Origin of the sequence: Nakamurella alba (genome assembly GCF_009707545.1) — a bacterium.
In the GTDB taxonomy this organism is placed as follows: Bacteria; Actinomycetota; Actinomycetes; order Mycobacteriales; family Nakamurellaceae; genus Nakamurella; species Nakamurella alba.
In genome coordinates this window covers 344,810-402,480 of record NZ_WLYK01000001.1, presented here as the reverse complement: position 1 = coordinate 402,480, position 57,671 = coordinate 344,810, and the positions used below count along the sequence as shown (strand labels likewise).

Annotated in this window: 39 protein-coding genes (2 of these 39 running past the window's edge); 11 read left to right on the top strand and 28 right to left on the bottom strand. The window is 71.2% G+C overall.

Annotated elements, in window-relative coordinates; genetic code table 11:
* The 3 genes from GIS00_RS01765 to GIS00_RS01755 all read left to right on the top strand — a co-directional run.
* Positions 1-1,716, top strand: the 3' portion of a protein-coding gene (locus tag GIS00_RS01765) for an AMP-dependent synthetase/ligase (protein WP_154766696.1). Its footprint begins 99 nt before the window's first position; the window shows 1,716 of its 1,815 coding nt (coding positions 100-1,815); the start codon falls outside the window, past its left edge; the stop codon is at positions 1,714-1,716.
* Between the two features lie 191 nt (positions 1,717-1,907).
* On the top strand, positions 1,908-6,629 hold the full coding sequence (locus GIS00_RS01760; RefSeq protein WP_154766695.1) for an RNase A-like domain-containing protein: 4,722 nt from the start codon (positions 1,908-1,910) through the stop codon (positions 6,627-6,629).
* Positions 6,630-6,647: 18 nt separating this feature from the next.
* Positions 6,648-6,965, top strand: coding sequence for a contact-dependent growth inhibition system immunity protein (locus tag GIS00_RS01755; protein WP_154766694.1), 318 nt, complete (start codon positions 6,648-6,650; stop codon positions 6,963-6,965).
* A 407-nt stretch (positions 6,966-7,372) separates the two neighbouring features.
* Here the strand turns inward: GIS00_RS01755 and GIS00_RS01750 are convergent, their stop codons facing one another.
* The 3 genes from GIS00_RS01750 to GIS00_RS01740 all read right to left on the bottom strand — a co-directional run bounded on the left by GIS00_RS01750 (position 7,373) and on the right by GIS00_RS01740 (position 12,501).
* Positions 7,373-8,242 carry an aldo/keto reductase gene (locus GIS00_RS01750; RefSeq protein WP_154766693.1) on the bottom strand — a complete coding sequence of 290 codons (870 nt, stop codon included), beginning with the start codon at positions 8,240-8,242 and terminating at the stop codon, positions 7,373-7,375.
* 43 nt (positions 8,243-8,285) lie between these two features.
* A complete protein-coding gene (locus GIS00_RS01745; protein ID WP_154767788.1) occupies positions 8,286-10,952 on the bottom strand; it encodes an MGH1-like glycoside hydrolase domain-containing protein in 2,667 nt (888 codons plus the stop codon).
* A 208-nt stretch (positions 10,953-11,160) separates the two neighbouring features.
* Positions 11,161-12,501, bottom strand: a complete 1,341-nt coding sequence (locus GIS00_RS01740; RefSeq protein ID WP_154766692.1) for a L,D-transpeptidase — start codon at positions 12,499-12,501, stop codon at positions 11,161-11,163.
* Between the two features lie 403 nt (positions 12,502-12,904).
* On the opposite strand from GIS00_RS01740, the gene GIS00_RS28255 reads away from it, so the two are divergent.
* On the top strand, positions 12,905-13,657 hold the full coding sequence (locus tag GIS00_RS28255; protein WP_322097344.1) for a DUF998 domain-containing protein: 753 nt from the start codon (positions 12,905-12,907) through the stop codon (positions 13,655-13,657).
* 99 nt (positions 13,658-13,756) lie between these two features.
* Here GIS00_RS28255 and GIS00_RS01730 read toward each other — a convergent pair whose 3' ends face one another.
* The 8 genes from GIS00_RS01730 to recC all read right to left on the bottom strand — a co-directional run bounded on the left by GIS00_RS01730 (position 13,757) and on the right by recC (position 29,157).
* Positions 13,757-14,410 carry a Pr6Pr family membrane protein gene (locus GIS00_RS01730; RefSeq protein ID WP_154766691.1) on the bottom strand — a complete coding sequence of 218 codons (654 nt, stop codon included), beginning with the start codon at positions 14,408-14,410 and terminating at the stop codon, positions 13,757-13,759.
* Positions 14,407-15,192, bottom strand: a complete 786-nt coding sequence (locus tag GIS00_RS01725; protein WP_154766690.1) for a sugar phosphate nucleotidyltransferase — start codon at positions 15,190-15,192, stop codon at positions 14,407-14,409. Before GIS00_RS01725 ends, GIS00_RS01730 begins: the two co-directional genes overlap by 4 nt.
* A 33-nt stretch (positions 15,193-15,225) precedes the next feature.
* Positions 15,226-15,714: an NUDIX hydrolase gene (locus GIS00_RS01720; protein ID WP_154766689.1), complete on the bottom strand. Its 489-nt coding sequence runs from the start codon at positions 15,712-15,714 to the stop codon at positions 15,226-15,228.
* Positions 15,715-15,805: 91 nt separating this feature from the next.
* Positions 15,806-18,517, bottom strand: a complete 2,712-nt coding sequence (gene ppdK, locus GIS00_RS01715) for a pyruvate, phosphate dikinase (RefSeq protein ID WP_322097343.1) — start codon at positions 18,515-18,517, stop codon at positions 15,806-15,808.
* Between the two features lie 353 nt (positions 18,518-18,870).
* Positions 18,871-20,067, bottom strand: a complete 1,197-nt coding sequence (locus tag GIS00_RS01710; protein ID WP_322097342.1) for a thiolase family protein — start codon at positions 20,065-20,067, stop codon at positions 18,871-18,873.
* A 371-nt stretch (positions 20,068-20,438) separates the two neighbouring features.
* Positions 20,439-22,469 carry an exodeoxyribonuclease V subunit alpha gene (recD, locus tag GIS00_RS01705; protein WP_154766687.1) on the bottom strand — a complete coding sequence of 677 codons (2,031 nt, stop codon included), beginning with the start codon at positions 22,467-22,469 and terminating at the stop codon, positions 20,439-20,441.
* Complete coding sequence (locus GIS00_RS01700) at positions 22,466-25,855, bottom strand: UvrD-helicase domain-containing protein (protein ID WP_322097341.1); 3,390 nt, start codon at positions 25,853-25,855, stop codon at positions 22,466-22,468. Before GIS00_RS01700 ends, recD begins: the two co-directional genes overlap by 4 nt.
* Positions 25,852-29,157: an exodeoxyribonuclease V subunit gamma gene (recC, locus tag GIS00_RS01695; RefSeq protein ID WP_154766686.1), complete on the bottom strand. Its 3,306-nt coding sequence runs from the start codon at positions 29,155-29,157 to the stop codon at positions 25,852-25,854. The genes GIS00_RS01700 and recC overlap by 4 nt, the downstream gene beginning before the upstream one ends.
* A 160-nt stretch (positions 29,158-29,317) precedes the next feature.
* Between recC and GIS00_RS01690 the strand changes: the two genes are divergently transcribed.
* Positions 29,318-29,527 (top strand): hypervirulence associated TUDOR domain-containing protein, encoded by a 210-nt coding sequence (locus GIS00_RS01690; protein WP_154766685.1) that lies wholly within the window; start codon positions 29,318-29,320, stop codon positions 29,525-29,527.
* 14 nt (positions 29,528-29,541) lie between these two features.
* Here GIS00_RS01690 and GIS00_RS01685 read toward each other — a convergent pair whose 3' ends face one another.
* The gene (locus tag GIS00_RS01685; protein WP_154766684.1) at positions 29,542-29,955 is read right to left on the bottom strand and encodes a nuclear transport factor 2 family protein; all 414 of its coding nucleotides are present in this window, start codon (positions 29,953-29,955) and stop codon (positions 29,542-29,544) included.
* Between the two features lie 94 nt (positions 29,956-30,049).
* On the opposite strand from GIS00_RS01685, the gene GIS00_RS01680 reads away from it, so the two are divergent.
* A complete protein-coding gene (locus GIS00_RS01680; protein WP_154766683.1) occupies positions 30,050-30,508 on the top strand; it encodes a MarR family winged helix-turn-helix transcriptional regulator in 459 nt (152 codons plus the stop codon).
* 6 nt (positions 30,509-30,514) lie between these two features.
* On the opposite strand, the gene GIS00_RS01675 is transcribed toward GIS00_RS01680, so the two are convergent.
* The 6 genes from GIS00_RS01675 to GIS00_RS01650 all read right to left on the bottom strand — a co-directional run bounded on the left by GIS00_RS01675 (position 30,515) and on the right by GIS00_RS01650 (position 35,826).
* On the bottom strand, positions 30,515-31,033 hold the full coding sequence (locus GIS00_RS01675) for a pyridoxamine 5'-phosphate oxidase family protein (RefSeq protein ID WP_154766682.1): 519 nt from the start codon (positions 31,031-31,033) through the stop codon (positions 30,515-30,517).
* A gap of 81 nt (positions 31,034-31,114) precedes the next feature.
* A complete protein-coding gene (locus tag GIS00_RS01670) occupies positions 31,115-31,846 on the bottom strand; it encodes a siderophore-interacting protein (RefSeq protein WP_154766681.1) in 732 nt (243 codons plus the stop codon).
* An 89-nt stretch (positions 31,847-31,935) separates the two neighbouring features.
* Entirely contained in the window at positions 31,936-33,333 is a 1,398-nt protein-coding gene (locus GIS00_RS01665) for a hypothetical protein (RefSeq protein ID WP_154766680.1), read from the bottom strand.
* Complete coding sequence (locus GIS00_RS01660) at positions 33,330-33,836, bottom strand: RNA polymerase sigma factor (RefSeq protein WP_322097339.1); 507 nt, start codon at positions 33,834-33,836, stop codon at positions 33,330-33,332. The genes GIS00_RS01665 and GIS00_RS01660 overlap by 4 nt, the downstream gene beginning before the upstream one ends.
* A gap of 176 nt (positions 33,837-34,012) precedes the next feature.
* On the bottom strand, positions 34,013-34,957 hold the full coding sequence (locus tag GIS00_RS01655) for an aldo/keto reductase (RefSeq protein WP_154766679.1): 945 nt from the start codon (positions 34,955-34,957) through the stop codon (positions 34,013-34,015).
* Between the two features lie 125 nt (positions 34,958-35,082).
* Positions 35,083-35,826 (bottom strand): DUF6308 family protein, encoded by a 744-nt coding sequence (locus tag GIS00_RS01650; protein ID WP_154766678.1) that lies wholly within the window; start codon positions 35,824-35,826, stop codon positions 35,083-35,085.
* 150 nt (positions 35,827-35,976) lie between these two features.
* On the opposite strand from GIS00_RS01650, the gene GIS00_RS01645 reads away from it, so the two are divergent.
* On the top strand, positions 35,977-38,151 hold the full coding sequence (locus tag GIS00_RS01645) for a beta-galactosidase (RefSeq protein ID WP_154766677.1): 2,175 nt from the start codon (positions 35,977-35,979) through the stop codon (positions 38,149-38,151).
* A gap of 27 nt (positions 38,152-38,178) precedes the next feature.
* Here the strand turns inward: GIS00_RS01645 and GIS00_RS01640 are convergent, their stop codons facing one another.
* The 7 genes from GIS00_RS01640 to GIS00_RS01610 all read right to left on the bottom strand — a co-directional run bounded on the left by GIS00_RS01640 (position 38,179) and on the right by GIS00_RS01610 (position 48,264).
* Positions 38,179-40,065, bottom strand: coding sequence for an ABC transporter ATP-binding protein (locus GIS00_RS01640; protein WP_154766676.1), 1,887 nt, complete (start codon positions 40,063-40,065; stop codon positions 38,179-38,181).
* A gap of 1 nt (position 40,066) precedes the next feature.
* Entirely contained in the window at positions 40,067-41,056 is a 990-nt protein-coding gene (locus GIS00_RS01635; RefSeq protein WP_154766675.1) for an ABC transporter permease, read from the bottom strand.
* Between the two features lies 1 nt (position 41,057).
* Positions 41,058-42,053 carry an ABC transporter permease gene (locus tag GIS00_RS01630; protein WP_154766674.1) on the bottom strand — a complete coding sequence of 332 codons (996 nt, stop codon included), beginning with the start codon at positions 42,051-42,053 and terminating at the stop codon, positions 41,058-41,060.
* A 21-nt stretch (positions 42,054-42,074) separates the two neighbouring features.
* Positions 42,075-43,724: an ABC transporter substrate-binding protein gene (locus tag GIS00_RS01625; protein WP_154766673.1), complete on the bottom strand. Its 1,650-nt coding sequence runs from the start codon at positions 43,722-43,724 to the stop codon at positions 42,075-42,077.
* Between the two features lie 147 nt (positions 43,725-43,871).
* Entirely contained in the window at positions 43,872-45,689 is a 1,818-nt protein-coding gene (locus GIS00_RS01620; RefSeq protein ID WP_154766672.1) for a GH39 family glycosyl hydrolase, read from the bottom strand.
* Complete coding sequence (locus GIS00_RS01615; RefSeq protein WP_154766671.1) at positions 45,686-47,140, bottom strand: glucoamylase family protein; 1,455 nt, start codon at positions 47,138-47,140, stop codon at positions 45,686-45,688. Before GIS00_RS01615 ends, GIS00_RS01620 begins: the two co-directional genes overlap by 4 nt.
* Before the next feature lie 104 nt (positions 47,141-47,244).
* Positions 47,245-48,264 carry a LacI family DNA-binding transcriptional regulator gene (locus tag GIS00_RS01610; protein ID WP_154766670.1) on the bottom strand — a complete coding sequence of 340 codons (1,020 nt, stop codon included), beginning with the start codon at positions 48,262-48,264 and terminating at the stop codon, positions 47,245-47,247.
* Between the two features lie 799 nt (positions 48,265-49,063).
* On the opposite strand from GIS00_RS01610, the gene GIS00_RS01605 reads away from it, so the two are divergent.
* Positions 49,064-51,613, top strand: a complete 2,550-nt coding sequence (locus GIS00_RS01605; protein WP_196073072.1) for a glycoside hydrolase family 2 protein — start codon at positions 49,064-49,066, stop codon at positions 51,611-51,613.
* Here GIS00_RS01605 and GIS00_RS01600 read toward each other — a convergent pair.
* A complete protein-coding gene (locus GIS00_RS01600) occupies positions 51,540-53,027 on the bottom strand; it encodes an MFS transporter (RefSeq protein ID WP_154766668.1) in 1,488 nt (495 codons plus the stop codon). The genes GIS00_RS01605 and GIS00_RS01600 overlap by 74 nt on opposite strands.
* A 290-nt stretch (positions 53,028-53,317) precedes the next feature.
* Between GIS00_RS01600 and GIS00_RS01595 the strand changes: the two genes are divergently transcribed.
* Positions 53,318-55,375 (top strand): GGDEF domain-containing protein, encoded by a 2,058-nt coding sequence (locus GIS00_RS01595; protein WP_154766667.1) that lies wholly within the window; start codon positions 53,318-53,320, stop codon positions 55,373-55,375.
* A 113-nt stretch (positions 55,376-55,488) separates the two neighbouring features.
* On the opposite strand, the gene GIS00_RS01590 is transcribed toward GIS00_RS01595, so the two are convergent.
* The gene (locus GIS00_RS01590; RefSeq protein WP_154766666.1) at positions 55,489-55,941 is read right to left on the bottom strand and encodes a DUF3817 domain-containing protein; all 453 of its coding nucleotides are present in this window, start codon (positions 55,939-55,941) and stop codon (positions 55,489-55,491) included.
* A 129-nt stretch (positions 55,942-56,070) separates the two neighbouring features.
* On the opposite strand from GIS00_RS01590, the gene GIS00_RS01585 reads away from it, so the two are divergent.
* The gene (locus GIS00_RS01585; protein ID WP_154766665.1) at positions 56,071-56,490 is read left to right on the top strand and encodes a VOC family protein; all 420 of its coding nucleotides are present in this window, start codon (positions 56,071-56,073) and stop codon (positions 56,488-56,490) included.
* A gap of 250 nt (positions 56,491-56,740) precedes the next feature.
* On the opposite strand, the gene GIS00_RS28250 is transcribed toward GIS00_RS01585, so the two are convergent.
* Positions 56,741-56,872, bottom strand: a complete 132-nt coding sequence (locus tag GIS00_RS28250) for a hypothetical protein (protein WP_255454592.1) — start codon at positions 56,870-56,872, stop codon at positions 56,741-56,743.
* Positions 56,873-57,267: 395 nt separating this feature from the next.
* On the opposite strand from GIS00_RS28250, the gene GIS00_RS01580 reads away from it, so the two are divergent.
* On the top strand, positions 57,268-57,671 hold the beginning of the coding sequence (locus GIS00_RS01580; RefSeq protein WP_322097338.1) for an FAD-binding oxidoreductase. 1,096 nt of this gene lie beyond the right edge of the window; only the first 404 of its 1,500 coding nucleotides appear in the window; it begins with the start codon at positions 57,268-57,270; the stop codon falls past the right edge of the window.

The following is a 57,671-nucleotide window of genomic DNA, read 5'->3' as shown; positions in this document are numbered from 1 at the left end:
GAGTGGAAGGGCCTGTCCTGGGCCCAGACCCGGGACAAGGTCTGGGAACTCGCCGCCGGGCTGGTCGATCTCGGCGTGCAGTCCGAGGAGCGGGTGGCGATCGCCTCGTCCACCCGGATCGAGTGGATCCTCGCGGACCTGGCGATCATGTGCGCCGGCGCGGCGACCACCACGGTCTACCCCTCCACCGAGGCCGAGGAGGTCAACTACATCCTGGCCGACTCGGAGTCGGTGGTGGTCATCGCCGAGGACGCCGCCCAGGTCGAGAAGGTGCTCTCCGGCAGCCTTCCCGGATTGCGCGCAGTGGTCTCGATGACCGGCGAGGCGGCCTCGCTCGGCGGCGACTCCGGAGTCGAGGTGTTGGCCTGGGCCGACCTGGTCGCCCGCGGCAAGGCCCGGCTGGCCAAGGACAAGGCGACCGTCACCGACCGCATCGGCACCGTCGGGCCGGAGAGCCTGGCCACCCTCATCTACACCTCCGGCACCACCGGCCGGCCGAAGGGCGTGCGGCTGGTGCACGCCAACTGGAGCTACGAGGGCAGCGCCGTCTCCAAGCTCGGCATCCTGCAGGAGGACGACCTGCAGTACCTGTGGCTGCCGCTCTCGCACGTCTTCGGCAAGATGCTGATCGGCATGCAGCTCGAGATCGGTTTCTGCACAGCGGTTCACGGCGACCTGACAACGATCGTGGAGAACCTGGCGAAGGTGAAGCCGACGTTCATGGCCGGCGCCCCGCGCATCTTCGAGAAGGTGAAGTCCGGCGTCACCCTGCGCACCCAGGGCGAGGGCGGCCTCAAGGCCAAGATCTTCGACTGGGCGGTCGGCGTCGGCCTGGCGGCGTCGAAGGTCCGGCAGCAGGGCAAGGAGGTCGGCGGCGCCCTCGGGTTCAAACTGCGGCTGGCCGACAAGCTGGTCTTCACCAAGATCCGCGCCGCGATGGGCGGCCGCATCAAGTTCTTCGTCTCCGGATCCGCCCCGCTGGCCCGCGAGGTCGCCGAGTGGTTCGACGGCGCCGGCATGGTGATCCTGGAGGGCTACGGGCTGACCGAGACCTCCGCCGCCTGCGCGGTGAACCTGCCGCAGGACGTCCGGATCGGCACGGTCGGCCCGCCGTTGCCCGGCACCGAGTTCATCATCGCCGCCGACGGCGAGATCCTCATCCGTGGCGGCGGTGTCATGCGCGGTTATCACAACCTGCAGCAGGCCAGCGAGGAGGTGCTGTCCGCCGACGGCTGGCTGCACACCGGCGACATCGGCGAGCTGGTCGACGGCTACCTCCGGGTCACCGACCGCAAGAAGGACCTCATCAAGACCTCCGGCGGCAAGTACGTGGCGCCGCAGAAGGTCGAGGGCATCTTCAAGGCCGTGTTCCCGTACTCCTCGCAGATCATCGTGCACGGCGACGGCCGCAAGTTCGTCAGTGCCCTGATCACCCTGGACCCGGATGCGATCAAGGGGTGGGCGGAGCGGAACGGCCTGGCCGGCAGGTCGCCCGCCGAGCTCGCCGCCGACCCGAAGGTGACCGCCCTGGTACAGGGCGGCATCGACGAGCTCAACTCGAAGCTGGACCGCTGGGAGACGGTGAAGAAGTTCGCCGTCCTCCCCCGCGACCTCACCATCGAGGACGGCGAGCTGACCCCGTCGCTCAAGGTGCGCCGCAAGACGGTCGAGAAGCAGTACATGGACGTGCTCGACGGGCTCTACCCCAAGGACTGATCCCCCGAACTCCCGGATGCTCCCCGCCACCTGTGGCGTGGAGCATCTGTCGTTCCGGGCCCCTGTGACCTGCGCTGTGTGCACAACTCCCGGCGGTCGCTCGCGGCTTGGCTAGCGTGATCATCCACCGGCGGGGGCCGGTGCAGGGGGCGTGCGGCGCGGGGCCGCGGCACGGGTGGGAGGGGTGGTCCGTGGGGGATCCGTTCGTGCTGGGTGGGAGCCCGGCGGAGATCAGGGCGTCGGCGGCCGGCTGGAGCAGCTTCGCCGGCGCGACATCGACGGCGGCGGCCGACATCCGGCGGCTGGACGCCACCGAGTTCGCCGGTGACGAGGGCGATCTCTACCGGGAGCGGATGGACGCCGACCTCCCGCCGCGCCTGGAGACCACCGCCCAGGCCTGGACACTGGTCGCGGGTGCGCTGTCCGGCTACGCCGACCGGCTGGAGGAGTTCCAGGGCCGGCTGACCGGGCTGGTCGCCGATCGGGACGCCCAGCAGGCGCTGGTCGGTGCGGCCGAGGCGGATGTCGCCTCGGCGACGGCCGCCGACAGTGCTGCCGCTGCTGCTGACGCTGCTGACCCGCCCGGGTCGGATGCGCCGTACGTCTCCGGGACACCCGCCGCCACCGCCGATCTCGAAAGCTCCCGGGCCGTCCTGCAGCAGACCATCGACGCTGCCAACGGCGTGCAGGCCGAGCACTCGCTCGCCGTGCAGACCTGTGTGTCGGAGATCCGGAAGGCGCAGGACCTGCGGTTCGAGGAGCCACCCGGGTGGTTCGAGAGCCTGTGCGACTCGGTGTCCGACTGGGTGCGCGAGCGGATCGACGCGATCAAGGGCCTGTCGTCGCTGCTGAAGACGATCTCCGGGATCGCCGGGGTGCTGGCGCTGATCCCGATCTTCACCCCGATCGCCGGGCCCATCGCGCTGGCCACCGGCGCCGCCGCGGTCGCCATGGACGTCGGCGTCAAGGTGACCACCGGCGAGGGATCCTGGTCCCAGATCGGCCTGGATGCGCTGGGTCTCGTCCCGGGAGTGCGGGCGGCGAAGGCCGTGATGGCAGCGGATGTCGCGGTGACCGGGTACCAGGTGGCGACCGGTGAGGCGTCCCTGGCCGACCTGGCCATGGTGGTCGGGCTGGGTGCGCTCGGGGCGCGCGGAGGGTCGAAGGCGGGCGGTACCGGCGGCTCCGGAGCCGCGAAGTCCGGTGGTCCACGTGCGACGTCCGGTGGTGCGGGCGCGGGATCTGCTCCGGCTGGGTCCGCTCCGGCTGGGTCCGCGGCCGCAGGCGGGCGGGCAGGTGATGCCGGGCTCGGCTCGGCGAGCACCCGGATGCCGCTGCGCGGCCGCACCTGCGCGAGCGACCCGATCGACGTGGTCACCGGCGAGATGGTCATGCATCACGTCGATCTCGAGCTGCCGTCGGTGCTGCCGCTGGTGCTGGTCCGCACCCATCTGAGCTCCTACCGATGGGGCGGCGGATTCGGGCAGTCCTGGGCATCGACGCTGGATCAGCGCCTGCTGCCGCAGCCGGGCGACGACATGGTGCTGCTCACCGAGGACGGATCGGCCCTGCTCTTCGAGGGTGCCGCGGCGTTGCCGGCAAGCGGAGTCGTGGTGGCGCGCTGGGGATCCCGGCGGTGGGAGCTGCGTCGTGACGGTACCGGATGGCAGGTGCTCGACCCGGTCGAGTACATCACCCGATGGTTCGGCGAGAACCTGCTGCTGCATGCCATCACCGACGTCGTCGGCAACCGGATCGACTTCCGCCGGACGAGTGCCGGTCTGGTGTACGAGATCTCGCACTCCGGCGGGTACCAGGTCCTGGTCGCATCGGCGCACGGGCGCTACGAGTGGATCGGCCTGATCGACCCCGATTCCCCAGGCGGCATGGTCGATGTCGTCCGGTTCCAGCACGTCGCCGAGGGTGTCAGCGGGATCGTCAACTCCTCGGGACTGCCGCTGAAACTCAGCTACGACGCCGCCTGTCGGGTCACCGGCTGGGAGGACCGCAACGGCGTCTGGTACGCCTACGTCTACGACGAGGAGTCCCGCTGCGTCCGTACCTCCGGGCGGGAACAGCTGCTCTCCTACGGGTTCTCGTACGGCCTGGGCCGTACCACGGTCACCGATTCGACCGGCGCGGTCAGCCTGCACGAGTACAACGAGGACGGCCAGGTCGTGCGCACCGTCGACCCGATCGGACGGACCCGCAGCGCGCTGTACGACTCCTTCGACCGGGTGGTCACCGAAACCGATCCGCTGGGCCGCACCGTCCAGTACGTCCGCGACTCGCAGGGGCGGTTGCTGGAGCGGATCGAAGTGGACGGCAGCCAGGTGCGGATCGAGCGGGACGGCCACGGGCGGCCTGCCCGGCTCACCGACCAGGACGGCCGGGTCACCACCTTCGAGCACGACGACCTCGGCAATCTGCTGGTGGAGACCGGGCCCGGCGACGAGGTGACACGGCGGACCTATCGCTCCACCGGCGTGCCGGCGACCGAGACCGATGCACTCGGCGCGGTCACCGTGTTCGACAGCGACGCTGCCGGGCGACTCACCGGGATCACCGCACCGACCGGCGAGGTGACCCGGTTCGAACTCGACGCCTTCGGCCGGACCCGCCGGACGGTGCTGCCGGACGGCGGCGCCGAGATCCGCAGCTGGACGGTGGAAGGCCGGCTCGCTGCGTTGTTCGGACCGGACGGGTCGGTGCGCCGGTCGCGGTGGGACGCCGAGGGCAACCTGGTCGAGGAGATCGACGAGGTCGGCGCGGTCACCCGCTGGACCATCGGGATGCTCGACCTGCCGGTGTCGCGCACCGATCCGGACGGCGCGGTGTTCCGGTTCGAGTACGACACCGAGCTGCGGCTGACCGGTGTGGTCAACCCGGAGGGTCTGCGCTGGAGCTACGAGTACGACCCGGCCGGGCAGGTGGTCGCGGAGACCGACTTCAACGGCCGGCGTTGCACCTTCGCCTACGACGAGCTCGGCGAGCCGGTGCTGCGGCGCAACGCCTCCGGTCAGGAGGTGCGCTTCGAGCGCGACGAGCTGGGCCGGATCTCGGCGAAGTCGACCGATCAGGACACGATCCGGTTCGAGTGGAACGGGCGCGGCGACCTGATGGAGGCCGCCGGTGAGCACACCTCCACCCTGATCGGCCACGACGGCGATCTGGCGGTGGAGCTCACCGACGGGATGGAGCTGCTGGTCGGGTTCGACGCGGTCGGCGCGGTGTCCGCGCGGCGGCTGCCCTCCGGCCGCGAGACCTTCTGGACCTACGACCCGGCCGGCCGGGTAGCCGCGCTCTGCACCGGCGGCATCGACGTCACCTACTCCTACGACCGCGCAGGGCGGTCCATCCGGCGGGACTTCACCGGCGGGCTGACCGTGGTCGACGAACTCGATGCCGTCGGTGACTTGGTCGCGCAGCGGGCAGGGTCCCGGGACCCTGCCCCGGGCGGTGGTGCCGCAGGTCCGTGCGGGGTCGCTTCTGACGTCGATGGCCCGGTACCGGCCGGCAGCGAGGTGTTCCGTCAGCCTGCATTCGCATCCGAGGTGCCACTCGATGACGGACTGCCGGCCGGCGGCAACGCAGAGATCCGTGACCTGCGGATCCGGCGGCTGGCGGACGGCACCATGATCGGCTCCTCCGACCGGTCGGGGTCGCGGTCCTGGGAGCTCGACCCGGGTGGCCGGGTGGCGGTGGTCGGCGGCCCCTCGGGCCGGGAACGGTACGGCTACGACCCGTCCGGCAACGTCGTCACCGCCGATCTCGACGGCGTGACGGAGCGCCGCACCTACGACGGCACCCTGCTCACCAGGGCCGGCGACGTCGGGTACTCGTACGACGCCGACGGCCGGTTGATCTCCAAGCGCGATGTCCGGACCGGCGAATCGACCCATTTCGTCTGGGACGCCGACGACCAACTGATCCGGGTCGACCTGCCCGACGGCACCAGCTGGTTCTACAGCTACGACTGCATGTTCCGACGTCGCCGCAAGGAGCACCGGACGGCCGACGGGACCGTGCTCGAGGTCGTCCGTTTCGCCTGGGACGAGTTCCGCCTGATGGAGGAGATCCGCGAGGACGGCGTCACAGGCTGGGAGTACGACGACTGGACCCCGATCCTCCAGCACGAGACCGGTCCCGGTGGGGAGCAGCTCTTCGCCGTGCTGACCGACCTCGCCGGGTCACCGACCGCGCTGGTGACGGTCGACGGGCGGGAGGTCGTGTGGTCGTCCGACCCGACGCTGTGGGGTCTGTCCCGCGGCACCGGATCCGATCCGTCGCGGTGCCCGCTGCGTTTCGCCGGCCAGTACTTCGACGCCGAGACCGGCCTGCACTACAACCTCCGCCGCTACTACGACCCGGCCACCGGTCGCTACCTCTCCCCCGACCCCCTCGGCCTCTCCCCCGCGCCCGATCCCCACCGCTACGTCCTCAACCCCACCCGCTGGATCGACCCGCTCGGGCTGAAGTGCCAGTCCAGCGATATCGTTCCGGGCGGAGGTCTGAAAGCTCATGAAGGCGAGACTCCATGGGAGAGGGGACACACGCTAAGGTGGCATGTGGGGAAATCGGAACCTGAACTCATCCAGCGAATGACCGACAACCCGAAGGTGCACAAGTCGTCGAGTTTTCGTGATCGACGTACCGCGGAGCGACTGATCAGTCGCACCCTACGTAAGCGCAAGTCAGACATTGATGCTTGGCTCGCATCCTCATCCATCGATCCGCTAGAAATTGACGATCGCAGTCGATTGATTATCGGAACCTCGATAAGGAGGAAAGGGCTGAAGGTCACCAAGCTCCGAGAGTATCGAGTAGTTCTCCAGAAGGATGCAACGATGCCAACTGGGTACCTTATCAAGACATCATTCCCAGGGCTTCCGAAGCCAGTGTCAACTCCGTAGACCGAAGGGGACTTCACGTTGGGCACCTACTACCGCATCCAGCATCTGCTGAACGTCTACTACGACGAGGACTGGCCATTGATCGCCGGCGACGACACCTGGCAGCCGATCAAGGAATTCCTCAAGAGTGGCACCACCGCGAAAGTGGAACTGATCGAGCAACTCGACTTATTGCTGCGGTTCGACGACCAGACGATTACCCGAATTCTCGAAGATCAGATGGACGCGGAGGTTCACCCAGCTGACTTCGGCTACACCTACGCGGAATGGGCGCGGGAGGTTCGCGATCGGGTGCGCGCTGATCTCGCGCAGGAGCCCCCGCCGGCGGCGACCTGACCCGGCGGTGTCGCTGCACGGCCGACGAGAGCGCGGGCAATGACGATGCCCGTCGACCGGCCCTGCAGGAACAGGCACGGTAGCTGTGAGGCCGGGAAATGCGGAGACCCCTTGATGAACTCCTTCACCGGCCCCTGAACGACACTCGACGTGCGCTGGCATCACCGGCTCGGACGAGAACGACTGCGTCCGGCCGGTTCCGGGGCCTTCCGATGCCCGAGTCCGGGGGTCAGCGGGCCCCGTACTCCGCGTTCGTCGGGCCGGCATCTCCCGGCATTCGCGGCCCGCTCCCTGACTACACCGACCCGCACGCCGCACCCTGGCAGCCCGAACACGCCCTTCGTAGCACCCCAGAAACACCCCGGCCCCGGCACAAGAAGCGCCGGGGCCGAGGGAGAAGCAACGGATCAGGAGGGGTTGAAGGTGGCCGGGTCGGGGCCGGTCCGGGCACCCTTGTCGAGGCCGTTGATGAGGCCGAGGTCCTCGGCGGGCAGGGTGACGGTCGCCGCGACGAGGTTCTCCACGATGCGCGAGGGCGTCACGGACTTCGGGATCACGACGCTGCCGATGGCCAGGTGCCAGGCGAGAACGGCCTGCGCGGGCGACACACCGTTACGGGCGGCGATCTCGATGAGGGTCGGGTCGGCGAGCAGGTTGTTGTCGCCGGCACCCAGCGGGGACCAGTCCTCGGTCACGATGCCGTGCTTGGCGTGGAACTCCCGCGCCTCCTTCTGCTGCAGGTAGGGGTGCAGCTCGATCTGGTTGATCGACGGCGCGACCCCGGTCTCGCCGATGATCACCTCGAGGTGCTCCGGCAGGAAGTTGCAGACACCGATGGACTTGACCTTGCCGTCCGCCTTCAGCTGGACGAGCGCCTTCCAGGTGTCCAGGTACTGCCCGCGGGCAGGCAGCGGCCAGTGGATCAGGTAGAGGTCCAGCACGTCGATGCCGAGCTTCTGCGCGGACACGTCGAACGCACGCAGCGTCTCGTCGTAGCCCTGGTCGGCGTTGTTGACCTTGGTGGTCAGGTAGATGTCGTCGTAGGTGATCCCGCGGTCGGCGGCGGAGGCGATCGCGCGGCCGACACCGGTCTCGTTCTGGTACATCGAGGCGGTGTCGATCAACCGGTAGCCGGCGTCGAGGGCCTGGCCGACGGCGGTCTCGGCGACGTCGTCCTCGACCCGCCAGACACCGAAGCCGAGGGCCGGGATGGTGGTGCCGTCGGACAGGTCCTTGGTCGGGACGGTGACGGGGGCACCGGAGGTGGGTTCGCTCATGTCCACCACTCTGCCAAATCCCGGCCGCCCGCACCTAACCAGGTCAGCGCACGCCCCGGCGGATCATCATGGGCGCGATCAACGCGGTCCACCCGGTCTGGTGTGTGGCCCCCAGACCCTCGCCGGTATCGCCGTCGAAGTACTCGCTGAACGTGACCTGACCGGCCCAGAGCGGATCGGCCGAGGCCTCGATCCGGGACCCGTCGCACGGCCGCCGCCCGCCGGGTCCCTGCCGGAACATGCCGGCCAGCCGGCTCGCGATCTCGTCCGAGGCCTGGTGCAGGGTCATCTCCTGCCCGGCCACCGTCACCCGGAAGGCGTCGCCCAGGTGCCGTCCGTGCACCTTCAGCGCATCGGCGAGCAGCACGTTCACCGGGAACCAGATCGGTCCGCGCCAGTTCGAGTTGCCGCCGAAGAGCCCGCTCTGCGACTCGCCCGGCTCGTAGTCGATGGTCATCTCCTGGCCGTCGACCACCGTCCGGTACGGCTCGCGGTAGCAGGCGGACAGCGAGCGGATCCCGTGGTCGGAGAAGAACTCGTTCTCGTCGAACATCCGCTCCAGCACCCGGCGCAGCGAATCGCCGGACAGCACCGCCAGCAGCCGGTCGCCCTCCGGATCCGCACCGCTGACCAGTCCGCCGAGCAGGTCCGGCCGGCGGCGCTGCAGCCAGGCCAGCCGCGACGCGAAGTCCGGCAGCGCCGCGATCTCCACCGGCAGCCCGGCCACGGCCAGCACCGGCAGCAGCCCGACCATCGACCGCACCCGCAACGTCTGCACCCCGCCGTCCGGGTGCACCAGCACGTCGTAGAAGAAGCCGTCCTCGTCGTCCCACAGCGAGACGTCCTGCGAACCGAAGGATCTCATCGCCCGGGCGATCGCCAGGAAGTGCTCGAGGAACTTGGTCGCCACGTCGTCGAACGGCGGTGCCACGGCCGCCAGCTCCAGCGAGATCCGCAACATCTGCAGGCAGAAGAAGGCCATCCAACTGGTCGCGTCGGACTGCTCCAGCCGGAACCCGGCCGGCAGCGCCGCGGACCGGTTGAACAGGCCGATGTTGTCCATGCCGAGGAAGCCGCCCTCGAACAGGTTCGACCCGTCGCTGTCCTTGCGGTTCACCCACCACGCGAAGTTGAGCAGCAACTTGGTCGCCACCCGCATGAGGAAGTCGGTGTCGTGCTCGCCGTCGATCCGGAACACCTGCAGCGCCGCCCAGGCGTGCACCGGCGGGTTCACGTCACCGAAAGCCCATTCGTAGGCGGGCAACTGGCCGTCCGGGTGCATCGCCCACTCGCGGAGCAGGAGCAGCAGCTGCTCCTTGGCGAACTCCGGGTCGACGTGCGCCAGCGCGACGCAGTGGAACGCCAGGTCCCAGGACGCGAACCACGGGTACTCCCACTCGTCCGGCATCGAGATGACGTCCGCCAGGCTGAGATGGGTCCACGAGGTGTTCCGCCCCTCGGCCGATTGCCGCTGCGGCGGCGGGGCCGGGTAGGCGGGATCACCGTCCAGCCACTGCTGCACGTCGTACCGGTAGAGCTGCTTGTTCCACAGCAGGCCGGCGAAAGCCTTACGGGCGACGGCAGTGTCGACGTCGTCCAGGGTGTCCGGGATGACGTGCTCGTAGAACTCGTCGGCCTCGTCGGACCGGTCGGCCATCACCGCGTCGAAGGCCGGCCCGAAGGTCGTCGGTTCCGGGTCGTTCATCGAGAGTCGCAGCCGGAACCTCGCCGACGCGCCCGGGTCCAGTTCGACCTGGTACCAGAACGCCGCCTTCGTCCCGGATCCCGAGTGCACGGCGCCGGTCTCGCCGTGCACGACCCGACGGCCGATGCCGTCCTTGGTGTACTCGGTCGGGTTCTCCGGATCGCCGAACAGCACCATCGCATTGGTCTCGTTCGCGCACACCAGCACCTCGGGCGAGCCCTCGGCCGTCAGCACGTAGCGGCCGAGGAAGCTGTGCCGGCACTCGACGGCCCGCAGGTCCAGCCCGACCAGCCGCGGGTCCAGCGGCTGCAGGTCGGGGGTGCGGTCGTCCCGTCCCCAGGACCAGGTGTTGCGGAACCAGACCTGCGGCAGCACGTGCAGCGGCGCGGTCTCCGGACCGTGGTTGGTCACCGTGACGTCGATGCAGACGTCGTCGGGCGAGGCCTTCGCGTACGTGAGAGTGACGTCGAAGAAACGGTTCTGGTCCAGGATGCCGGTGTCGGAGAGCTCGTACTCGCGGTCCTGCTTGCCGCGGCGGGCGTTCTCCTCGCGCAGCTGCCGGTACGGGTATTCGGCCTGGGGATAGCGGTACATCCACTGCATCCAGGAGTGGGTGGGCGTGCCGTCCAGCGCCCAGAAGTACTCCTTGACGTCCTCGCCGTGGTTGCCCTCGCCGTTGGTCAGCCCGAACAGCCGTTCCTTGAGCACCGGGTCCTTGCCGTTCCACAGCGCGACGGAGAAGTTGAGGAAGCCGAACCGGTCGCAGATCCCGCCGAGGCCGTCCTCCCCCCACCGGTAGGCGCGGGCGTGAGCCTGCTCGAAGGGCAGGTAGGACCAGGCATCACCGTCGGCGCTGTAGTCCTCCCGCACGGTCCCCCACTGCCGGCCGGACAGGTACGGGCCCCACAGCCGCCACGGTGAGCCCGCGGCCGGCGCCTCGGCGAGCCGGGCATGCTCCGCGGTCCGGTGCTCATGGGCGGGCGCGGTAGCGGAGTGTCGCGGCATCGTCACAGGGACAGACTGACACGGGCATCGTCACCCGGATGCCGCGACCTGCCGCTCACCGCCCGATCGTGGTGTCAGGAGCTTCACCGGGTACCGGCGCCGACGCAGGGGCGAACTCGTCGCCACCCGTCACACCAGTCCCATTTCCTGCCCCGGACGGCCTGCGGACGATGTTGATCCATGCCACACGGGGGCGGGGCAGGGACGGTCAGGCGGAGCCCTGGCGGTACACGTCCCAGCTCAGCTGCCAGTCGCCGTAGCCGTCCCAGGACTGCAGGTCGGTACCGACGGTGTTCTTGATGTCGACGATGTCGCCGAAGGTGAAGTTGTCGTAGAACCACTTGGCGTTCTCGGTGGACACGTTGACGCAGCCGTGCGAGACGTTCTCGCTGCCCTGCGCCCAGACCGACCAGGGAGCGGCGTGCACGAACTCGCCCGTGGAGCTGATCCGCACCGCCCACTCGACCCGGGTCCGGTAGGCGCCGGTGCCGGTGAGGCCCCAGGTCGAGGAGTCCATGATCTTCTCCTCGTAGGACTCCGCGACCACGTGCACGCCGTTGTAGGTCGGATAGGTGTTGCTGCCCAACGAGACCGGCATCTCCTTGATCACGGCGCCGTTCTTCTTGATCACCATGATCTTCGAGTTGTCGTCGATCTCCGCGATCATCGAGTCGCCGACGGTGAACGAGAACGCCTCGTCCTGCATGCCGTAGAGGCCGCCGCCGAGGTCCTTGCCGTAGATGTCGACCTTCACCGAGACCTTGGTCCCGGGCTTCCAGTAGACCTTCGGCCGCCAGTGCACCTCGCTGTCGGAGAACCAGCGGAAGGCGCCCTCCTGCTTCGGGTTCGTGGAGATGGTAATGGCGTCCTGAGCGGCCTTCTTGTCGGTGATCGGCTCGTCGAACACGACCGAAACCGGTTGTCCGACACCGACCTTCCAGCCGTCCCGGGGGAAGGTGGAGGCATCGGTCTGGTTGTCCGGGGTGATGGTGGCGAAGGTGGTCTCGTGGGTGCTGGCCTTGCCCTCGGCGTTCACCGCGGTCGAGGTGAGCGTGTAGTTCTTGCCGTAGCCCAGCTCCGGCGTCACCGTCCAGGACAGCTTGTCGGCGGCCATCTTCCCCTCGACGGTCACGCCGGTCTGCGAGTTCTTCAGCGAGACCTTCTGCAGCGTGCCCTCGGCCACCTTGACCGAGATCGGCGCGACCGGCGAGATCCCCTTGCTGCCGGTCGCCGGGGTGGTGGTCACCTTCGCTGCCGGAACGGGCGGCGGTGTGCTGGAGGAGGTGGACGGGGTGGTGGGTGTGGTCGGCTCCGGGGTGGTCGACGTGCTCCCGCCGCTGGCCGTGTCCGAGGTGGTCCCGGCCGGCACGGTGACCGTCACCTGGGAGCTCGACGGGGTGCTCGCAGCGGCGGTCGTGGCGGGCGTGGTGACGAAGGCCGGATCGGTGACGTCGGCCTGACCCGAGGACGGCGAGCAGCCGGCCGCCACCAGCACGCAGGCGAGTGCTGCCGCCGCGATCCCCATCAGTCGCATCCGTCGACCCGTCATCTGTACCGCTCCCTCCTCGCCACCCGTGCCGCGGGCGGCTGCTGCGCCGACGGCACCCCCATGGTGCCGCATGCGCCTTTACCTCGTGTTGACCTACACCTATTGACACGCTTCGGAGCGCAGCCGGTTCCCGTTCCGCCGAGTTGTCGCCCGATCGTGATGTCGGAACGACCAGCGCCCGGATCACCGGCTGCGGCTTTCGGCACGTTTTCGGTCACACCGGGCACCATTCCGGCGTCGGTACCGTTGGTGGGGAGGACGCCGGGGGTACCGGTCCGGTTCAGGTCGTGGTCACGGTTCCGTGCACCGCGATCGACCGGATCGAACCGGCAGGGGCCCGCCGTCGTGCACCGAGCAAGCAGTCCGTCCGGCACCGACCGGGAGGGCACGAGGACGAGAAGAGGTGACCGTGGCCGAGACCGCGGTGAACGTCGCCACCACCACCGGCACCGTCGGGACCGCATCGACGACCGCCGACCGGACCCGCTCGGCCCGGGTGCTCGGCACCGTCGGCGTCGTCGGGGCGGCGTCCTCGATCGTCCTGGTCGGGCTGCTCCACGTCATCCCGCCGACCAATCAGACCTCCCTCGTCCGCCGGACCATCAGCGAGTACGGGCTGTCCGACCTGGCGTGGGTGTTCAACGCCGGCGTGGTCGCCCTGGCGCTCGGCTCGCTGGCCGTCTTCGCCGCTCCCCTGGTCTCCGGCAGCATGCGGAAGCTGTCGTTCGGGCACCTGTTCGGGACCCTGTGGGTGGTCGGGATGCTCACCCTGGTCGTCTTCCCCAAGCACAACTGGTCCGTCGGCCCGAGCGCCAGCGGCACGGTGCACCGGATGGCCAGCCTGGTCGCGTTCCTGGCCCTGCCGCTCGCGGTGATCCTGCTGGTCCGCGCGGACAAGGTGCGCAGCTGGGCCTCCCGCACCGCCTTCTGGTTCGCGGTGATCTCGCCGTTGTGGTTCGTCTGGATCCTGGTCGCGATGCTGGTCAGCAGCACCACGCGCTGGTGGCAGGCGGTCCCACTGGGCCTGGTCGAGCGCGGCCTGGCGCTGACCGAGGTGCTCGCGGTGGTCTTCCTCGGCATCCACGCACTGCTCGCCGCCCGGCCGTCCCGGCAGCGGCAGTCGGATCTGTCCCCGCTGCCCGCATCGGCCATCTGACGCCGGAGATCCGAGGCCGGGGTGGCCTGACGAACGGTGGCCGACCAACGCCGGCCTGACGACATCGGCCACCCGAGATCGGGGGCAGCCGCCGGCGATCTACGGACGAGGCGTGCGTGCCCGGGTCGAGAAGCAGAGCAGCCAGGTCAGCACGACGGCCAGCACCGCGATGCCCAGGCTCGCCACCACCACTCCGCCGATCCCGTTGTCCGGGTTCAGGAACGGGTAGGGGTACCAGTCGATGATCGGCCCGCGGATCTCGCTGTAGATCAGGTAGAGCAACGGGAAGATCAGCCAGAACAGCCCCGGCCGGACGAACCCGAGCGGCCGCACCGTGCGGTCGACGAGGAAGTCGACCAGCGCAACCACCGGCATCAGGTAGTGCAGGATCGTGTTCACCCACGGCGTCGCCGTCTGCAGCGAGGCCTCGAGACCGGACAGCAGCGTGACGTACACGATACCGGTGATCGTCATGTAGAGCGTGGCAGCCCCACGCCAGGCGGCGAGCCGGGTGGCCGACCGACCGGAGAGCGCAAGCACCCCTGCGGCGCCCATCACCACCATGTTCAGCACGTTCGACTCGATCGTGAAGAACGAGAAGAAGTTGTCCACCCGGAACCCGGGACGTCCCGTCGAGATGACGATCTGCCCGATGACGGCGGCCAACGTGGCCAGCGCGAAGGCGATCCGCAGCAGACCCAGCAGCCGGTGCCAGGCGGGCACATGGGTACGGGTGGTACCGGGGGCGGTCACGGGCGGACTGTATCGCCCGCGTCCAGCGTGTGGCCGCAGGCGTCCCGGATCGCCCGCTCGAGGTGCTCCCCCGCCGCCACCCGGGCGCCGGGAAGCAGCACCACCTCGCGGATCGTCCCCTCCACCACGGCATCCGGCGCGACCACCGAGTCGGTGCCGGCGGCGAGCTGGTTGGCGGTGAGGAACTCGGCCGGGGTGCCGCAGTCGTGGGCCTCGCCCACCACCTCGACGAACTCCAGTCCCCCCGACGCGTGGGCGTTCTTCCAGACCGCCGCGTACAACCCGTCCGGATCCGGGCCGAGCCGGGCGGCCACGTCCGCCGGAACGGTGGACACCCCGAGGAACCGCAGCGTGCCGAAGTCGGCCGGCCGGCCCATGTCCTTGACCAGCAGCCGCGGCCGGCGGCCGTCCCAGCCCTCGAGCAGCTGGTCGACCGGGCCCTGCAACCAGACGTCGCTGTTGGCCACCACCACCGGCCGACCGTCGATCCAGTCCCGCAGCTGCCAGAGCGCACCGGCGGTGCCGAGCAGCCTCTCCCGCTCGAACGACACCTCGATGCCGGGGTGCAGTTGCCCGGCCGCGGCGGCGATCTGGTCCGCCAGGTGGTGGGCGTTGACGGCGAGCGACGAGGTCAGTCGCTCCATCCGGCGGATCGCCAGCTCCAGCAGGGACACGTTGCCGACGGTGAGCAGCGGCTTGGGCACCACATCGGTCAGCGGGCTCATCCGGGACCCGCGGCCCGCGGCGAGCACCACCCCGGCCGGCTCCGGCACAGTTGTCACGGCTGGATCCGTGTCATCGCAGCACCCCGCCGATCAGGGCAGGCGGGAGGCGATCCCGGCCAGGATCTCCTTGGTCTGCGGGGTCAGCTCGCCGTCGGCGGCCGTGCGCCACTCGTAGGACAGCACCTCGGAGCCGGTGGCCACCTCGACCTGCTGCCGGTCGGTCGGCAGCAGCCAGATCAGGTCGACGCGCTTCTTGGCCGGATCGACGTGAGCGGTGTCGGGCGCCGGTGCCAGCCCGGTCGGATCGACGCCGATCTCCTCGGACAGCTCCCGGGCCAATCCGGTCCGCGCCGACTCGCCCTTCTTGAGCAGCCCGCCCGGCAGCGCCAACCCGGGCCGGTGCAGCTGCCGGACGAACAGGATCTTGTCGCCGTCGTGCAGGATCGCCAGCGCGCCGACGGTGAAGGACGGCGTGAGCACTCCGACCAGGCCCCGGCGGACCCGCGGCGGCAGCTTGCCGAACGCGGAGTAGGCGACCGTCCGGGCCGTGGACTTCAGTGAGTGCAGTGCGCTCGGCATCGGTGGGATCGGGCTCCTGATCAGCGGTCTCACGAGGGCAGGGGGCCGACGCTACCACGTCGGCCCCCTGCGCCCCCGGCGCTGCGCCGGATCAGCGGCGGGCCGGCTCCCCGTGGACGGCGGCCCGCCCCGCCTCCAACCGGGCCACCGGGACCCGGAACGGCGAGCAGGACACGTAGTCCAGCCCGGTGGCGTGGAAGAAGTGGATGGACTCCGGGTCACCGCCGTGCTCGCCGCAGACACCCAGCTTCAGTTCGGGTTTCGTGCGCCGCCCCTCCTTCGCGGCGATCTGCACGAGGCGGCCGACGCCGTCGGCGTCGATCGCCTCGAACGGCGAGATGGTGAACACGCCCTTCTCCAGGTAGGCGGCGAACACCGCCGCCTCGACGTCGTCCCGGGAGAAGCCCCAGGTCGTCTGGGTCAGGTCGTTGGTGCCGAAGGAGAAGAAGTCCGCGGCGTCGGCGATCCGGTGCGCGGTGAGCGCGGCCCGCGGCAGCTCGATCATCGTGCCGATCGGGATCTGCAGCGGAATGTCCTCCGCCGCAGCAACTTCCGCGATGATGCCGTCCGACTCGTCGCGGACCAGGTAGAGCTCCATCACGGAACCGACCAGCGGGACCATGATCTCGACCTTCGGGTCGCCGCCGGCCCGGCGCCGGGCGACCGTCGCCTCGGCGATCGCCCGTACCTGCAGCGCGAACAGACCGGGCACCAGCAGGCCGAGCCGGACACCGCGCAACCCCAGCATCGGGTTCGACTCGTGCATCCGCTCCACGGCCCACAGCATCTGCCTGTCCTGCCGGGTCTCCTCCGTGTCGGTGCCGGCCGCTCCGGCGAGCGCCACCTTGACGGCGAGATCGGTGCGGTCGGGCAGGAACTCGTGCAGCGGCGGGTCGAGCAGCCGGATGGTGACCGGCAGCCCGTCCATCGCCGTCAGCAGGTCCTCGAAGTCCTGCCGCTGCAGCGGCAGCAACGCCGCGAGAGCCTCGTCCCGGCCGGCGGCGTCGTCGGCCAGGATGACCCGCTCGATCAACGCCCGGCGGTCACCGAGGAACATGTGCTCGGTCCGGCACAGACCGATGCCCTGCGCACCGAGACTCCGTGCCCGGAGTGCGTCCTCGGCGGTGTCCGCATTGGTCCGCACCTGCAGTCGGCGGCGCTGGTCTGCATGCCCGAGCAACCGGTCGACGGCCTGCACCAGTTCGGCGGTCTGCTCGTCCACCTCGGCCACTGCCCGCTCCAGGCCGTGTTCGAGGTAGGTCTCGACCGGCGACGGGACGACCTCGAGCGCACCGATGAACACCTCGCCGGTGGAGCCGTCGATGGAGATCAGATCGCCCTCGGCAATGACCGTGGAGCCCACCTGCACCCGCTTGGCGACCGCATCGACCTCGAGCTCCTCGGCGCCGCAGACACACGTCTTGCCCATGCCACGGGCGACAACCGCTGCGTGACTGGTCTTCCCGCCGCGCGCGGTGAGGATGCCCTCGGCCGCCAGCATGCCCTCGAGGTCGTCCGGGTTGGTCTCCTTGCGGACCAGGATCACCGTGTCGCCCTCGGCCGCGCGGCGGGTCGCCTCGGCGGAGGTGAACACCACCTTGCCGACGGCCGCACCCGGGGAGGCGGCCATCCCCCTGGTGAGCCGGGTGCGTTCGGCCTTCGGGTCGAACTGCGGGAACATCAACTGCGCCAACTGGTTCCCGGACACCCGGGACAGGGCCTCGTCCATGGTGATCAGCTGCTCGTCGACCAGGTGCGAGGCGATCCGGAAGGCCGCAGCGGCAGTGCGCTTGCCGACCCGGGTCTGCAGCATCCACAGCTGGCCGCGTTCGACGGTGAACTCGATGTCGCACAGGTCGCGGTAGTGGTTCTCCAGCCGCCGCATGACCTTCTGCAGCTGGGCGTGCGAGGCCGGGTCGGAGGCAGCCAGATCCTCCAGGGACAGCGTGTTCCGGATGCCGGCGACGACGTCCTCGCCCTGCGCATTGGGCAGGTAGTCGCCGTAGGCGCCGGGCCGCCCGGTCGCCGGGTCCCGGGTGAAGGCGACTCCGGTGCCGCTGGTGGAGCCCAGGTTGCCGAAGACCATGGTGCAGACGTTGACCGCGGTGCCCAGGTCCTGCGGGATGCGCTCGCGGCGCCGGTAGAGCCGGGCCCGGTCGGTGTTCCAGGAGTCGAAGACGGCGCGGATCGCCATGTCCAGCTGTTCGCGCGGATGCTGCGGGAACTCGGCCCCGCTGTGCTCCAGCACCGCGTCCTTGAACTCGCGGACGAGCCCTCGCAGGTCGTCGACGTCCAGGTCGACGTCGGACAGCACGCCCCGGGTGGCCTTGGCCTTGTCGATCGCGTCGGAAAAGACCTCGCCGGGGATGTCAAGGACGGTACGGCCGAACATCTGCAGCAACCGGCGGTAGGAGTCCCAGGCGAACCGCTCGTCGCCACTGGCCTCGGCGAGACCCTTGACGCTGGCATCGTTCAGCCCGACGTTCAGCACCGTCTCCATCATGCCCGGCATCGAGAACTTCGCCCCGGAGCGGACACTCACCAGGAGCGGGTCGTGCCGGTCGCCGAGCCGGCGGTTGGTCTCGTCCTCCAGGTTGCGCAGCGCCATGGTCACCTGCACGCGCAGTTCGCCGGGCTCCGCACCCTGCGCCAGGTACTCCCGGCAGGCCTCGGTCGAGATGGTGAACCCGGGTGGTACCGGCAGGCCGAGCCGGGTCATCTCCGCGAGGTTCGCGCCCTTGCCGCCGAGCAGATCCTTCTGGTCCTTGTCGCCCTCGGTGAACTTGTAGACGTACTTCGTCACGGCGGCTCCTTGCACACGGCGGGCCGGTCGGTGCGCCTTCGTGGGGCGACACCTCGACGCCCGCGTCCGGATGAGGGAGCAAGGATGGCACGCACTGTTCACCAAGAGGATTGCCCGGAAAGGGATTTCAGTCTCTGGATCGAATCAGACGATCGAAAGTGCGCTGATGGCAACGCTGTCATGGGGAGTCGTGCGCGGGGCTGTTCGACCTTGGGGATCGCAGTTCTGAACAGAACTGACCAGATCCCGTCAGTTCACCCGCCGGACGCCCAGGACTGCGGGTGCCGGCACCCGCTCTGCCGGGTGCCGGCACCCGCAGTCCTGCCGTCGGGCAGGTGTGCTGTGGTGCGGTCTCAGAGACGCTCGAGGATGAGGGCGTTGGCCATGCCGCCGCCCTCGCACATGGTCTGCAGGCCGTAGCGGCCGCCCGTGTCCTCGAGGTGGTGCAGCATCGTGGTGAGCAGCTTGGTGCCGGACGCGCCGAGCGGGTGGCCGAGCGCGATCGCCCCACCGCGCGGGTTGAGCTTCTCCGGATCCGCGCCGAACTCCTGCTGCCAGGCCAGCGGCACCGACGCGAACGCCTCGTTGACCTCGTAGGCGTCCAGGTCGTCGATGGACAGGCCGCTGCGGCCCAGGATCTTCCGGGTCGCCGGGATCGGGCCGGTCAGCATCATCAGCGGGTCGTCGCCGGTGACCGCGAAGCTGTGGAACCGGGCCCGCGGGGTCAGGCCCAGCTCCTTGGCCCGCTGCTCGCTCATGATCAGCACCGCCGAGGCCCCGTCGGTGAACGGCGAGGAGTTGCCCGGAGTGATGTGCCAGCCGATCTGCGGGAACCGCTGCGCGTACTCCTCGGTCTGGAACGCGGGCTTGAGCCCGGCCAGGCCCTCCACCGTGGTCGAGGCGCGCACCGTCTCGTCGGCCGCGAAAGTGACCTGGCTGCCGTCGGCGGCGGTCACCGGCAGCGGCAGGATCTCCCTTGCGAACCCGCCGGCCGCGGCGGTGGCGGCGGCCCGCTGGTGCGACCGGGCGGCGTAGCTGTCCAGGTCCTCCCGGTCGAACTTCCACTGCGCCGCGATCAGCTCCGCCGAGATACCCTGCGGCACCAGCGGATCCGCGGCGAACCGGGCGTGCATCATCGGGCCGAACGGGTCCTTGCCCATCGAGTGCGAGCCCATCGGCACGCGGCTCATCGACTCCACGCCACCCGCGATGACCACGTCGTAGGCGCCGGCGATCACGCCCTGCGCCGCGAAGTGCGCCGCCTGCTGGCTGGAACCGCACTGCCGGTCCACCGACGTGCCGGGCACCTCCACCGGCAACCCGGCCGCCAGCGCCGCGTTGCGGGCGATGTTGAACGACTGCTCCCCCGCCTGGCCCACGCAGCCGGCGATCACGTCGTCGATCACCGCCGGGTCGATACCCGACCGGTCCACCAACCCCTTGATGGTCTGCGCCAGCAGATCCACCGGATGCAGGCCCGACAACGACCCGCCCATCTTGCCCTTGCCACTCGCGGTACGAACGGCATCGACGATCACGGCGTGCGCCACGGCGCCTCCTCGCGCTACGGCCGGCCCGCGTCAGGCCGGCGGCATTGGTGAACCCAGGTTCACACCGTACGTCCGGCCGGCGGGTCGGCGACCGCGACCTACGTCACCCCCGCTGTCGGCTCCGACACCCGGGTGCTGTCGGCTCCGACACCCGGGTGCTGTCGACCGCAGGGCCGGGGTCGTCGGGATCGTCGCATCGGGCGTCGCCGACCGGCTCTGATCGCGTCCTCACCACACTCCGCGGCTCCCGGTCGGTGTGCCAGAGGTGACCGGTCCGCCCGGCACAGGGCCCGGCCTCCGGGTGGTCGCCGGCCTTCAGGGATCACCGCACCCACCCGAGGCCGCCCGAGCCCGCCCGAGGCCGCCCGATCTCAGCCACCCAACCGGCCCCGCAGGCCGCTGGCCCGGGCGGCGGGCCGTGCGACGGCCGCGGCGAAGGCCTCCCGGTCGCCGAGGATCCGGACCTTGTTCCGGGCGCGGGTGATGGCGGTGTAGAGCAGTTCCCGGGTGAGCAGCGGAGACCCGACCTCCGGCAGCACCAGGGTGACCGTGCCGAACTGGCTCCCCTGGCTGCGGTGCACCGTCATCGCATGCACGGTCTCGAACCGGTCCAACCGGGTCGGCCGGAAGGACACGGTGCCAGTGCCGCGGGCGAACACCACCCGTGGCTCGCCGTCGGCGTCGAGCACGACCACACCGGTGTCGCCGTTGAACAGGCCCAGCGGGTAGTCGTTCGCGGTGATCAGCACCGGGCGCCCCGGGTACCAGGGCCCGCTCTCCGGCTCACCGCGGTCGGCGGCGAGCCAAGCCTCCACCTGTCGGCGCCAGTGATCGACGCCGGTCGGCCCCGCCCGGTGAGCGCACAGCAGACGGTGCGCGTCCAGGTGGCGCAGCGCAGCTGCGGCGTCACCGGCGATCGCGGCGGCCCGCAGGTCCCGGCCTGCGGCGACCACATCCGCCCGCGCCCCGGCCGTGCCGCCGTCGGGCAGGAACTCGACCGCGGATCCCGAGGCGTCGAGGATCTCCGTGGCCCCGTCGATGTCACCGCGGCGCACCGCCGTCGCCAGCAGGGCGATGTCGCCGCCGAACCGCCAGTTGTGCTCGAGCCGGACGATCCCGGCCCCGGCCGCCCGTCCCGGAACGGTGCCCCCGGACGGGACGCCGTCGACCTCCTCGCCGCTCACGGGAGCGGACCCCGCCCCGTCGAGCCCGTCGAGCCCGTCGACGATGTCGGCGAGCACCGCACCGGCCTCCACCGACGCGAGCTGGGCCGGATCGCCGACCAGGACCAGCCGCGCATCCGGTCGCATCGCCGCGAGCAGTCGGGCCATCAGGGTCAGCGAGATCATCGAGGCCTCGTCGACGACCACCACGTCATGCGGCAACCGGTGGGTGCGGTCGTGCCGGAACGTCAGCCCGCGACCGCCGACCGCGCCGAGCAATCGGTGCAGGGTGGATGCCTGCAGCGCGCCGAGCCGATCGGCGATCTCGGGCGCGACCGGCCGGACCGAGGCGCCGATCTCGGCGGTCACCGCCTCCTGCAGCCGGGCGGCGGCTTTCCCGGTCGGCGCGGCCAAGGCGATCCGCAGCGGTCCGGGGGCGACACCCGTGGCGCTGCCAGGTTTCCTGGAGCCGGGCGCGCCGGGATCGGAGATCTCGGTGAGCACGGCGAGGAGCCGGGCCACGGTGGTGGTCTTCCCGGTCCCGGGGCCGCCGCCGAGCACGGTGGTCCACCGGGTGGCCGCGGTCCGCGCAGCCCGCCGGGTGATCCCCCACGCCTCCAGCTCCGCGGCCCTGTCGTCATGGTCGTCCGTGCGCGGGTCGCCGTCGGGGCCGCGGAAGTAGCGCACCACCGCGCGATCCAGCCTCGCGGCGTCGACCGACGGTCCGGCGGACCGTTCCCGGGCGGCGAGATCGGCGGCCACGTCGCACTCGTCCCGCCAGTAGCGGTCGAGGTAGAGCAGGCCCCGGTCGTACCGCAGCGGCCGGGAACCTTCGGTGAGGTCGTCGGACCAGGTACCGAACAGGTCCGGCCCGGCCCCCAGGTCGGCGGTCAGCGGGCTCCGGCGGACGGCCGCGATCCAGGGTCCCGGCTCCGGCCAGGGTGGGACGGCCTCCGGCGCCACGCCGGCCCCGGACGCCGTGGCGCCGGAGGTCACCTCGGTGGTGTCGATGACCGGCGGGTCGGTCAGGTCCACGCACACCGATCCGCCACGCACCGCGGCCACAGCGAGAGCCAGTGCCAGCGAGACGGTCTCGTCCGTCTCACCGGCGAGTGCCGAGAGTCGGGACGCCACGTGCACGTCGCCGGCGTCGAGCAGGCCGGCCTGGTTGAAGTCCCGCAGCAGGCCGGTCGCGCGCAGCGCGAAGCCGGCGGCCATCGGGTCGACCGGGGCGGTCATCCGACACCTCCGTCCAGCACGGCGGACAGTTCGGTGACCAGTTGCACCGGCGGACGCCAGGAGAACACACCGGCCGGTACGCCGTCGGCCTCCGGGCCGTCCGGTCCGCACATCCCGCGCAGGAACAGATAGAGCACGCCGCCGAGATGGCGGTCCGGGTCGTAACCGGGCTGCCGCCAGCGCAGGAACCGGTGCAGCGCCACCTGATACAGCAGGGCCTGCAGGGGGTAGTGCGAGTGCATCATCTCGGCCGCCATCGCCTCCGGCCGGTAATGCCAGGCGGTCAACCGGCGATCGGTCGGGTCCAGGCCGTCGCCGAGCCAGTTCGTCTTGTAGTCGGCGACCAGGTAGCGCTGGCCCGGGGTGCGCAGGACCGCGTCGATGCTGCCGGTGAGGTAGCCGCGCAGCGGTCGTCCGGCCAGTTGCGGGTCCCGCAGCCGGTCGGGGTAGGCGGCCAGCGGGTCACCCGCCGGCAGGTGGCGGGCGAGCACGCCGGCCAGGTCACCGACCCGCGGCTCGGCGGGTGCCGGCGTGTCACCGCCGGCCAGCGGCAGTTCGAACACCAACTCCGACAACCGGTCCCGCACCGGGAAGTCGAGCAGCGTCCGGCCGTCGGCGAGCGGGCCGAGCGGGGTGCGCAACGAGGGCAGCAGTGCGGCCGCGAGATCGTCCGGCAACACCGGCATCGGTGCGCGGGCCAGCTGCAGACCGCAGGCCTCCCGCAACGGGACGGTCGGGTCGGCGGCGTCCGGGTCGAGGTCCTCGAGCACCGCGTGCACGACGGTGCCGAAGGCAGCGCCGGTCGGCAGGTCGGCCATCGGCGAGGGCACCTCCCACCCGGGGTCGACCGACGATCCGGCCCCGAGGCCGAGAGCGGTGGAGGTCAGGTCGTTCTCGTCGTCCTTGCCCGGCTCCTCCGGTTCGCTGGTGCCGGGATCGACGAGGTCGGCGACGAAGCCGGGCACGTAGTGGTCGGTCGCGGTCAGCGCACTGTAGGAGGTCCGGCGCCAGCGCAGGTCGACCTCGCGGTCGAACGGTGCGACGGCGAAGTCGTCGACGGACAGCGGCAACGGCACGGGCACCGCGGCCGCCGGTGTGGCGAGTTCGACGGTGAAGGCGCCGTCCCGTTCCCACTGCAGCAGCCGCTCCCAGGCCACCTCGTCGGAGGGCACGGACACCCGGTCGGGGATCCGTCCGTCGTCCCGCCGGCCGAACAGCATCCGGTGCAGCGCCGAGTGTTCCGCGTTCCTCGTCGGCGCCCACCAGGCGATCAGCCGGGACTGCGCGCGGGTCAGGGCGACGTAGAGCAGCCGCAGCGTCTCCCCCGCCTCCTCGGCCAGCGCGCGTCTGGACCGGTCCGACGCGCCGGGCATCCTCGGACCCCCGAGATCGATGATCCGGCGGCCGGTCTCGTCGTGCAGCAGCGCCATCTCCGGGTTGTTCGGCACCCAGCGGTCGGCGACGAACGGGAGATAGACGACCGGGTACTCGAGGCCCTTGCTGGCGTGCAGGGTGACGATCTGGACCGCGGAGGCGTCGCTGTCCAGTCGGCGGGCACGTTCGTCGGAGCTCGGCGTGCCCTCGAACCGCCGCTCGGTGAGCCATTCCAGCAGGCCGGGGATGCCGAGAGAACCGTCCGTGGCGGCCTTCTGCAGTCCTTCGCCGACCTGCCGGAGATCCGTCAGTAGCCGCTCACCCCCTTCGGCGCCCAGTACGCGGCGCCACAGGCCGGTGCGCTGCGAGACCGTCTCCAGCAGCCCGGCGATGCCGCCCCGGGCGGTGATCGCCGCCCAATCACGCAGCATTCCGGACAGGCGGTCGGTGAGTTCCTCGCCGCCGGTGCCGAGCGCAACCGGGTCCAGGCCGAGGAACGGGGTCAGCGCCGCGGCACGGACCAGCGGTGCGCGCTGCGGCTGGTCCAGCGCACGCAGCAGGATCAGCCACGACTCGCCGGCGTCGGAGGCGTAGACGTTCTCCGCGCCGGACACCACCCGCGGGATGCCGGCCCGCCGGAGCGCGTCCTGCACCAGGTCGCCCTGCGCGTGGGTACCGACCAGCACGGCGATGTCCCCCGCGGCCAGCGGCCGGCCCTGCCAGGAGGCGCCGGAGGCCAGGAGTGCGGCGACATCGGCGGCCAGGTCCTCGGCGATGTGAGCCCGCACGTCGTTCACCGGCGGGAACTTCTTCGCCGACGAGAACTGGTCCCGGCGCGCGACGCGGAGCCGGAACGGTGCGTCCGACGGCCCGCCGAGCAACCGGCGCCCGGTGTGCCGGGGCTCCACCGGGACGACCCGGATGGACTCGTCGCCGAGCGCCGTGCCGCCCAGCAGCACCTCGAGCGAGTGGGCCAGAGCAGCGTCGCTGCGCCAGTTCTGGGCGAGGGTGGCGGAGCCGGAGGCCGAGCCGACGGCGGTGAGGTAGGTGACCACGTCGCCGCCGCGGAAGGCGTAGACCGCCTGTTTCGGGTCACCGATCAGCACCAGGGTGGCGAAGCCGTGGAAGGCCCGCCGCAGTACCTCCCACTGCACGTGGTCGGTGTCCTGGAACTCGTCGACCAGCACGATCTTCCAGCGGTCGCGCATCCGGTCCCGGGCCGGGCTGTCCTCCGGCGCGAGCGCATCGGCGAGCCTGCTGAGCAGGTCGTCGTAGCCGAGTTGGCGGCGCCGCCGTTTGCGGCGGTCCACCTCGGCCCGGACGGCGCCGGCGAACCGGACCCGCCACTGCCCGTCGCTGCCCGGCTCGTGCTCCTGTGGCTCGATGTCGGCCTGCGGGTCCTCCACCGCCCGCCGGCCCAGTTTCAGCGCGGTGGCCCGGTCGAAACGCGGCGTGGCGGAGCCGGTCCCGCCGAACGCGCGGAGGAAGATGTCGTCGACCACCTCGACCACCAGGCCGTCCAGGTCCTCGACCAGTTCGGTGCCGGCGTCGCTGTCGCCGGCGACGCCCAGACCGGTGAGCACCTGCTGGCAGAACTGGTGTGTGGTGGCGATGGTCGCGGCATCGAAGTCGGCGACCGCTGCGGTCAGCCGGTCCCGGCGCCGGGCGACCTCGGGCTCGGTGTCGTCGGCCAGGTGCCGGAGCAGCGGGTCGTCGGAGGCACGGGCGCCGGCCGGGTCGCCCAGTGCTCGCTCGACCTCGACCAGTCGTGCCCGGACCCGTTCCCGCAGTTCCTGGCTCGCGGCCCGGCCGAAGGTGATGACCAGCAGGTCGGCCGGTGCGGCGACCCCCTCGGCGATGTACCGGGTGACCAGGGCGGCGACGGTCCAGGTCTTCCCGGTCCCGGCGCTGGCCTCGAGCACCGTGGTGCCGGACGGCAGTGCGCCGGTGACGTCGAAGGCGGCCGCCGGCAGCGCGCCGGTGGCGGATCGTGCGTGCGGACTCCCGGTCACAGCGGCATCCTCCGTTCCCGGGTGAGCAGCGGTTCCCAGACGATCCGGGCGAGCCGACCGAAGGACGTGTGCTCGCCGACCAGCCGGGGATCATCGGCGGCGACTCCCAGTCCACCGAGTTCGAGCTGAGTGCCCGTCAACTCGTCCAGCTGACCGGTGCGCCAGATCCGCTGGTTCCCGTCGGTGACCGCATCGCCGAACTTCTTGCTCCACGCGTCTTCGGCCGCCCGGGTCGCCTCGACGACGCCTTCGCCGGTCAGCCGCGCTCCGGCGTAGACCGCTGCCGTCGCCGGAGGTGCGGGCAGCGGGACCTGCATCCCGAGATCCCGGATCGCGACCAGTTCCTCGAGCAGCGCAACGGCATCCGCTGCGTCCACGGCGGGCAGCATCGCCTTCATCGGCCGTCCGGTGGCTTTCCGCGCCCCGACAGCGGTCCAGCCGCCCCCGGGCAGGGCCGCACTCAGGGCCAGCAGCTCGATCCATGCCTGCAGCCGTTGCTTGGGCTTCTCGCTGGAGTACGAGACCCGGACGATGCACGACCCGTACACGCCCGGGATCGAGCCGCGCACGACACGACCGTCGCCCAGCGGGATGTCGACGTCGATCGTGCGCGGCGGGCCGGACCGGAGCGGCACCGTGCCCTCGACGAGTTCCTCGACCTCGGCCGCGAACTCGTCGACGCGGCCCACGCCGATGCGGCCGGGCGGGAGTTCGCCGCGGGCGAGTTCGCGCTCCCGGCAGACCTCCATCGGTACGCCGTCCAGCCTGGCCTGCAGCATCCGGTCGCCCACCTTCCACGCGGACAGCCCCTTCAGCTCGGCCGCCACCGCGTCCCCGCCGTCCGGGTCCTCCTCGTCGTCCGGCCACCAGACGCCGAGCCGCTGCCGGAGATAGGCGCGGGCCGGGGCGGTCAGCATCCGGACCAGCTCGTCCAGTGCGACATCGGTGACGTCCGCGGGCGGGAGCACGGTCCCGGTGAAGGCCAACGGGGCGCCGCGACGGCCCACGCTCGCCCGGGCGGCCTCGACCGCCGAAGGATCGTGGGAGAACGGCCGTCCGGGAGCCAGTGCGCCCGGCGTGACGTTCCGTGGGTCGAACGGCTGCAGCGGGTGCCGCACGACCAGCTCGTCCTCCTCCAGGCCGGTCAGCGACCTGACGGTGTCGAGGATCTCGCCGAGCGGCACGGCAGGGGGACGGCGGGCGCCGGTGCGCTCGTCGGCGCCGCTGTAGGTGATCACGACGGCGTCGGAGGCGGCCATCAGGGCGTCGAGCACCAACTGCCGGTCCTCGGTTCGCGGATCCCGTTCGCCGGGGCGGCGGTCACGGGCGAGCACGTCGTCGCCGTCCGGGTAGGCGCGTCGCGGGAAGACGCCGTCGTCCAGGCCGAGCAGACACACCACGCGGTGCGGCACCGACCGCATCGGCACCATGGTGCAGACGGTCAGCGTGCCGGTCCGGAAGTTGGCCCGGGTGGGCCGACCGGCGAGCCGGTCCGCGAGCAGGGAGCGGACGTCGCCCAGTCGCAGCCGGATCGGCGCACCGTCGGCATGGTCGAGCACGTCCGCACACTCGCGGCGCAGCTGGGCCTGTTGCCAACGGTCGCCGGTCGGCACGTCGGCCAGTGATTCGACCGCGTCCGGCAGCAGCCGCAACCACTCCTGGACCTCGTGCTCGCCGTCGAAAACCTCCAGCACGGCGTCGATCCGGTCGATCGCCTCGGCCAAGCGGCCGGCCAACAGGATCTCCGAGCTGCCGACCTCGTCGAGGGCCAGCGCCCCGGCCACCATGGAGCCGGGACCGCCGGCGACGCCGAGCAGGATCCGGTCGAGGCCTGCCCGCCAGGTGTTCTCCCGGACCGTCTCCATCGTGAACGGCTCGCGCGATGCCGCATCCAGCCCCCATCGGACACCGGACTCGGCCACCCAGTCGGCGAGCACCTCGACGTCGTCCTCGCGCAGCCCGAAACGGCGTCGCACCACCGGGCGTGCGAGCAGGTCCAGCACCTGCGACGCGGTGACCCTGGACCCGGCGAGCTCCAGCAGGGCGGCCGCGACGCCGAACAGCGGGTTGGTCTGCTGCAATGATCGGTCCGCCAGCTTGACCCGGAGCCGGTGGCCGGGATGCCCGTCCTCGCCGACGATCTCGGACAGCCCGAACGCCGCCGTCAGCAACGGGGCGAAGGTCTCGATGTCCGGGCAGGCGACCAGGATGTCGCGCGGCTCGAGCGTCGGATCGGCTGCGAGCAACCCGACCAGCACCTCCCGCAGCACCTCCACCTGCCGGGCCGGACCGTGGCAGGCGTGTACCTGCACCGTCCCGTCCGGCGGCAGGGCACCCCCGTCCGGCGCGACGTCGTCCCTGATCCCCCGCTGCAGCCCGCCGAGCAACGAGCGCCGGGGCGCCGGGGCGGGGTGGTGCGTGGCATCGCCGGCCGCGAGAACCTCTTCCAGTTCCCGGGACTCGCGTCCGAGGGAACGCAGCAGCGGGTGCCGCACCGCGTCGCGGCCCCACTGGGCCGGCGACGGGTGCGTCAACCACAGATGGACGTCGCGGTCCCGCGCGAGGGTGTGCAGCAGGGTCCGGTGCGCGGCGGGGATCCTGGTCAGCCCGAAGAACGACACCCGCTGCGGCAGGTCGATCCGCAGCGGTGCAGCCAGGCGCGCGGCGGGATCGGGCGCGCCGATCCGGTCGGCCAGCAACCGCCACAGCCGGGGCTGCCACGCCAGATCCGCCGGCAGCGCCGCTCCGAGCCCGTCCCCGGATCCGCCGTTCGCCCAGTCCTCGATCACCGCGGGGCGGTTCATCGCGTAGGACGAGAACAACCGGGCGAGCCGGAGGGCCACGGAATACCTCCGGCTGCGCCTCTCCTCGATCGCGTCGGGCCCCTCGGACACCGGGATCACGGCACCGGGCGCACTGCTGTCAGGCGCGTCGACCGCGCCGATGTGCCGCCCCAGGGCCGCACACCACGGGTCGGTCGCCGCGAGGTCGATGACCTCCAGCAGCGGCCACACCGCGCGCTCCGGGCTCCAGGGATCGTCCTCGGTACCGAGCACCAACCCGGCGAACACCGCTCCCGGCGAGGGGAACCGGATCGCTGCGCACACCCCCGCCTCGCGGCGCTCCCCGGTGACCGCGCCCAGGCGGTGGGACAGCTGCTGCATCAGCCAGCGTTCCATCCCCCGGGCCGGCACCGCGACGACGTCGTCGGCGAACACGTCGGGCAACGGCTCCGCCAGCACCCCCGCCAGTCCGTCGACCAGGCCGTCCGCCCGCTCGGAGCGGTGCACGTGCAGCGCCATCGTCCCGCCCTCCCTCTCCGCCTCGCCGGGTGTTCCCGACAGCCCCCCGGCTGTCGGGAACCCATACTGCACGACGGGTCCGACAGTCGACCGTTTGGCCGCACGTCCTCGGTGGGCACCGGCACGTATCGGACCGCGAACGACGCCTGAGGAGCTCGTGATGGCCAAGGATCTCAAGAAGGGTGACCGGGTGTCCTGGCAGACCCACGGCACCACCACCCACGGCACGGTCGAACGGAAGATCACCAGCCGGACCGAGGCGGCGGGCCGGACGGTCGACGCGTCCGAGGACGAACCGCAGTACCTGGTGCGCAGCGAGAAGTCCGGCGAGACCGCCGTGCACACGCCGGAGGCGCTACGGAAGGCCTGACGGTCACCCAGGACTCAGGCCGGCACCGGCGCCCGCTCCCCCACCTTCCAGCGCGGCTCCATGCCGAACTCGCAGATCCGCCACCGGCTGCCCGTACGCCGCAGGCGGGCCCGGTAGACCTCGCCGAGGGCGAAGGTCGGAGCTGCTCCGCGGGTGGCGAACACGGCGACGACGTTGGCGCGAAGCTCGGCGGTGTCCGGAGCGGTGACGGTGACCAGCTCCGCACCGATCAGGTGTTGCAGCCCGTCCGAGTCCCGGTGGTTTCTGCGGGCCTGGGCCACCAGCTGGTCGAGGCCGGTCATCCGGCCGCCCGGGGTCAATGCGGTCACGTCGTCGGTGAACAGCTCCCGCAGGTCCTCGAAGCGGTGCTCGTCCATCGCCGCGTAGACCCGGCGGAGTACCGCGACGATCTCCTGGTGGTCGGTCATGACACCACTCCCTTTGTTGGCGTGACCAATGTTGGTTGTGCCAACGATAAGCGCGCGCAGTCAGAAGGGCAAGGGCCGGCACTACGCTGCCACCATGGATCCCCTGGAGGCGCCGGCCCGGACCCGGGACCTGCCGAGCTTCCTGCTGACCCGGAACGCACTGACTGCCCGGCAGTTGCTGGCCGCACGCCTCGACGCGCGGTCCATGCGCCACGCGCACTTCTCCACCCTCGCCGCGATCGACGAGTTCGGTCCGCTGAGCCAGGCCGAGCTCGGCCGCCGCATCGGCCTGGACCGCAGTGACGTGACTGCGGTGATCGCCGATCTCGAGGCGCGTGGGCTGCTCGACCGTTCGCCGGACCCGGCGGACCGGCGCCGGAATCTGGTGCTGGTCAACGCCCGAGGTCGCACAGAGCTGGAGACCCTCGAGCAGATCGTGCAGCAGGTGCAGGACGACTTCCTCGCGCCGCTGGCGCCGGACGAACGCACGCAACTGCACCGGCTGCTGCGGAAGCTGGCCGGCGTGCCGACGGTCGATCCCGCCGGCGACTGACCCGGATCAGGCCGGGCGCTCGTCCCGGAAGCGGAACCGGGTCTGGGTGAACGGCTCCTTCGAGAACGCCATCACCGTGGTCGGTTCCACCCGGAACACCACTGCCCGGCCACCGTCCTCGCTGTCGAAAGCGCCGTCCTTGACACTGAAACGCCAGTCCTCGCCGTACTTCCGGACGTAGGACGCGGCGAGCGAGGTGAGGGCGGAGTCGTCGGTGAGCGGGACGGCCTCGCCGTGCACGACGACGTCGAGACCGGAGAACGCGTTCGTCCCGGTGGTCAGCGCGCACTGCGGGTGCCGCTCCAGATTGCGCGCCTTCTGCTCCGTCGGTCCGGTGCAGAAGTGCAGCGCGCCCTCCGACCAGACCGCGATCAGCGGTGTGACGTGCAGTTCCCCGTCCTGCTGCAGGCTGCTCACCCAGAAGATCTCGGCGTCCTCCAGTGCGGCCTGGACCGCGGACCATTCGGTCGCCGGCTCCTCGGGCTGGCTGAATCGGGCGTCGAGGGCCCCCGCGGGCGCGGTCATCAGGGTCTCCTTCGTCGTCGTGACGGCGTGACGGACCTGTCCGACCATGCCCGCGCGCGACGGCCTTCGCAACCCCGGAGGTCAGCCGGCGGTACCCATCGCCTTGCCCTTGATCCAGTAGCCGCGGACGGTGAGCGATTGCTTGCCGATGCCGGCCGCCTTGAGGTCGACGCGCAGCCGCTTGATCACCCCGGTCTCGGCGGCCACCCAGCACCGGTGCGCCGCCAGGTCCGGGACACCGGCCACCGCGCGGGCGAGCGCCTGTCCGTTGTCATCGGCCTTCACCCAGGTGACGGTCGCGCCCGGATGATCGCGGACCGGCATGTCCCGGTCGCCGTCGTGTGATTCCTCGAGCAGCACGGTGAGCCGGCGGTCGGCCGGAGCGGCGGACAGGATGCTGTTGATCGCGGGCAGCGAGGCGGGGTCGCCGCACAGGAGCGCAGGGGTGACCGGATCGTCGACATAGGCGTCGCTGCCGAACAGCGTCGCCTCCACCGTGTCACCGGGTGCGACGGTCCGGGCCCAGCGGCTGGCCGGGCCCTCCGGTTCGTGCAGCACGAACTCGCAGGCGAAGGTGCCGGCGTCCGGGTCGACGTCGATCGCGGTGTAGGCCCGCTGGTACACGGCGCCGCCGGACGGGATCCACAACCGTAACCAGCTCGTCGGTGCCGAGATCCTTGGCAGCAACGCCTTCTCGCCGGAGAACACCACCCGCCGGAGTCGAGGCGTCACCTCGGTCACCCCGACCGCCGTCAGCGTGAAGTCCGGCGCGCGCAGCGCCTTCAGCACCACCTTCTCGAACCGCGTACCCACCTGCCACCTTCCATCGATCCAGAAGGTAAGGCTTACCTCAGTAGGCTACCGCGAGGCAAGTGCGGGTCCGGATGCTGCGCTCGGGGCGGTCAGCGCCCGCCGACCCGGATCTCCTCGCCGGTCATTCCGTCGATGACCTGGCGTTCACCCAACAGTTCTCCGAGATCAAGGCTCTGGGTGGTGAAAAGGCCGATCATCTCGGCACCGCAACTCGAATCCCGGTCCTCCGCGTTCCTGATGTAGTGGGCCACCGTGATGACGACTGCCCCGCTGCCGTGCGCTGTCACAAAGGCTCTCGGGAATCTGTTGCAGTCGTACGGCATCGACACGAGAACGGCGCTCGGATTCGCGGGGTCCGTCGTCACGGACGCCACCGTGCTGTTGCGTTCCCACTCGAGAGTTTCGCCGTCGTGCTCGAGCGTGGGCGGGATCAGTCGGCCGAAGGGATCGTCGTCCTGCAGTGGCGAGATGGTCCCTTCGGCGGGTGGACGGGTGGTCCCATCGATCTCCTGGAGGAGAACCTCCGCATGGGTGGTGTCGTCGATGATGCGCCGATCGCCGAGCGGGGCGCCCAACTCTATCCGCTCGGGCCGGTACGTCAGGGACGTCCGGCACAGCGCATCGACCGGGAGCGGTTCCCCGAACTGGGCGGCACTGAGGCCCACCGTGCCGTCGTCCTGGGAGGTGACGAAAACCCTTGCGTAGAGACGACATTCCAGGATCCGGTCCAGCAGGATCACCGTGTTGTCGTCGGGATCGACACGGACCCCACCGATCGGCTGGAGGTGGAAGAGCGGGAGGTATTCGTCGTCGACGACGACGTGGTCGGGAACGACTTCGACGCGCCGGACCGACTCTCCTACCGTTCCCAACCCCGGGCTTCCCGCCTTCTGTACGACCTCGATCTCCGAGCCATCAGAAGCATCGATGACCGTGCGCCCATTCAGCGGAATACCCAGATCGATCTCGAAGGCGCCCTCCGAACCGCTTGCGATGCACGTTGTCGTGACCGGGCCGAAACTCGCCGTGGCGAGCGTGACCGTGTGGGAGTCCTGGGCTGTGACGAAGACCTCTCGATGGTCACCACAGCCTCTAGTCCATCCAACGTCCACGGTGGTGTCGCCAGGCGAGCCAATGGCGACCGAGTCGATCGGGACCAGTTTGTCGAAGGGCAACCTGGTCTGACCGACCATGACGAAAGACGGCAAGGCGTCGACCTCGGCAGTTGGAGCGACAGTGGTAGCACCCGATGCGCTGGTTGTCGCCACCGCCAGCGCGGCGGGCGGGGTGGCGACCTGCGGCGGGCCGGAGCGGACGACAACGAGAGTCACGGCGGCCGCTGCGACCAGCGCCCCGGCCAGCACGACCGGCCGCCACCAGGATGCCCCGCGGACGACGGTCGGCTCGGGAACCGGCGGCTCGGTGAATTCCGAGAGCCAGTGTGCCGCATGCTCCTGCAGGCGCAGGTCCATCTCCTGGTCGGTCATCGGTAATCCTCTCCGAGGTCCTTGCGGAGCTTGGCGCGGGCATCGCGCAGGGTCGACTTCACGGTGCCTTCGCCGCACGCCATCACCACGGCGATGTCGGCGAGCGGCAGCCCGACGAAGTAGTGCAGGGTGACGGCGAGCAGCTGCCGCTCGGTCAGCCCGGTGAACGCGCTGTCGAGGTCGAGCCGGCCGGATCCGTCGCTGTCCGGGCCGGCGGAGTCGGGCGGATCGGCCACGGGTTCCGGGCGCCGCCGGCGGTGGTGCTTGTGCGCCCGGTCGGCGACGATCGCCAGCAGCCAGTTCCGCGCCGATCCCCGCCCCGGGTCGAACGAGGTCCACTTCGCCCAGGCAGCGGTGACCGCCTCCTGCAGCACGTCCTCCCACTCGCCCCCGGGCACCAACCGGCGTGCCAGGACCGCCATGCCCCGCCAGTGCGGCTGCAGCCACTCGGCGAACGACGGTGCGCCGGCTCCGATGGTGGCCTCCCCCTGCCCGCTAATCACTGTGCCCACACCTGATCTACCCGCCCCGTGGCGATCAGGTGGGGAACGACATCAGGATCAGTGGCAGCGCCACCCGCCCGGGCCGGGGAAACAGCACCTCACCGCTCCGTGGCCGTGCAGGCCCGACACGGGCCTTCCAGTGCCCGGGAGCCGATCGCCCCCGCCGCCACCAGCCGTCAGGCGGCCGCGTCCAGCCGGGCCCGGAGCTCTGCCGGCAGCTCGAGCCGGGCACCCACCAGTGCGGCGTCCAGCTGCGCCACCGAGCTGCCGCCCAGGATCGGCACGATCGACGGCGTACCGCCGATCAGCCAGGCCAGCACCACCTGCCCACGGGTCACCCCGAGCTCGACCGCCACCTCGGTCAGCGCGTCCATCCGGCGCTCGGTGCCGGGATGACGGAACGGCTCGGCCAGGATGCGGTCGGTGCGGTCGAACCACCCGCGCAGCAGCGGCGTGTAGGCCCAGATGTCCATGCCGTGCGCGGCGGCGTGGTCGAGTTGCTCGTCGGACAGCGCGCCGAACCGGTGGTCCTCCCCCGGCACGGTGATGTCCGGCCGCGAGCTCAGGTAGCTCTTGCGCAGCTGGATCGCCGAGAACGGCGCCACCTCGGCGTCAGCAGCGGCCCGGCGGGCCCGCTCCACCCGCCAGGCCGGATGGTTCGAGACCCCCACCCTCCCGGTCAGGCCGTCCCGGACCAGCTCGCCGAACGCCACCGCGGAGTCCTCGACCGGGACGTCCCGGTCCTCCTTGTGCGCCCAGAACAGGTCCACGGCGTCGACCCCGAGCCGGCGAAGGCTGCCGTGCAGGCTGTCCCGGACCGCCGACGGCGACAGTCCGGTGGTCCGGCCCGGGAACGACCCCGGCTCGACCGGTTCGGCGCCCGTCTTGGTGGCCAGCAGCACCTTCTCCCGGACACCGGGCCGGGCGGCGAGCCACCGGCCGAGCAGCTCCTCCGACTGGCCGCCGTGCCCGGACGGGTCGTTCCAGAACGAGTAGCAATCGGCGGTGTCGATCCAGCCGCCGCCCGCGTCGACGAACCGGTCGAGCAGGGCGAAGGAGGTGGGTTCGTCGATCCGGGTACCGAAGTTCATCGCCCCGAGGGCGAGCGGGAGCACGGTCATGGATCCAGTCAACCGCAGATCGGTCGCCGGCACCGGACCGGGCCGCCGTCCGACCGCCGACGCACCGTCAACGACAACCCGACAAGGCCGCGCAGTCAGGCACTTTCAACCACAGTGCACGGATGTCAGGGGCGCTCGTCGTCCGGGTCGATCCAGATCTCGTCGCCCTCGTCCTCGGCCAGCGCCTCCGGGGAGCCGGCCCGCCAGATCGGCGCACCCACCTCGGTGCGGCCGGCGTACCAGGCCACGATGTCCAGCGCGCGCAGCGGCGTGATCAGCGGCTCGGTGGCCAATGCGGCGACCTCGTCGAAGAAGTCGGCGGAGTCCCGCAGGTCGCGGGTGATGGCGGCGCCGAGCAGCGGCAGGAAGTCGCGCCAGGTCCGCCGCATGTCCACCGGCACAGGTGCCTGCGGGGCGCGGCGGTAGCAGTGGTCGATGAACCGGTCGTACAGCGGAACGAACGACGGCCGCTTGCGGTGCATCACCTTCGCCAGGATCGCGCCGCGGGCCTTCAGCGGGATGTCACCGCCGTCCAGCACCGCGAACAGCTCCCCCAGCTGGGCCAGTTCCGGCTCGCCGGCCTCCACCAGCCGGGCATCGACCGGGATGTGCCGCAGCCAGTCCTCCATGTGCGGGCGCAGCGCCTCCAGGGCGTAGAACACCCGGGAGTTCATCTCGGCGTTCAGCAGCACCGGCGCGACCAGGTCGGCGTCGCTGATCCGCCACGGCCCGCCGCTGGAGGCGAAGGCGTCGTAGGCGGGGTAGGCGAACCGGTCCCGTCGACTGAGGTAGTTGCGGGCCGAGTCCAACGCCAGCGCACGGTCGATGCCGACCCCGCCGATGCGGACCGCGGTCTGCTCGTCTGCCATCCGGTACCTCCAGGCCCGTTCTCGGCTGCGATTGCCACGCGGCACCACCTCGCGGTGGTGCCCGGACGGCCAGCGTAACGAGCCCGTCCCGGCGGCCGACGCGGGGTACCGGCAGGCGCCGCCGCAGGCGTTCTGGCAGCATCGGTACCGATGCGCATCGAGATGATCGACAAGCAGTTCCGCCTCGACGGCCGCCCGCACCTGGTGCTGGCCGGCGAGATCCACTACTTCCGGATCCCCCGCCCCGAGTGGGAGCAGCGGCTCGATCTGCTGGTCGAGGCCGGGGCCAACTGCCTGGCCACCTACATGCCGTGGGTGGTGCACGAACAGGCCGACGGCAGCATCGATCTCACCGGCCGGGTGCGTCCGGAACTGGACCTCGGGGCCTTCGTCGACCTGGCCGCCGAGCGCGGCCTGACCGTGCTGGCCCGGCCCGGCCCGTTCACCATGGGTGAACTGCGGCACGAGGGCATCCCGAGTCGGCTGCGAACCGACCATCCCGAGATCCTCCCGGTCGGCTGGGACGGTGCGCCCGCGACGACCAGCACCGTGGACTACCTGGCGCCGGCCTTCCTCGCGGAGGTGCGACGCTGGTACCTGGAGATCGGCGAGATCCTGCGCCCCCGTTCGGCCGCGTCCGGTGGTCCGGTGATCGCCGTGCAGCTCGACAACGAGATCGGCATGCTGTCCTGGGTCTCCAACACCCCCGACCTCACCGACCGGGCCGTCGACGCCTTCCGCACCCGGATGCTCGACACCGAGGCGACGGAGCAGCTCGCCGCAGCGGGATATCCTGTGGCACAGCAGGATTGGACGGACGCGGTGCGGTCGCCGGACGAGCGGCTGGTGGCGGCACTACGGGTGGACCTCGCCGAGTTCCTGCGCGAGAGCTACGCCACCTACGTCGGCATCCTGCACGGCTTCGTCACCGAGGCCGGACTCGGCGACCTGCCGCAGCTGATCAACGTGCACGGCACCGAGGCCGGCAGCGCGCTGTCGTTCCCGATCGGGATCTCCCAGCTGCAAAGGAGTTTCCGCGGCCGGCCCGGCTTCACCGCCGGCTCCGACCACTACCTCGGCACCCTCACCTGGCGGGGCGCCGCCGAACTGCACCTGGTGCACGCCTTCCTCGATGCCGCCCAGACCCCGGAGCAGCCGCTCACCTCCCTGGAGTTCGAGGCCGGGACCGGCGACTACGGCGGTGATCTGGGCAATCTGACCGACCCGGCGTCCGTGATCCTGAAGACCCGGCTGCTGCTCTCGCAGGGCGCGCGGATGCTCAACTGGTACCTGTTCGCCGGCGGCACCAACGTCGTCGACCCCCGGCCCGACGACAACGGGACGCACCGCTTTGGGATCACCGGCGAACGGCACGGCCACGCCGCTCCGGTCACCCCCGAGGGCACCCGCGGCCCGGCGTTCCCGTCGACCGTCGAGTCGATCGGCGTGGCAGCGAATCTCGCCGGGTTCGCCGCCGCGTGGGTGCCGGAGCACGACGATCTGGCCGTCGGGTTCGTCCCGGACCACTGGGCGACCGAGCACCGCTACCCCGGCAGCACGCTGACCGCCGAACTGGTCGGGGAGCTGACCTGGGCCCGCGGCGCCGGCCCCCGGGCCGCACTCCCCCGGTGCCTGCTGGCCGCCGGCTTCCGTTACGGCGCCGTCGATCTGCAGGATCCGCAGGCCCGGTTGCCGCGGCTGGTGGTGCTCGGCACCGGTCGCCTGCTGCAGCAGGAGATCCAAGAACGGCTGCTGGCCCACGTGCACGGCGGCGGACGGCTGCTGCTTCTCGGCGATCTGCCGGTGCGGGACCTGTTGGACCGGCCGGCCACCGCCTTCGCCGATGCACTCGGCCTGCGCCCGGGCGAGCTCGTCCGCGGCGGACCGGGCCGCTTCCCGTCGGTGCAGCCGGTCGGACCGCTCGCCGATCTCACCGAGGTGCCACTCGGCCGGCTCACCCCGCTGCAGCACGACCGCGGTATCCCGCTGCTGGTCGAGGCCACCACCGACCGTCCCTGTGGGCTCGAGATCCCCTACGGCGACGGCTTCGTCACGGTCATCGCGGCCGACTGGGCGCCGGCACAGGACACCCTGCGCCGTCTCGTCGGGCGGCTGGGGGTCGCACCTGGGCTGGTGCTCACCGGTGCGCTGCCCGGCCTGTACTCCGCCACCACCCGGACACCGGAGGGAGAGCGCTTCCTGCACCTGATCAACGTCGAGGGGCACCCGCAGCGGGTCACCGTGACGCTGGACGGCAGCCCGGTGCGCGGCAGCGAGGAGTTCGTCCTCGCCCCGCGCACCGGGACCGTCCACGTCATCGGGTAGGGCTCCGATCCGCGAACCGAAACCCGGTCAGGCCACCTGGTCCCGCGCCGCCGCCGGGTTCGGGATCGCCGCCAGCAGCTTGCGGGTGTACGGGTCCTTGGGCTCGGTGATGACGGTGCGGGCGTTGCCGGACTCGACCACCTTGCCCTTGCTCAGCACCAGCGCCTCGTCGGCCAGCATCCGCGCCGACAGCAGGTCGTGGGTGATGTAGAGGATCCCGACGCCGTGGTCCTGCACGAGATCGTGCAACAGCTCGAGGATCTCGGCCCGGATGGAGACGTCCAGGCTGGCCACCGGCTCGTCCGCCACCAGCAGCCGCGGCTGCGGTGCCAGCGCCCGGGCGATCACCACCCGCTGCCGCTGCCCGCCGGAGAGCTGATAGGGGTACCGCCCGGCGAAGGACGCGGCCGGGGTCAGACCGACCGTGTCCAGCAGCTCCAGCACCCGGTCCCGCAGCTTCTTGCCGCGCAGGCCGTCGTAGTTGCGGACCGGCACCGCCAGCGAGTACCCGATGGTGTGCGCCGGATTCAATGCCGCGTAGGGATCCTGGAACACGTACTGCACGGTGCGCCGGAACTCCTTGAGCTTCGACCGGGACAGCGAGGTGGGCTCGGCCGGCTCGCCGGAGGCGGAGTGGAACAGCACCTGACCACTCGTCGGCTTCTCCACCCCGGTGATCATCCGGGCGAGAGTGCTCTTCCCGCTGCCGCTCTCACCGACCAGTGCGGTGACCATGCCGTCCCGCAGGGTGAAACTGACACCCTGCACCGCGTCGGTCACCGTGGTGTGGAACCCGCGCCGCCGCTTGTACTGCCGGGTGACGTCACGCACCTCGATGATCGGCGCCGCCTCGGCGTCACCCGGTTCGCGGATGGACTTGGTGAACGACGGCCCGACGAACTCGTCGACCTTCTCCGGCACCTCGTCCACACCGGGCTCGGACTTCCCGTGCTGGGCCGCCGCGACGATGCAGGCGACCTCCTCGCCCGCCACCTCCTCCAGCGGCGGGTCGATGGTGCGGCAGGCCTCGATCACCTCCGGGCACCGGGCGGCGAACGAGCAACCCTGCCGCGGCCGGGACAGGTCCGGCGGCCGCCCCGGCAGGTAGGAGATGCTCACCGTCTCGGCCCGCGGGTCGCCGTAGGAGGCCAGCAGTGCCTTCGAGTACGGGTGCAGCGGCTCGGTGAGCAGCTGCCGCGACGTCGCGACCTCGACCAGCCGGCCGGCGTACATCACCATGATCCGGTCCGAGGTCTCCAGCACCGTGCCCATGTCGTGCGAGATGAACAGCACGGTGAAACCCTGCTCGGCCTGCAGCCGCCGCACGTTGTCCAGGATGCTGCGCTGCACCACCACGTCCAGGCCGGTGGTCGGCTCGTCCAGCAGCACGAACTTCGGCTTCAGCGCCAGTGCGAGTGCGAGGTTGATCCGCTGCCGCATGCCGCCGGACAGTTCGTGCGGGTAGCTGTCCAGGAACTTCCGGTCGATCGAGACCATGTCCAGCAGTTCGGCGGCCCGGTCGTCGGCCGCCGACCGGTCCAGGTCGGTGTGCGCCTCGATCACGTTGCGGAACGAGGCGCCGATCCGGATCACCGGGTTCAGCGAGTTCATGCTGGACTGGAAGACGGTGGAGATCTCGCTCCATCGCCGTGTGCGCAGCTCCTCCGGGGAGAGCGCGAGCAGATCCTCGCCCTCGAAGAGGATCTCGCCGTCGGTGAGGTGTGCGGGCGGCTCCAGCAGCCGGAGCAGCGCGGTGCCCAGCGTCGACTTGCCGCACCCCGACTCGCCGATCAGCCCGACGAACTCGCCCTCGGCCAGGTCGAAGCTGACGTGGTCGACGGCGGTCAGCGCCCGGCCCAGCCGGGGCGTGTACCGCACGGTGAGATCACGGACCTGCAACAGGTTCCCGGTCATCTCAGGCCTCCCGGAGGTGCGGGTTGGACAGCAGGTCCACCCCGAAGTTGACGAAGGTGAGCGAGGTGACCAGCAGCGCCAGCGCGATGCCCGGCACGAACAGCCAGACCCAGAGTCCCTGCACCAGCGCGCCGTTCGCGTTCGCCTGGGTCAGCATCAGGCCCCAGCTGATCGAGGTCGGGTCGCCGAAGCCGAGGAAGGACAGCCCCGCCTCGGCGACGATCGCCCCGGTGGCCGCGCCGATGAAGCTCGCCACGATCAGCGAGGTCATGTTCGGCATGATCTCGCGGAACACGATGCGGGTGCTCTTCTCCCCGGCGAAGGTGGCCGCGGTGACGAAGTCCCGGTTCCGCAGGGTGATGATCTGCGCGCGTTTGGCCCGTGCCGCGCCGGCCCAACTCGTGATGCCGATGACGAACACCAGCAGCCACAGGCCGCGGGTCTCGCTGTAGGCGACGATGACCAGCATCAGCGGCAGCACCGGCACCACCAGTGCGAGGTTGGTGAAGAAGGACAGCACGCTGTCCAGCCAGGTGCCCTCGGCGTAGCCGGACACCAGGCCGATCACCACGGCGATGACGGTGGAGAACAGCCCGCCGAAGAGCCCGATCAGCAACGACAGCCGGGCGCCGTAGATGAACTGCGACAGGATGTCGTAGCCCTGGGCGGTGGTGCCCAGCGGGTGGTCCCAGGAGAGCGGCAGCACCGGCGCGAAGGAGCCGTCGGTGGGGCTGTACGGCGCGAGCACCGGGGCGAGGACGGCCATCAGCACGAACACCGCGAGCATGATGATCCCGATGCGCGCCTTGGTGTTCGACCAGAGGATCGCGTACCAGCGCGGCGGGCGCAGCACGCTGTCCAGGTCCACCGGGGTGTCCTGCGGCGACGGGGTCGGCCGGGCGCCGGCCGGTGAGATGTCGGGGCGGACGGCGGAGGTGCTGGAGATCAGGCCGTCCGGTTCGCCGGCCGGGGGTGGTGGGTTGATCGACATGTCAGCGCTCCTTCCGGGCACGGGGATCCAGGACGCCGTAGAGCAGGTCGGCGACCAGGTTGGCGACCAGCACGGCCAGGATGATGAAGAGCAGGATGCCCTGCATCAGCGGGAAGTCTCGGTTCGCGGTGGCCTCCGCGAGCAGCCGTCCCATGCCGGGGTAGTCGAAGAGTTGCTCGACCAGCACCGAGCCGCCGAGCAGCGCGCCGAGCGAGAGCGCGAAGTTGGTGACGCTGGGCAGCATCGCGTTCCGGGCGGCGTAGCCGAGGGCGATCTTCCGCTCCGGCAGGCCCTGCGCCTGGCCGAGCCGGATGAAGTCCTCGCCGAGCACCTGCACCATGGTGTTCCGCATGCCGAGGATGAAGCCGATCGGTGCGGTGATCATCAAGGTCAGTGCCGGCAGCGCGGCGTGCGAGAGCACGTCGGCGGCGAAACTCCAGTTCCAGCCGGGGTTGGTGTACTCGTAGCCACCGGAGGCCGGGAACCAGCCGAGGGTGTAGGCGAAGAAGTACAGCACCAGCAGGCCGATCCAGAAGGACTGCAGGTTGCCGACGAAGGTGGAGCCGATCGAGATGATCGAGTCGAACCGGGAGTTGCGGCGCCAGGCCGCCCAGGCACCGAGCACGGTGCCCAGCACGAAGGACAGGATCTGGGTGACGCCGATCAGGCCGACGGTCCACCAGACCGCTTGGCTGATCACCTGTGTCACCGGGAACGGGTAGTACGCGAAGGACAGTCCGAACTGGCCGCGGAAGAGCGATCCGAGGTAGTCCAGGTACTGCGTCCAGAGGTTGCCGCCCGGTTCGCCGATCATCGCCCGGATCGCCTGCACCTGGACCGGGTCCAGGGCGCCGGTGGCGCCCGCGGCGCTGTTCAGCTTGCGGACGATGACCTCGGCCGGATCCCCCGGCTGCAGCCGCGGGATGAGGAAGTTCAACGTGATGGCCGCCCACGCCGTGAGCAGGAAGTAGCCGATCTTGCCGGCGAAGTAGCGCATGTCAGTTCCTCCTGTTCCGGGTCAGGACGTCGGCCGCAGGTGCGTGAGCACGTAGACCATGTTGTTGGTGGGATAGGGATTCGCCGTCGTCGGCCAGCCGGTGATCCCGGCGGTCCGGTAGATCAGCCGCTGCGGCGCGTACTGCAGGGCGATCACCGGGACCTGCTGCACGAAGATGTCGATGATCTGGTCGGTGTAGGTCTTCTGCTGCTCCGGGTCGATGGTCGCCTCGAAGTCGGCGACCAGCTTGTCGGTCTCCGGGTCGTTGTACCGCTCGACGTTGATCTTGAGCGTCTTGTCGTCCGAGATCTGGTTGCTGGCCAGCTTCCCGCCGAGGTCCTTGGCCCGGACGCAGCCGCCGTTGACGTAGTCCAGCACCATGTCGAAGTCGCCGGTCTTGATCTGCGAGTCGACGGCGTTCGGGTCGGTGGCGATCAGCTTCACGTTCAGCCCGATGGCCTGGAAGTTCCGGACGATGACGTCGGCCATCGCGAGGTAGTCGATGAAGCCGGCCTGCACGGAGAAGATGAGCTGCAGCGGCTGGCCGTCGGGCGTGGTGCGCAGCCCGTCCGGACCGACCGTGAAGCCGGCCTCGTCCAGGATCTGCGCGGCCTTGGTCGGGTCGTAGCCGATGTAGCCGCCGTCCTGCTGGTACTTCTCGGGGAGCTGGTTCTGCTGCAGCGGCAGCTTGAGCATGGTCTGGCTCGCCGGCTGCATCACTCCGAAGCTGGCCTTGCGGGCCAGTTGCTCCTTGTCGATGGCGTAGGCCATCGCGGTGCGGAACTGCGCGTTGTCGGTCGGGAACTTTGAGTTGTTCGGCGCCAGCACCGTGGTGCCGGCCGGCGCGTAGTAGTAGTCGGTGGACGAGGCCCCGCGCACCGAGTTGTTGGGGTTCGGGATGTCGCCGGTGTAGAGGTCCAGGGCACCGGAGCGCAGTTTCAACGCGCCCGAGTTGGCGTCGTAGGTGCCCTCCAGCGAGAGCTGCTCGATCTTGATGGTGTCGGCCTGCCAGTAGTTCGGATTCCGTTCCAGCGTGAGCCTTCTGCCGTTGTAGGCGCCCTTGACGAAGGGTCCGGTGCCGACCGGGTTCGCGTCGATGTAGGTGGTGATGTCACCGACCGAGCCGTAGACGTGCTCGGGCAGGATGAGTGTGGCGTTGACCAGTCCGTCCAGTTTCGAGGCGGCGTCACCTGAGAAGGTGATGACCACCGATTGCCCGTCGACCTTGACCGAGGTCGCCGGTGCGCCGAAGCTGTCGCTCCACAGGCCGGCCTTGTCGATGCCCGGGTACTGCTTGCCGGCATTGAGGGTGAACGCGACATCGGCCGGGGTGAAGGGCGTTCCGTCCGACCACTGGACGCCCTCGCGGATGTCCAGCCGCAGGGTGGTGGTGTTCACCCACTCGTACCCGGTGGCCAGCCACGGCATGATCTCGCAGCTGTCGGTGTTGGTCACCATCAGCGGCTCGTAGATGTACTGCCGGGTCAGCGGACTGACCGCGTACGGGTTGTAGTTCTCCAGACTCTGTACGGCGTTGCCGTTCTCGGCCGGCAGCACGAGTTCGGAGATGTAACCGGGCTCGGCGGGCGGCGCGGGCTCGCGGCCGATGTTCGCGCACCCGGTCAGGGTGATCAGTCCCGCGGCGAGCAGCGCGGGTAGTCGTCGTCTCATCTGGACCTCGTCGTCCTCGTCGTCCCGGTCGTGTCCGGGATGCGCCGTGCGTGGCGCTGTGGGTGGTGTCCGTGCGGCGTGCGGTCTCCCCCTGGTACTCCCCCGGATCACCTGTGCGGCAGGCGGTCCGGCACGGTCGGCGCGGTGCTACGGGAACTCGAGCAGCACCGCCGACGGCATCGGCAGGGCGAAGCGCACGACGCCGTCGGTGACGGCGACGTCCTGCTGCGGCATCGCGGCGGCATCCCCCAGCGCCGTCCATCCGGCCTCGTCCGGCCAGTCCCCGATGCTGAGATCGGCGGCCGCGGCAGCCAGGTCACCCTCGCCGATCGCGAGGCGGGTGATGCGGACAGTGCCGGCATCACCCGGTGCCCGCAGCGCGACCTGCCGGTCCAGGGCCGGGTCACCATCGGCCTTGTCCTGGTCCAGCGTGAGATTCCACAGCAGCACCGTCAGGCCGCCGTCGGCGCGGCGGGTCGCCCAGCCCTCGACCAGCGATCCGGCGCCGTCGCCGGAGAGTTCGAGCGGCAGCGCGGTCGGCCCGAGCCGGGACAGCAGGGTCATCGCGTGGAATCGCGGTTTGGGCAGGTTGCCGACGGAGAGCAGGCCGAATCCGCCGTGCAACAGCCGCGGCGGGCGGCCGAGTTCCTCGAAGTGGTCGCTGGCCACCCAGTACGACAGGGCGTCGATGCGGCCGGCCGCCGAGCGCATCCCGCGCAGCAGGAACACCGCGGAGAAGACGCTGTCGTTGACCGGGTTGAAGTGGGTGGGCGTGACGCCCCACTCGGTCCAGAGCACCCGGGCGTCCGGGAACCCGTGGCGCATCAGGCTCGCCCGCACGTCCAGCGGCGGGCTGCCGTAGGTGTGGGTGGAGACGAAGTCCACCGGTGACCCGCTGCGTGCGCAGTGGGCGAGCAGGTGATCCACCCAGCCGGCGGCGGCCGACGACGGCCCGCCGACCTGGATCCGCGGATCCACCTGCTTCACCGCGGCGGCGGTGACGTCGTAGAGGTGCAGCCACTCCTGTTGCGTCCCGGACCAGAAGACCTCGAGGTTGGCCTCGTTCCAGACCTCGAAGTCCCACACCGCGACCTCGTCGGCGCCGTAGCGGTCCTGCAAATGGCGGACCAGCGCCGACACCAGGTCGGCCCAGCGGCCGTGGTCCTTCGGCGGGGAGATGACGGCACCGTAGGCGAAGACCTTCTTCTCCGGATCGGAGGCCAGATCGGTCGGCATGAAACCGATCTCGACCACCGGACGGAGACCGATCCCGATCAGCAGATCGTACATCCGGTCGACGGTGGAGAAGTCGTGCACCGGCTCGCCGTCCACCTCCCGGTAGACACCGGTGTCGTCATGGAAGACCGCGTGCGCCCGCACGGTGCGCACGCCGATCTCGTCGTGCATGCGGCGCAGCGCCTCCAGCAGTTCGGTGCCGATCTCCCGGCCGCCGGTCGTGTCGGTGCACAGCAGTTGCGAGAGCCGTTCGCTGCCGATCATCGGGATCCACGGCCGGTCCAGCGGGACACCCGGTCCGTCACCGATCGTCGCGGTGACCTCCGGAGCAGCACCGGTCGCGACGGCGGCGGTGGCCGGCACCGGTGCGCTGTGCCGGGCGTTCGTGATCGTGACCTCGGGGATCGCCGACACCGCGTAGAAGACCCGCTCCCCCACCGGGCCCGTGGTGTCCACGTAGGGCGGGTGCGGGACGGACAACACGTCGCGGCCGTGGTGATCGACCACCTCGAACGGGCCGTCGGCCGACGGGCCCCGGTGCAGCAGGTAGCCGACGGCACCGTCGACCGGGTCCCAGCTCAGCGTGACCTGGCCGATGCCGCCGGTGGCGACGAGCCCGGTGGGCGGCGGCAGGTCCGGGAGGGCGGCACCGGAGTCGTTGCCCGTGCCGGACCGGATGGAGATCCGGTTGTCCCAGTCGGTGCGGGCGTCGGGCTGAGCGGTACTCATCGGGCACCTCCGGTGGTGGCCAGGACGGGGCCGACGGCGAACTTCTCCTGGGCGAGCAGCGGCCGGACGGCGGGTTCCAGGAGCGGGGCGAGCAGTTCGTGCAGGACCCCGTCGGCGAGGTGGTTGCCGAGTGCGCCCATGATCATCGCCTGGTCCAGCGAGAGGTGCCGCTCGGCGCGCAGCCCGGACCTGACAGCGACGGCGTCGTGGAAGCCGCCGGGACCGTAGGCGTGCAGGTCGGTCTCGATCCGCGCGAGGTTGTCGACCACGGCGTCGGTCTCGTACCCGACGGCGAGGAACGCGGCGTGCGGGGTGACGACACCGTCGCCCCAGGACGTGGCACCGTCGACGGCGAGCGGGGTGTGCTCCAGATCCGACGGGTAGCCACCGCGGTGGGCGGAGATCGGCTCGGCACCCCAGGCGTCGTAGCCGCCGCCCGGGCGGCTGGCGGGCGAGAAACCCCAGTAGCCGTAGCCGGTGTCGTCGAGGCCGAACTCCCGTTGGGCACGGACGGCGAGCGGGTGGTTGCGTCCCCACGAGTCCGGACCCCACGCCGACTCCGGCACGAACAGGTCGGGCATCAGCTCCTCGAACATGCTGCCGCCGAAGGTGGGCAGCAGCTGGAGATCGCGGTAGCGGCGGGCGGACTCGTCGACAGGCACGCCGAGGTGCTCTGCCCGGACGGGCGGCACCAGTCCCGGCACCCCGCGGTCGCCGTCGGTACCGGCGGCCGGGAACGGGCGGCCGAGAGCGAAGTAGTGCTCGGCCGGTAGCTGCCCCAGCGCGATGCCGAGATAGGTGGCGATGCGCGGCTCGGAGTTCAGGATGCCGTAGTGGTGAGCGGTGGTGAAGACGGGATCACCGGCACCGTCGACGGTCTCGATCGCGTGGTCGTCCGGGCGGCCGGTCCAGAACCCTCCGCGCAACAGTCCGCCGGTGACGCCGGGGACGGCGGCCGGGTCGTGGAAGGCGGTCAGGTCCATCCGGTCGAGGGTGCGGTGCGCCAGGGCGGCCTGAGCGGGGTCGTGCGCGGCGACGGCGACCAGACCGGCCATCAGCCAGCCGTTGTCGACGCTGGACAGGAACGGGTGGATGGTGGTGCCCCGGTCGGGGTCGGTGACGACCACCGAGCCGTCGGCAGGGTCGTACCAGTTGAAGAACATGCCGCTCGGGTCGTGCCGGCGCATGCCGTCGAGGGTGGCGAGCAGCAACCCGGTCAGCCCGGAACGTTCGGCGGCGCCGATGATGCCGAGCCGTTCGGCGCAGATCGCACTCCACAGCAGGCCGCCGATGTTGGTCGGCGAGGTGTACCGGCCGCAGGTCTCCGGTCGCAGGTCGGCGTCGATGTTGTCCGCGACGAGGGCGGTGCGCCCGTCGGTCATCGCGACGAGGCTGCGCCAGGTGTCGGCGGCCCATCGTCGCAGGAGGGCCTCCTGGTCCCCGTGGGTCATGTCCGTCCTTTCCGGTGTGGGCAGTGGTTCCGTGCCGGGTCGTCGGTGGCGGTCGGTCTGCGTGCGTGGTCGGTCTGCGGGCATGAACGCAGCCGGGAACGGCGTCACCACGGTGGTTCCCGGCAGCCGCAGCTGCCGCGGATCACCAGGGTGGTGGGGAGCTCACGGGGATCCGGCGCAACCGGTGCGCCGCCGATCCGGTCGTGCAGCACGGTGCAGCCCAGTTCGCCGAGTTCGAAGACCGGCTGCCGGACGGTGGTCAGGCCGGGACGGAGGTAGCGGGCGGCGGTGACGTCGTCCCAGCCGACCACCGCCACGTCGTCGGGCACCCGGACGCCGAGGGTCTCCAGCCGGCGCACGACCGCCAGCGCCAGTTCGTCGTTCGCGCAGACCAGGGCGTCGATCGGGGCGGATGAACGCGCCACCCGGTCGGCCACCGCACGGCCGTCCTGCTCGGTCATGGTGCCGGTGCGCAGCGGGGCCGCCGGCCGCAGCCCGGCGACTCGGACGGCCTGCCGGAACCCCTCGTGCCGGCGGGCACCGTCGAAGGAACCGGCCGGATCGCCGACGAACCGCAGCGCCCGCCGGCCGTGTCCGAGCAGATGGGTGGTGAGTTCCGCTGCGGCGCCGGTGCTCTCGGTCACCACCGCGTCGCAGCCGGCGGGCGCGGCCCCGCCGAGCACCACCACCGGGTGGGTACGGGTCAGCTCGACCAGCACCTCGTCGGCGACCGCGGACGCGAGCACCGCGATGCCGTCGGTCCGGGCGGCGAGCCGGCGGACCGCGATGCCCTGGTCCGTGCCATCGGCAACCGTGACGACCAACGACTGCCCGTACCGGGCTGCGGCGGCCTCGTACCCGATGAGGATGTCGGCGTAGTACGGCCCGGACAGCCCGCCGAGCAGCAGGCCGTGCGCCTGGTAGGTGCGAGCGGCCAGCGACCGGGCCGCCGAGGCGGGCTCCCAGCCCAGGTCGGAGGCGGCGGCAAGGACGACGGAGCGGGATCGTTCGGAGGTACGGGAGGACCCGCCCAGCACCCGGGACACCGTCGCAATGGAGACACCGGCCCGCTCGGCGACCGCGTAGATCGTCGGCTGGCGGTTTTTGCCGGACCTGCCGGGCATCCCGGGACCGTCGTGTCCCCCGGATCCGTCGTGGGGCCCGGACCTGGTGCGCGCCATTCCTGCCTCCACTCCGTCGTGTCGGCGCCTGCGCCGGATTCCTCCGGCGTCGGCGGTCGTCGGCGATGTCGTCGTCGGCATCGCTCTCCGCGAGTACGGCTGCGGCTCGTGTAAGCGCTTACACGCTAGCCACGACCTGCTCGGGCTGGCAATACCCGGCCGGGCCCGAGTCATGCCGTCGGCGGCGAAATCCGGGGACCAATCGGACATCCGATGCCACAGCATCCCTTTCCGGAGCAGGTACAGGGCTTCGCCTCACTGATCTCACGCCGCCGCAGGACGGCCGGAGTTGCTGTCCGTGTCCGGTCACGCCGGCGGACGGACCGGTCGACACCGACCGATCGCCGGCCTGCTGCGCCCAGGTGCGCGGGAGTGTCGACACCACGCGACCGGACCGGTCAGCACCCACCGATCAGCGGCCGACTGCGCCCAGGTGTGCACCGAGCCGATACCACGCGACCGGATGCAGAGGGACCCACCGACGACCGGCCGGCTGCGCCGACCTCCGCGGCCGTCCCCGACGCCACCCGACAGGACGACTCGCCGGGTCGCGGACGGGACCGGTCGACCACACGCGACCGCCGGGAGTGCGCCGACGTGCGGTGCCGTTCCGACGGCACTAGCCTGCGTGCACCCGGCCGGTGACCGTCCGCCGATCCGACCTCGGACGGATCCCGACCCGGGTCGGTCGGGGCGGTTCGCCGGACGGGCGGGCCGGATCGCAGGCAGGCCAGGAGGAGGCATGGACCACCGCGCACTCCACACCGGCTGGGAGCTGGTCGACGCCCCCGGCGGCCCGGTGCCGGCGACCGTGCCCGGCTGCGTGCACACCGACCTGCTGGCAGCGGGCCGCATCCCGGACCCGTACCTCGGGACCAACGAGACGGCGCTCACCTGGATCGGGGACCGGGACTGGACCTACCGCAGGGTGTTCGACGTCCCCTCGCACCACTCACCGGCCCGGCACGGCTTCGACAGCGATCAGGCGCACGGGCGAGGACGAGGAGCGGGCGCCGCCGAGACCGTCCCGCCACGACGCGACCTGGTCTTCGACGGACTCGACACCATCGCCGAGATCTCCGTGGACGGAGAGCATCTCGCCGGCACGGCGAACCAGCACCGCCGCTACCGGCTGCCGGTGGACGATCTGGCTCCCGGCCCGCACACGCTGCAGGTCCGGTTCTCCTCCGCCCGGGCGCACGGGGAGGCGGAGCGGGAGCGACTCGGCCACCGACCGGGCGCCTACACCGCGCCGTACCAGTACCTGCGCAAGTCCGCCTGCAACTTCGGCTGGGACTGGGGCCCGGATGTGGTGACGGCCGGCATCTGGCGGCCGGTCGCCCTCGAGACCTGGTCCACCGCAAGGCTGTCCGCCGTCCGGCCGGTGGCCACCGTCCACGGGGCGACCGGCACCGTGCTCGTCCACGTGTCGGTCGAGCACGCGGATCCACAGGCACCGTCCAACGACCTGCAGCTGCGCGTCACCCTCGACCGCCACACCACAGTCACTCCGGTCGCCGGCAGCAGAGCCGAGATCAGCGTGACGGCCGAGGATGTCGAGCTGTGGTGGCCGCACGACCTGGGCGGGCAACCGCTGTACCCGCTCAGCGTCGAGCTGCTGCACCGCGGTGCGGTACTCGACACCGCGCGCCACCGGATCGGTTTCCGGACGGTCGAGCTCGACACCACGCCGGATGCGATCGGCGCGGCATTCCGGTTCGTCGTCAACGGCGTCCCGGTGTGGATCCGGGGGGCCAACTGGATCCCGGACGACTGCTTCCCGTCCCGGATGACCACGGATCGGCTGGAGTCCCGGATCGACCAGGCGGTCGGCGCCCACCTGAACCTGCTGCGCGTGTGGGGCGGCGGGCTCTACGAGTCCGACGAGTTCTACCGGCTGTGCGACGAGAAGGGCGTGCTGGTGTGGCAGGACTTCCTGTTCGCCTGCGCCGCCTACCCGGAGGAGGAGCCGCTGCGCAGCGAGGTGCTCGCCGAGGCCCGGGACAACGTCACCCGGCTGATGCCGCACCCCTCGCTGGCGCTGTGGAACGGCAACAACGAGAACCTGTGGGGGCACGAGGAGTGGGGCTGGCAGGACGATCTCGGTGACCGGACCTGGGGCGCGGGCTACTACCACGAGCTGCTGCCGGCGGTCGTCGCCGAGCTTGATCCTGCTCGGCCGTACTGCCCGGGCAGTCCGTGGTCACCGGCCGGCGTCCCGGCCAACGCCGACAGCCACGGCCCGCGCCACATCTGGGACGTGTGGAACGAGAAGGACTACACCGCCTACCGGGACGTGGTGCCGCGGTTCGCGGCCGAGTTCGGTTACCAGGCACCGCCGACGGCGACGACACTGCACCGGGCACTGCCCGGCGACCCGTTGCTGCCCGACTCCCCCGGCATGATCGCCCACCAGAAGGCGATCGACGGGAACCTCAAGCTGGCCCGCGGCGCCGAGCCGCACCTGCCGGAGGCGGTCGACGATGCCGACGCCTGGCTGTATCTCATGCAGGTGCAGCAGGCGGAGGCGATCCGGTTCGGCATCGAGCACCTCCGCTCGCACCGGGACGTCTGCGGCGGCGCGATCGTCTGGCAGTTGAACGACTGCTGGCCGGTGACGTCGTGGTCGGCGATCGACGGGGACGGGCGGCGCAAGCTGCTCTGGTACGCGCTGCGGGACACCTGCGCCCCGCGGTTGCTCACCGTGCAACCACGAGCGGGTGCGCTCGCTGCCGTGGCCGTCAACGAGAGCCGCGCCGAATGGTCCGACGAGATCGTCGTCCAGCGCACGGATCTGATCGGGAACCTGCAGGCGAGGTGGACGGCGCGGGTGACCGTTCCCGCGCTGTCCGGGCACGAGCTGGCGCTGCCGGAGGAGCTGATCACACCCGGCGATGCGGAGCGGGAGGTGCTGCTCGTCCGGACCGCCGGGCATCGCGCGGCCCACTTCTTCGTCCCGGACAAGGATCTGCGGCTGCCGGACCCGGGGATCACCGTGCAGACCGGACGGGACGGCGACGACCTGGTGCTGCGGGTCGCCGCCCGGCGGTACGCCCGGCACGTCGCCGTGTTCGCCGACCGGTTGGCACCGGGGGCGGTCGCCGACTCGGCGCTGTTCGACCTGGTCCCTGGCGAGCGCCGGACCGTACGGATCCGCGGCGCCGCCGGGGTCCGGGAGGCCGTCACCGGAGCGCCGGTCCTGCGCCACCTGGCCGGGATCAACCGGGCAGTGCGGGATCCCGGTCGAAGTTCCGTTCCCGCCGCGGCACTGCCCATGCCAGCAGGGCGCTGAGCACTGCCGCCACCAGACCGGCGGCGAAGGTGACCTGGAACGCGGTCGCCGTCGGCGTCGGGTGACCGCCGTGGTCGACGGACCATGCGGCGAGCACCGCGCCGATCACCGCTGCCGCACTCCCGGTGCCGGTGGACCGCATCAGCGCGTTGATGCCGTTGGCGGCGGCCGTCTCCGAGGCCGGCACGGCCTGCATGATCAGCGTCGGCATCGCTGCGTACCCGAGGCCGATCCCGATGCCCACCACCAGGTTCGCCGCCAGCAGCGACGCCACCGAATGGTCCAGCACCAGCAGCAGCGCGTAGGCGACGGCGATGGCCAGGGCACCGGCGATCAGCAGCACCCGGGCACCGACGACCCGGGTCAGCCGCCCTGCCACCGGCGACATGGCGATCATCATGACGCCGGACGGCATCATCACCAGGCTGGCCGACATCAGCGAGAGCCCCAGTCCGACGCCGGTGTCGCGCGGCTGCTCCAGCAGCTGCGGCAGGCCGACGTGGTTGGCGAAGAGGGCGAAGCCCATGGCGATCGAGGCGAGGTTGGTCAGCAGCACCGGGCGCCGCGCGACCACCCGCAGGTCCACCATCGGTGCCGACCGGCGCAACTCGTACCAGCCCCAGAGCAGCAGCACCGCGACACCACCGGCACCGGCCCCGAGCGTGGCCGGGCCGAGCCAGCCCCAGACCCGGCCCTGCGACACGGCGAGCAGCACACCGGACAACCCGATCATCAGGCCGACGGCGCCCACCGCGTCGAACCGGGCCGGTGAGCGGACCCCGCTGTCCGGGACCAGGGTCAGCACAAGGGCGATGTTGAGCGTGGCCAGGCAGGCGGCCACCCAGAACAGGGTGTGCCAGTCGGCGTGACCGACCACGAACGCGCTGACCGGGAGTCCGAGCGCGCCGCCGACACCGAGTGTGGCGCTGATCAGCGCCACCGAACCGGGCAGCCGGTCGGGCGGCAGCAGGTCGCGCAGGATGGAGATGCCGAGCGGGATGACGGCGATGCCACAGCCCTGCAGCCCACGGCCGACCACCAGCACGCCCAGCGAGGTGGACAGTGCGGCGATCACCGACCCGACGGTCAGCACGGCGAGCAGCCCGACCACGACCTTGCGCTTGCCGTACATGTCGCCCAGCCGTCCGGCGACCGGCATCACCACGGCACCCACCAGCAGGGTGGCCGTGATGACCCAGGCGGTGCCGTCCCGGCTGGTTCCGAGCAGTGCCGGCAGCTCGGCCTGGATCGGGACCACCAAGGTCTGCATGAATGCCGCCGACATTCCGGCGAAGGCAAGGACGGCGACGGTGAAGCGGCCGGGTCCGCGGCCTGACGGGGAGCCGGTGGTCGGGACTGATCCGCCCGGTCCGAGAATGTCGACGGCGTCGGGGCGTCGGGCGCTGAGCACCATCGACTCCCCCTCTCCTGGCCGGACGCTCCAGCGATATCACGTGAGTTCCTTGTTGCGCAAAGCTAAGTGAGCTGGTTCCGCCGGGGGCTGTGGTGAACCGCACTCACGGTGACGACCCGGCGTCCGGTGCGACAGCCGGCCGAGCACGGCACACCATCAGGAGCGATGCGGTCACCCGTTGGTAGCATCGTCGGCCGGGACGGTCGGCCATCCGGGGTCGGCGCGGACCATCCGGTGCCCCAGCAGGGAGCGTCGGAAAGGCTTCCGGGGCGCACGCGTGAGGAGGACGGATGGGCCGACGGCCTGCCGGTGCCGCACTCCTGCACCGCATCCGTCCGGTCGTCCTCCGCCGGTCGCTCGCCGCGAGCACGGCACCGACCGCCGTGTACTCGCGCCCGTTCCGCCGGACCGGGGCGGTCACGCTGCTGGTCCTGCTCGACCTGCTGCCGCTGATCTGCGCATTCCTGACCCGCCAGACGCTGTCACCGGTCGGCTGGAGCGTGCTCTGGGTGCTGCCGACGGTCGTCGCCGCCGCGGCGCACCGCCGACTGTTCGTCATCCAGGCCGCGCTCGCCGTGCTGGCGACGGCGACGACCTGCGTGCTCGGTGCCGCCCGGCACGGGGCGACCGCGATCTCGGCGTCGATCGCCTTCGCCACCGTCGCCGGCGCGGTGGTCGGCGCCGCGGTGATCGCCCGGCGACTGAGCCGGGACACGGAGGTGGGCCTGGCGGCGCTCCGGACGGCCGCGCGCACGGACCGGCTGACCGGTGCGCTCAACCGGCGGGGCCTCGAGGAGGCCTTCCTCCGGCTCGCGGACCGGTCGGACGGGTCGGTAGCGCTGATCGCCGTCGACCTCGACGGGTTGAAGTCGATCAACGACCGGCACGGCCACGCCGCGGGCGACCGGGCGATCGTGGAGACGGTGACCCGGATGCGGGGCGCGGTCGGGCCGGACGGGTTGGTCGCCCGGATCGGCGGCGACGAGATGATCGCGGTGGTCGCCGGTGCGACCGCGCCGTTCGCGACCGTGTCCGCCGCGCTGGCGGAGACACCACCCCTCGCGGCCAGTGTCGGCGCGGCCACCGCCACCGACTGCAGCAGCCTGATGGACCTGCACGCGCTGATCGTCGCGGCCGATGCCGATCTCTACCGGATCAAGTCCGAGCGCCGCGGGCGCGTCGAGGCGGCATCGGCAGGCGCTGCGAGGGCATCGACCGGCGCTCCGACAGAGCCGGGCGGGACCCCCTTCACCGCCGGGGACGCCGCTGCCCCGGCGCCGTCGGCACCGGCCGGCACGGACCACTCCCGGCCGGACGCGCAGGAGATCGGGGAGCCGGACCCGGTCCCCGGTACCACCGAACCGCTGCCGCCCCGGCACGTGACCCCGCTCGGTGATCGGGTGCGCTACGCCGGACTGGCCGCGTGGTTCGGCGCCATCGGCATCGTCGGCACCCTGGTGCGGCCGGACGGCCAGGTGCAGGGCACCTCCCCGGTGGTGATCGGTGTCGCGCTGTTGTTCGATGCACTGCTGGTCGGCTTCCTGCTGCGGCCCGGACCGGTGCGCACGACGATCACCCCCGCGGTCTGGGTGTCGCTGGTGATCCTGTCGCTGATCTCGGCCACCCGGGAGACGACCGCGGACGCATCCGTGGGGACCGCGATCTGGGTGCTGCCGGTGCTGTTGATCGCGCGGTACCTGGGTCCACGGACCAACATCGCGATCTACGCCTACCTGGTCCTGCTGCAGATCGGCGTCGACATCGTGCGGCCGCCGACGCAGTCGATGATCGTGGTGCTGCACCTGGTCCAGGCCGCCGCCGTGATCGCGACCGGGGCGTGGTTCGGACGACTGTGCCGGTCGGACGCCCGGAGCCGGCGGATCCTCGCCGAGCTCGCGGTGACCGACCCGCTGACCGGCATGTCGAACCGGCGGGGACTGGACGCCACCGTGTCCGGCTGGGATCCCTCGGCCCCGGTCGACGTGATGATCCTGGACGTCGACAACTTCAAGCTGGTCAACGACCGCAACGGCCACCACGGTGGGGACCGGTGCCTGGCCGGCCTGGCTCTCATCCTTCGCCGGAGTGTGCCGCCCGGCGCGGTGATCGCGCGGGTCGGCGGCGACGAGTTCGTCGTGGTGTCCAGGGAGCCGCTGCCCGACGGGCTGATGACGGAGGTGGCCGTCGACCTCGACGCCCTGCCGGCGCCGATCACCGTGTCGCACGGGGTCGCCCATGGGCGAGCAGGTGACCTCTGGGATCTGGTGCTGCTCGCCGATTCCGGGCTGATGGCCGGCAGGCGCCGGACGCGGCCGGTGGTGGACGAGGTACTGCCCGAACCGCACTGACCCGTGGTTGTGCGCGGGTGCGGCGCTGGTCGGCCGGAGCCACTCGCGCGGATCCCCCGGAGTGCCCGGGACGGACCGGAACGAGGAGCGCACCGGGGTGACCCGGGCCGGTGTCAGGAAGAGGCGGGCGGGCCGACGACGAGGGCGACACCGGTCAGGGCGGCGACGGTCAGCACCCCGACCAGCGCACCACGCAGCGGGCGGACCAGCAGCCAGCGGACGACACGCTCCGGCGCGCGGACCGCGGTGCCGTCCTCACGTAGACGCCAGGTCCGAGCGAGGTGGCCGCGGCGTTCGGCCCGCCGGTCGAACCAGAGGGTGAGCAGGGGTGGGATCGCGCAGAAGAGGGCGAGGAGCCCGCGGCCGGCCGGCCAGCGCTGGTCGACCCAGACGAGCACGGTGACCACGCAGTAGGCGACGAAGACGATGCCGTGCACCATGCCGAAGATCGAGACACCGAGGTCGGTCGTCCGGGTCACGTACTTGAGGAACATCCCGATCAGCAGCAGCACCCAGGTGATCGCCTCGGCCACGGCCACCCGGCGGAACAGCATCAACGGACCCATACGGCTCACGCTATCCAGGGCCGGGACCTGCTCCGGCACTCCCGGAGGGTGAGCATCGTCGCCCCGGATCCGGGAACTTGTCGCGTTTGTTCAAGACCGCCGGGCGGGGCCGGACCTACCGTCGGAGCCATGACCGCATCAGAGAAGTCCGAGAAGGCAACCACCACAGCGAAGGCAGGACCGGCGACGCCGACGCTCGCCATGTTCACCATCGACTGTGCGGATCCGGGACCGACCGCCACTTTCTATGCCGAGTTGCTCGGCCTGACCGTGAGCTACCAGGACGACGACGCCGTGATGCTCGCCGGGGAGAGCGGACCGGCACTGGGGTTCGGCCGGGTGGAAGGACATCGTCCGCCGGCGTGGCCGGACCCGGACGGTGGCAAGCAGTTCCACCTCGACCTCAACGTCGCCGACATCCCGGCGGCCACGGCACGAGCACTGGAGCTCGGGGCCACCGAGCCGGAGTTCCAGCCCGGAGAGGGGAAGTGGACGGTCCTGCTGGACCCGGCCGGGCATCCCTTCTGCCTGGCGACCTGGCCCAGCTGACGGGTCGGCCCGGTCAGGCCCCGGCTCGAGCCGGCCGCACCCCGGCCGGCCGGAAGGCCAACGGCACGGAGGGCCGAAAGGACAGCGGCACGGAGGGTCTGCCGGCATCCCGGCCGGGAAGGGCCCGAAGGTCAGCGGCACCGGAGGGCCGGCTGGGGTCCCCGGCCAGGCAAGGCCGGGAGGTCAGCGGCACCGGAGGCTCTGCTGGGACCCCGGCCGGGGTGAGCCGAGAATGGTCGGCACGAGGGAATCAGCGGACGCGGATCGCCTGGACCGCGCTGCGGATTGCGGCTTCCTGGCGATCGCGGCGGTTCTGGACGATCTTCGCCAGGGCGCGGCCGAGTCCGGTGCGGGCGGGGGTCTGCTCGAGGATGGTCGCCATCGTCGTGTCCTCTCGTGGCGGAGTGCTGGTGGTCGGCGGGATGCCGGTGGTCGTACGTGCCGGTGGTCGTGCGGCCGGTGGATCGACCGGGTGGTCGACCGTGATGTCCGGCCGGTACGAGGAGCTCGTCGGGCCGGTGTGGCCTGTCCGGTTCTCCGGCGTACTGCAATGGTGACGGCCGGTTGCCGATGGCATCACGCCGAATCCGACATTCCTCGCCAGCTTCCTCCGAACGAGTGAAGCAAACTCCGTTCGGCCGCACGCTGCGTATCCGCTCGCGCACAAGCTGCTTCCAAGTACGGCCCAAGGGACGAGCCGGATGCTCTGCAGGACGCCCAGCGGCGTCGGTCCGACGGGAGCCGCCGGGCCCGCCACCGACCCACCCGGAGCACCTCGTGACCACCTTCCCCACCCACGCCTCACCCGAACTGCCCGGACCCGGCCGTCCCCGATCCACCGAGCCGGCCGCGCCGGTCGGGATCGCACCGACCCCCGCGTCCCGGAACGACGTCGTACCCACGTCGGGCCCGATCCCGTTCGGCGAGCTCCGATCGATGCTCGACGGGGACCTGCTGATGCCCGGCGACCCCGATTTCGCGGCGATGGCCACCCCCTGGAATCTGGCGGTGCCGGCCGATGCGGCCGCAGTGGCCGTGGTCGACGGTCCGGCGGACATCGCCGCGGCCGTCCGCTTCGCCGGCGTGCATGCCCTGTCCGTCGCGGTCCGCCTCACCGGACACGGCGCCGTCCCGGGGAGCGCACCCACCCTGCTGATCCACACCGGCCGGCTCGACGAGCT

Coding starts and splice junctions, on each gene's coding strand:
- GIS00_RS01675 (WP_154766682.1), bottom strand. CDS start 31,033: ATGACCGCGCCCGCGGGGGCCCTCGACGCCCGATTCAGCCAGCCCGAG.
- recC (WP_154766686.1), bottom strand. CDS start 29,157: ATGGCGCTGCACGTGCACCGCTCCGAGCGGGCGGACGGCCTGGTCGAC.
- GIS00_RS01680 (WP_154766683.1), top strand. CDS start 30,050: ATGGATCCCCTGGAGGCGCCGGCCCGGACCCGGGACCTGCCGAGCTTC.
- GIS00_RS01685 (WP_154766684.1), bottom strand. CDS start 29,955: ATGACCGACCACCAGGAGATCGTCGCGGTACTCCGCCGGGTCTACGCG.
- GIS00_RS01585 (WP_154766665.1), top strand. CDS start 56,071: ATGACCGCATCAGAGAAGTCCGAGAAGGCAACCACCACAGCGAAGGCA.
- GIS00_RS01745 (WP_154767788.1), bottom strand. CDS start 10,952: ATGCCGCGACACTCCGCTACCGCGCCCGCCCATGAGCACCGGACCGCG.
- GIS00_RS28250 (WP_255454592.1), bottom strand. CDS start 56,872: ATGGCGACCATCCTCGAGCAGACCCCCGCCCGCACCGGACTCGGCCGC.
- GIS00_RS01750 (WP_154766693.1), bottom strand. CDS start 8,242: ATGAGCGAACCCACCTCCGGTGCCCCCGTCACCGTCCCGACCAAGGAC.
- GIS00_RS01650 (WP_154766678.1), bottom strand. CDS start 35,826: ATGGCAGACGAGCAGACCGCGGTCCGCATCGGCGGGGTCGGCATCGAC.
- GIS00_RS01630 (WP_154766674.1), bottom strand. CDS start 42,053: ATGCGCTACTTCGCCGGCAAGATCGGCTACTTCCTGCTCACGGCGTGG.
- GIS00_RS01615 (WP_154766671.1), bottom strand. CDS start 47,140: ATGACCCACGGGGACCAGGAGGCCCTCCTGCGACGATGGGCCGCCGAC.
- GIS00_RS01655 (WP_154766679.1), bottom strand. CDS start 34,957: ATGACCGTGCTCCCGCTCGCCCTCGGGGCGATGAACTTCGGTACCCGG.
- GIS00_RS01595 (WP_154766667.1), top strand. CDS start 53,318: ATGGGCCGACGGCCTGCCGGTGCCGCACTCCTGCACCGCATCCGTCCG.
- GIS00_RS01635 (WP_154766675.1), bottom strand. CDS start 41,056: ATGTCGATCAACCCACCACCCCCGGCCGGCGAACCGGACGGCCTGATC.
- recD (WP_154766687.1), bottom strand. CDS start 22,469: ATGACCGCCCCGGTCGACCCGATGGCCGCCGGCTTCGCGCTGCGCGCG.
- GIS00_RS01590 (WP_154766666.1), bottom strand. CDS start 55,941: ATGGGTCCGTTGATGCTGTTCCGCCGGGTGGCCGTGGCCGAGGCGATC.
- GIS00_RS01690 (WP_154766685.1), top strand. CDS start 29,318: ATGGCCAAGGATCTCAAGAAGGGTGACCGGGTGTCCTGGCAGACCCAC.
- GIS00_RS01600 (WP_154766668.1), bottom strand. CDS start 53,027: ATGGTGCTCAGCGCCCGACGCCCCGACGCCGTCGACATTCTCGGACCG.
- GIS00_RS01625 (WP_154766673.1), bottom strand. CDS start 43,724: ATGAGACGACGACTACCCGCGCTGCTCGCCGCGGGACTGATCACCCTG.
- GIS00_RS01665 (WP_154766680.1), bottom strand. CDS start 33,333: ATGACCGACCAGGAGATGGACCTGCGCCTGCAGGAGCATGCGGCACAC.
- GIS00_RS01640 (WP_154766676.1), bottom strand. CDS start 40,065: ATGACCGGGAACCTGTTGCAGGTCCGTGATCTCACCGTGCGGTACACG.
- GIS00_RS01610 (WP_154766670.1), bottom strand. CDS start 48,264: ATGCCCGGCAGGTCCGGCAAAAACCGCCAGCCGACGATCTACGCGGTC.
- GIS00_RS01645 (WP_154766677.1), top strand. CDS start 35,977: ATGCGCATCGAGATGATCGACAAGCAGTTCCGCCTCGACGGCCGCCCG.
- GIS00_RS01620 (WP_154766672.1), bottom strand. CDS start 45,689: ATGAGTACCGCTCAGCCCGACGCCCGCACCGACTGGGACAACCGGATC.
- GIS00_RS01605 (WP_196073072.1), top strand. CDS start 49,064: ATGGACCACCGCGCACTCCACACCGGCTGGGAGCTGGTCGACGCCCCC.
- GIS00_RS01720 (WP_154766689.1), bottom strand. CDS start 15,714: ATGCCGAGCGCACTGCACTCACTGAAGTCCACGGCCCGGACGGTCGCC.
- GIS00_RS01740 (WP_154766692.1), bottom strand. CDS start 12,501: ATGACGGGTCGACGGATGCGACTGATGGGGATCGCGGCGGCAGCACTC.